49 protein-coding genes and 2 pseudogenes are annotated in these 56,451 nt (G+C 45.1%); 24 read left to right on the forward strand and 27 right to left on the reverse strand.

Going from position 1 to position 56,451, the window contains the following annotated elements; translation table 11 throughout:
- Positions 1-155, reverse strand: a pseudogene (locus NHN17_RS14295) (ISL3 family transposase); the annotation flags it as partial.
- Positions 156-621: 466 nt separating this feature from the next.
- Between NHN17_RS14295 and NHN17_RS14300 the strand changes: the two are divergent.
- Positions 622-957 carry a hypothetical protein gene (locus NHN17_RS14300; RefSeq protein ID WP_255043245.1) on the forward strand — a complete coding sequence of 112 codons (336 nt, stop codon included), beginning with the start codon at positions 622-624 and terminating at the stop codon, positions 955-957.
- Between the two features lie 55 nt (positions 958-1,012).
- Here the strand turns inward: NHN17_RS14300 and NHN17_RS14305 are convergent, their stop codons facing one another.
- The gene (locus tag NHN17_RS14305; RefSeq protein WP_255043246.1) at positions 1,013-1,528 is read right to left on the reverse strand and encodes a YgjV family protein; all 516 of its coding nucleotides are present in this window, start codon (positions 1,526-1,528) and stop codon (positions 1,013-1,015) included.
- Positions 1,529-1,597: 69 nt separating this feature from the next.
- A pseudogene (locus NHN17_RS14310) lies at positions 1,598-1,757 on the reverse strand (DMT family transporter); the annotation flags it as partial.
- 203 nt (positions 1,758-1,960) lie between these two features.
- Here NHN17_RS14310 and NHN17_RS14315 point away from each other — a divergent pair.
- A complete protein-coding gene (locus NHN17_RS14315) occupies positions 1,961-4,219 on the forward strand; it encodes a peptidase U32 family protein (RefSeq protein WP_373689567.1) in 2,259 nt (752 codons plus the stop codon).
- 99 nt (positions 4,220-4,318) lie between these two features.
- On the opposite strand, the gene NHN17_RS14320 is transcribed toward NHN17_RS14315, so the two are convergent.
- Positions 4,319-5,383, reverse strand: coding sequence for an E2F family transcription factor (locus tag NHN17_RS14320; protein WP_255043248.1), 1,065 nt, complete (start codon positions 5,381-5,383; stop codon positions 4,319-4,321).
- A 375-nt stretch (positions 5,384-5,758) separates the two neighbouring features.
- On the opposite strand from NHN17_RS14320, the gene NHN17_RS14325 reads away from it, so the two are divergent.
- Positions 5,759-6,211, forward strand: a complete 453-nt coding sequence (locus NHN17_RS14325; protein WP_255043249.1) for an acyl-CoA thioesterase — start codon at positions 5,759-5,761, stop codon at positions 6,209-6,211.
- Positions 6,212-6,297: 86 nt separating this feature from the next.
- Positions 6,298-6,546, forward strand: a complete 249-nt coding sequence (locus tag NHN17_RS14330) for a hypothetical protein (RefSeq protein ID WP_255043250.1) — start codon at positions 6,298-6,300, stop codon at positions 6,544-6,546.
- Between the two features lie 63 nt (positions 6,547-6,609).
- Here the strand turns inward: NHN17_RS14330 and NHN17_RS14335 are convergent, their stop codons facing one another.
- The 3 genes from NHN17_RS14335 to NHN17_RS14345 all read right to left on the reverse strand — a co-directional run bounded on the left by NHN17_RS14335 (position 6,610) and on the right by NHN17_RS14345 (position 10,013).
- Complete coding sequence (locus tag NHN17_RS14335; RefSeq protein ID WP_107347771.1) at positions 6,610-6,873, reverse strand: Lpp/OprI family alanine-zipper lipoprotein; 264 nt, start codon at positions 6,871-6,873, stop codon at positions 6,610-6,612.
- A gap of 414 nt (positions 6,874-7,287) precedes the next feature.
- Positions 7,288-8,631 (reverse strand): TldD/PmbA family protein, encoded by a 1,344-nt coding sequence (locus NHN17_RS14340; protein ID WP_255043251.1) that lies wholly within the window; start codon positions 8,629-8,631, stop codon positions 7,288-7,290.
- Positions 8,631-10,013 carry a TldD/PmbA family protein gene (locus NHN17_RS14345; protein WP_255043252.1) on the reverse strand — a complete coding sequence of 461 codons (1,383 nt, stop codon included), beginning with the start codon at positions 10,011-10,013 and terminating at the stop codon, positions 8,631-8,633. The genes NHN17_RS14340 and NHN17_RS14345 overlap by 1 nt, the downstream gene beginning before the upstream one ends.
- 261 nt (positions 10,014-10,274) lie before the next feature.
- Here NHN17_RS14345 and NHN17_RS14350 point away from each other — a divergent pair, with 261 nt between their 5' ends.
- Both NHN17_RS14350 and NHN17_RS14355 read left to right on the forward strand, forming a co-directional pair.
- Positions 10,275-11,249, forward strand: a complete 975-nt coding sequence (locus NHN17_RS14350; protein WP_255043253.1) for a CobW family GTP-binding protein — start codon at positions 10,275-10,277, stop codon at positions 11,247-11,249.
- Between the two features lie 174 nt (positions 11,250-11,423).
- On the forward strand, positions 11,424-11,798 hold the full coding sequence (locus NHN17_RS14355) for a hypothetical protein (protein WP_107347767.1): 375 nt from the start codon (positions 11,424-11,426) through the stop codon (positions 11,796-11,798).
- A 193-nt stretch (positions 11,799-11,991) separates the two neighbouring features.
- Here NHN17_RS14355 and NHN17_RS14360 read toward each other — a convergent pair whose 3' ends face one another.
- The 4 genes from NHN17_RS14360 to NHN17_RS14375 all read right to left on the reverse strand — a co-directional run bounded on the left by NHN17_RS14360 (position 11,992) and on the right by NHN17_RS14375 (position 17,005).
- Positions 11,992-14,028: an acetoacetate--CoA ligase gene (locus NHN17_RS14360; RefSeq protein WP_255043255.1), complete on the reverse strand. Its 2,037-nt coding sequence runs from the start codon at positions 14,026-14,028 to the stop codon at positions 11,992-11,994.
- Positions 14,029-14,051: 23 nt separating this feature from the next.
- Positions 14,052-14,705: a maleylacetoacetate isomerase gene (gene maiA / locus NHN17_RS14365; RefSeq protein ID WP_255043256.1), complete on the reverse strand. Its 654-nt coding sequence runs from the start codon at positions 14,703-14,705 to the stop codon at positions 14,052-14,054.
- A gap of 101 nt (positions 14,706-14,806) precedes the next feature.
- On the reverse strand, positions 14,807-15,838 hold the full coding sequence (locus NHN17_RS14370) for a fumarylacetoacetate hydrolase family protein (RefSeq protein WP_255043257.1): 1,032 nt from the start codon (positions 15,836-15,838) through the stop codon (positions 14,807-14,809).
- 30 nt (positions 15,839-15,868) lie between these two features.
- Positions 15,869-17,005 carry a homogentisate 1,2-dioxygenase gene (locus NHN17_RS14375; protein ID WP_255043258.1) on the reverse strand — a complete coding sequence of 379 codons (1,137 nt, stop codon included), beginning with the start codon at positions 17,003-17,005 and terminating at the stop codon, positions 15,869-15,871.
- 392 nt (positions 17,006-17,397) lie between these two features.
- On the opposite strand from NHN17_RS14375, the gene NHN17_RS14380 reads away from it, so the two are divergent.
- The 5 genes from NHN17_RS14380 to NHN17_RS14400 all read left to right on the forward strand — a co-directional run bounded on the left by NHN17_RS14380 (position 17,398) and on the right by NHN17_RS14400 (position 22,359).
- Positions 17,398-18,252, forward strand: coding sequence for a phenylalanine 4-monooxygenase (locus NHN17_RS14380; protein ID WP_255043259.1), 855 nt, complete (start codon positions 17,398-17,400; stop codon positions 18,250-18,252).
- Between the two features lie 9 nt (positions 18,253-18,261).
- Positions 18,262-18,606, forward strand: coding sequence for a 4a-hydroxytetrahydrobiopterin dehydratase (locus NHN17_RS14385; RefSeq protein WP_255043260.1), 345 nt, complete (start codon positions 18,262-18,264; stop codon positions 18,604-18,606).
- A 192-nt stretch (positions 18,607-18,798) separates the two neighbouring features.
- Entirely contained in the window at positions 18,799-20,133 is a 1,335-nt protein-coding gene (locus NHN17_RS14390; RefSeq protein WP_255043261.1) for a paraquat-inducible protein A, read from the forward strand.
- Positions 20,126-21,772, forward strand: coding sequence for an intermembrane transport protein PqiB (pqiB, locus tag NHN17_RS14395; RefSeq protein ID WP_255043262.1), 1,647 nt, complete (start codon positions 20,126-20,128; stop codon positions 21,770-21,772). The genes NHN17_RS14390 and pqiB overlap by 8 nt, the downstream gene beginning before the upstream one ends.
- Complete coding sequence (locus NHN17_RS14400) at positions 21,772-22,359, forward strand: PqiC family protein (RefSeq protein ID WP_255043263.1); 588 nt, start codon at positions 21,772-21,774, stop codon at positions 22,357-22,359. The genes pqiB and NHN17_RS14400 overlap by 1 nt, the downstream gene beginning before the upstream one ends.
- Before the next feature lie 95 nt (positions 22,360-22,454).
- Here NHN17_RS14400 and NHN17_RS14405 read toward each other — a convergent pair whose 3' ends face one another.
- Complete coding sequence (locus NHN17_RS14405) at positions 22,455-22,670, reverse strand: acetyltransferase (RefSeq protein ID WP_255043264.1); 216 nt, start codon at positions 22,668-22,670, stop codon at positions 22,455-22,457.
- A gap of 130 nt (positions 22,671-22,800) precedes the next feature.
- Here NHN17_RS14405 and NHN17_RS14410 point away from each other — a divergent pair, with 130 nt between their 5' ends.
- The gene (locus NHN17_RS14410) at positions 22,801-23,718 is read left to right on the forward strand and encodes an ROK family protein (RefSeq protein WP_255043265.1); all 918 of its coding nucleotides are present in this window, start codon (positions 22,801-22,803) and stop codon (positions 23,716-23,718) included.
- 284 nt (positions 23,719-24,002) lie between these two features.
- Here the strand turns inward: NHN17_RS14410 and NHN17_RS14415 are convergent, their stop codons facing one another.
- Positions 24,003-25,055, reverse strand: coding sequence for a porin (locus NHN17_RS14415; protein ID WP_255043266.1), 1,053 nt, complete (start codon positions 25,053-25,055; stop codon positions 24,003-24,005).
- 3 nt (positions 25,056-25,058) lie between these two features.
- Positions 25,059-25,538 carry a hypothetical protein gene (locus NHN17_RS14420; RefSeq protein WP_255043267.1) on the reverse strand — a complete coding sequence of 160 codons (480 nt, stop codon included), beginning with the start codon at positions 25,536-25,538 and terminating at the stop codon, positions 25,059-25,061.
- Positions 25,539-25,640: 102 nt separating this feature from the next.
- On the opposite strand from NHN17_RS14420, the gene NHN17_RS14425 reads away from it, so the two are divergent.
- On the forward strand, positions 25,641-28,403 hold the full coding sequence (locus NHN17_RS14425) for a hybrid sensor histidine kinase/response regulator (RefSeq protein WP_255043268.1): 2,763 nt from the start codon (positions 25,641-25,643) through the stop codon (positions 28,401-28,403).
- Positions 28,404-29,025: 622 nt separating this feature from the next.
- Here NHN17_RS14425 and NHN17_RS14430 read toward each other — a convergent pair.
- Together NHN17_RS14430 and NHN17_RS14435 are read right to left on the reverse strand one after the other, a co-directional pair.
- The gene (locus NHN17_RS14430) at positions 29,026-30,168 is read right to left on the reverse strand and encodes an MFS transporter (protein WP_255043269.1); all 1,143 of its coding nucleotides are present in this window, start codon (positions 30,166-30,168) and stop codon (positions 29,026-29,028) included.
- Between the two features lie 754 nt (positions 30,169-30,922).
- A complete protein-coding gene (locus NHN17_RS14435) occupies positions 30,923-31,834 on the reverse strand; it encodes a DNA ligase (RefSeq protein WP_255043270.1) in 912 nt (303 codons plus the stop codon).
- A gap of 273 nt (positions 31,835-32,107) precedes the next feature.
- Between NHN17_RS14435 and NHN17_RS14440 the strand changes: the two genes are divergently transcribed.
- The 3 genes from NHN17_RS14440 to NHN17_RS14450 all read left to right on the forward strand — a co-directional run bounded on the left by NHN17_RS14440 (position 32,108) and on the right by NHN17_RS14450 (position 34,424).
- A complete protein-coding gene (locus NHN17_RS14440; protein ID WP_255043271.1) occupies positions 32,108-33,169 on the forward strand; it encodes a PTS sugar transporter subunit IIC in 1,062 nt (353 codons plus the stop codon).
- A 220-nt stretch (positions 33,170-33,389) separates the two neighbouring features.
- On the forward strand, positions 33,390-34,052 hold the full coding sequence (locus NHN17_RS14445) for a chromosome segregation ATPase (protein WP_255043272.1): 663 nt from the start codon (positions 33,390-33,392) through the stop codon (positions 34,050-34,052).
- A 48-nt stretch (positions 34,053-34,100) separates the two neighbouring features.
- On the forward strand, positions 34,101-34,424 hold the full coding sequence (locus NHN17_RS14450; RefSeq protein WP_255043273.1) for a cupin domain-containing protein: 324 nt from the start codon (positions 34,101-34,103) through the stop codon (positions 34,422-34,424).
- Positions 34,425-34,531: 107 nt separating this feature from the next.
- Here the strand turns inward: NHN17_RS14450 and NHN17_RS14455 are convergent, their stop codons facing one another.
- Positions 34,532-36,025, reverse strand: a complete 1,494-nt coding sequence (locus tag NHN17_RS14455) for an NAD(P)-binding protein (protein WP_255043274.1) — start codon at positions 36,023-36,025, stop codon at positions 34,532-34,534.
- A gap of 335 nt (positions 36,026-36,360) precedes the next feature.
- On the opposite strand from NHN17_RS14455, the gene NHN17_RS14460 reads away from it, so the two are divergent.
- Positions 36,361-37,335, forward strand: a complete 975-nt coding sequence (locus tag NHN17_RS14460) for an OmpA family protein (RefSeq protein ID WP_255043275.1) — start codon at positions 36,361-36,363, stop codon at positions 37,333-37,335.
- A 70-nt stretch (positions 37,336-37,405) separates the two neighbouring features.
- Here the strand turns inward: NHN17_RS14460 and sstT are convergent, their stop codons facing one another.
- The 7 genes from sstT to NHN17_RS14495 all read right to left on the reverse strand — a co-directional run bounded on the left by sstT (position 37,406) and on the right by NHN17_RS14495 (position 45,932).
- On the reverse strand, positions 37,406-38,647 hold the full coding sequence (gene sstT / locus NHN17_RS14465) for a serine/threonine transporter SstT (protein WP_255043276.1): 1,242 nt from the start codon (positions 38,645-38,647) through the stop codon (positions 37,406-37,408).
- A 265-nt stretch (positions 38,648-38,912) separates the two neighbouring features.
- Positions 38,913-40,607, reverse strand: a complete 1,695-nt coding sequence (locus NHN17_RS14470; protein ID WP_255043278.1) for a BatD family protein — start codon at positions 40,605-40,607, stop codon at positions 38,913-38,915.
- Positions 40,608-40,611: 4 nt separating this feature from the next.
- Complete coding sequence (locus NHN17_RS14475) at positions 40,612-42,564, reverse strand: vWA domain-containing protein (protein WP_255043279.1); 1,953 nt, start codon at positions 42,562-42,564, stop codon at positions 40,612-40,614.
- Positions 42,557-43,522, reverse strand: coding sequence for a vWA domain-containing protein (locus tag NHN17_RS14480; protein ID WP_255043280.1), 966 nt, complete (start codon positions 43,520-43,522; stop codon positions 42,557-42,559). The genes NHN17_RS14475 and NHN17_RS14480 overlap by 8 nt, the downstream gene beginning before the upstream one ends.
- Positions 43,515-44,018, reverse strand: coding sequence for a DUF4381 domain-containing protein (locus tag NHN17_RS14485; protein WP_255043281.1), 504 nt, complete (start codon positions 44,016-44,018; stop codon positions 43,515-43,517). The genes NHN17_RS14480 and NHN17_RS14485 overlap by 8 nt, the downstream gene beginning before the upstream one ends.
- Complete coding sequence (locus NHN17_RS14490) at positions 44,011-44,979, reverse strand: DUF58 domain-containing protein (RefSeq protein WP_255043282.1); 969 nt, start codon at positions 44,977-44,979, stop codon at positions 44,011-44,013. The genes NHN17_RS14485 and NHN17_RS14490 overlap by 8 nt, the downstream gene beginning before the upstream one ends.
- The gene (locus tag NHN17_RS14495) at positions 44,976-45,932 is read right to left on the reverse strand and encodes an AAA family ATPase (protein WP_255043283.1); all 957 of its coding nucleotides are present in this window, start codon (positions 45,930-45,932) and stop codon (positions 44,976-44,978) included. The genes NHN17_RS14490 and NHN17_RS14495 overlap by 4 nt, the downstream gene beginning before the upstream one ends.
- Before the next feature lie 568 nt (positions 45,933-46,500).
- Here NHN17_RS14495 and NHN17_RS14500 point away from each other — a divergent pair.
- From NHN17_RS14500 to phaC, 4 genes are all read left to right on the forward strand, one after another.
- Positions 46,501-47,241 (forward strand): SDR family oxidoreductase, encoded by a 741-nt coding sequence (locus NHN17_RS14500; RefSeq protein WP_255043284.1) that lies wholly within the window; start codon positions 46,501-46,503, stop codon positions 47,239-47,241.
- A 38-nt stretch (positions 47,242-47,279) separates the two neighbouring features.
- Positions 47,280-48,488 carry an acetyl-CoA C-acetyltransferase gene (locus NHN17_RS14505; protein ID WP_255043285.1) on the forward strand — a complete coding sequence of 403 codons (1,209 nt, stop codon included), beginning with the start codon at positions 47,280-47,282 and terminating at the stop codon, positions 48,486-48,488.
- Positions 48,489-48,566: 78 nt separating this feature from the next.
- A complete protein-coding gene (locus NHN17_RS14510) occupies positions 48,567-48,914 on the forward strand; it encodes a phasin family protein (protein WP_255043286.1) in 348 nt (115 codons plus the stop codon).
- A 68-nt stretch (positions 48,915-48,982) separates the two neighbouring features.
- Positions 48,983-50,800 (forward strand): class I poly(R)-hydroxyalkanoic acid synthase, encoded by a 1,818-nt coding sequence (phaC, locus tag NHN17_RS14515; RefSeq protein ID WP_255043287.1) that lies wholly within the window; start codon positions 48,983-48,985, stop codon positions 50,798-50,800.
- An 87-nt stretch (positions 50,801-50,887) separates the two neighbouring features.
- Here phaC and NHN17_RS14520 read toward each other — a convergent pair whose 3' ends face one another.
- The 3 genes from NHN17_RS14520 to NHN17_RS14530 are packed head-to-tail and all read right to left on the reverse strand — an operon-like array spanning position 50,888 to position 53,451.
- Positions 50,888-51,571: a 3-oxoacid CoA-transferase subunit B gene (locus NHN17_RS14520; RefSeq protein ID WP_255043288.1), complete on the reverse strand. Its 684-nt coding sequence runs from the start codon at positions 51,569-51,571 to the stop codon at positions 50,888-50,890.
- A 2-nt stretch (positions 51,572-51,573) separates the two neighbouring features.
- A complete protein-coding gene (locus NHN17_RS14525) occupies positions 51,574-52,224 on the reverse strand; it encodes a CoA transferase subunit A (protein WP_255043289.1) in 651 nt (216 codons plus the stop codon).
- 12 nt (positions 52,225-52,236) lie between these two features.
- Complete coding sequence (locus NHN17_RS14530) at positions 52,237-53,451, reverse strand: acetyl-CoA C-acetyltransferase (protein ID WP_255043290.1); 1,215 nt, start codon at positions 53,449-53,451, stop codon at positions 52,237-52,239.
- Between the two features lie 199 nt (positions 53,452-53,650).
- Here NHN17_RS14530 and NHN17_RS14535 point away from each other — a divergent pair, with 199 nt between their 5' ends.
- The 3 genes from NHN17_RS14535 (at position 53,651) to NHN17_RS14545 (ending at position 56,253) form a co-directional block, all read left to right on the forward strand.
- On the forward strand, positions 53,651-54,544 hold the full coding sequence (locus tag NHN17_RS14535; RefSeq protein WP_255043291.1) for a TIM barrel protein: 894 nt from the start codon (positions 53,651-53,653) through the stop codon (positions 54,542-54,544).
- A 72-nt stretch (positions 54,545-54,616) separates the two neighbouring features.
- On the forward strand, positions 54,617-55,504 hold the full coding sequence (locus NHN17_RS14540; RefSeq protein ID WP_255043292.1) for a sugar phosphate isomerase/epimerase family protein: 888 nt from the start codon (positions 54,617-54,619) through the stop codon (positions 55,502-55,504).
- 8 nt (positions 55,505-55,512) lie between these two features.
- Entirely contained in the window at positions 55,513-56,253 is a 741-nt protein-coding gene (locus NHN17_RS14545) for a sulfite exporter TauE/SafE family protein (RefSeq protein WP_255043293.1), read from the forward strand.
- Positions 56,254-56,451 lie beyond the last annotated feature (198 nt).

Genomic DNA, 56,451 nt, shown 5'->3' on the forward strand with positions numbered 1-56,451 from the left:
TCAACAGTACAAGAAGCTCCAGCTATAGGCTCTCTAACCTTGAATCGTCTATCTCGACGACACCGCACGAGCACGGATTGAGAGTCCTCTACGACAGAAAAAGACTCGACGCATTGGCCTTTGAAGCTAAAAAGTGAGGAAGATAAAGATGACAAGGTATATTACTGACATTTAGAACAAAGAAGCATTGTAAATCAATAGTTTGATTGCAATACCTCTATCTATAGCGACTCAACTAAGCGGAGAAGAGCCATAAATTTTATGCGAGGTGGCTTGATGAATAACCTGTGTCAATGGTTTATGTGTATGTAATTTATTTATCAATGGGTTAAGTGATGGGTGTATATGAAATATACATTACTAATAATAATGGCCCTATTGATATTCATGGGTGCCACCAGTGTTGACTCTTGTGTATATAAACAAGTATGTATTAGAGTCTGGCTGAGATTAGCTGTATAGATACCTAATGGCACGGGCGTTTTTGAATATCATTAAATAAAAGGCGTCGAAAATTGTACAGTTATGTCAAAATTGACGGTTTTGAACGGTAATCTCTTCCATTCTGCTTCAATCCTTGCATAATTAAATTGATGGGATGGTTAAGTGGATAAATAGACTTTGTTTAGCAAAAGAAAAACAAAAAATACTTTTCCTTTGGACTTCTACGGTGAGGATGGAAGCTGGCGATTTATTATTCGTGCAGAGCGCCCGTCAGAAGTTGTGGATGCGATGTACTGGCGTGCTTATATCTCTTGCCATCGAAAAGAATTCGATCTGTTACATATCGCAACGGGGAAGTTTAACTACAAGTATAACTATTCCTCTTATGACGCATCTGAGCTGCATTATGCATCTGGCAGTGATGCGCTGCGGGTTAATATGATGGGGCCAATTGTTCCAATCTCAGCCATTCTTGAAATGGTTAAGCTTAGAGCAGACTCGGCAACAGCTTGACATTACTATTCGAAAAGGGCCTATATACCTAAGTAGCTTGGGTATAGGCCCTTTTTTACATTGGGTTGGCTGCTTCTGACGTTGTCTTGATGTAGTAGCGATAATAGCCAATTATATTACTCGTAAGAAAGAGTGCTTCTAGCGCGACCGCAGAGGGTGAACCGATAAGGATATTATGGGTCAGCCATAAGCTTGTACCGACTATCATCAGTTGTCTTAATTGCTTGTCTTGCTTAGAGAACGCGGCCACATTTTGAAACAGTGCTGCAGCGCAACTCACAAGACTCGTTAATCCAGCAAACGTCATATAAGTAATGATGAGTGTGAAGAATGAGAAAAGGCCAGCCATTTTCTTAGAGCTCGTATATAGACTCGTTGTGTAACGAATGGCCCCCAGCGCCATTAAACCTGCTGCCGTCCATTGTTCTAGTAGCGCAAAGTGGATACCAATTAGGGTAACAGCACATACAAAGCATTTGATGATCTTTGTTTTGTCTTTAAATTGAAAAGAAATCAGATCAAAGAAAACAGCAAAGCCGATCATGATTTGAGAGAGTACAAAAGCTGACATATTCGTTCCTAATTTAACCCTTGATAGCTTGTTTTTTCAATTTTCGTCAGCCAGAACAGCTGCATGTCATTTTAACCCCTCTAGCAACTCTTGTTTGCTACTGCGATAACAAAAAGGAAGCAAGATTAGCACGGCGGTTGGTTGCCTGAAAAACACAAATTAAAAGAACGGCAATAAGGTTCCCGACAATGAGTAAACCCATTGCCACTCCTACAGACATAGAAGGTATGACCAAGCTCCTGTCATTGGTTGAAGTGCGTTCAGTGTTAGCGCAAAAAGCAAGTCACGAGTTGTGACTGGGGCGATGGCTGAAGCAACAGTGCTTTGATCATGACAGTGACAGCTAACGTCGATTAATAACCTCAGTGCTATTAATGGAATTTTAGCGCCGTACCACGTAGAATACGCCCCCTTTGACGATGTGGTTGGCAAGTGGGTACTGTTGTGAATAAAAACCAATTCGAACTGTTGGCACCGGGTGGTGATATTGAATCGATCAAAGCGGCTATTGTCGCTGGTGCAGATGCAATCTACTGTGGACTTGATAACTTCAATGCCCGAAACCGTGCAACGAATCTTACTTTCGAGAACCTCAACGGCATCATCAATCTTGCCCATCAATATGATTGTAAGATCTTTCTTACACTGAATATCATTATTTTAGAAAGTGAAATCCCTGCGCTTATTCGTCTGCTAAACAAGTTGGTAAACACCAAGGTTGATGGTGTCATTGTTCAAGATTATGGCTTGTTCTATATCTTGAAAGAACATTTTCCGACCCTTGATGTTCATGCTTCAACTCAAACGAATACGCATAACGAAGGACAGATTCAGTTCTTACATCAATTAACCGCAAGCCGGGTGAATCTGTCTCGAGAGTTGAATATTCGTGAAATTAAACACTTAGCCCAGTTTGGCCATCAGCACAACGTGTTGATGGAAGTGTTTGTACATGGCTCTTACTGTATTGGTTTTTCTGGCTTGTGTTACATCAGTTCGGTACGTAATGGTAACTCTGGTAACCGTGGCCGTTGTAGCCAACCTTGCCGTGATCAGTACCAAACGACCGATGTAGGCAAAGATTATCCGCTGAACATGAAAGATAACTCGGCTTACTCGGATATGGCTGCTTTGGCTGATGCTGGTGTTTATTCACTAAAAGTCGAAGGGCGTATTAAAAAGTCCCACTATGTACATACGGTGGTTGATAGCTGGCGCAAACAAATTGACAACTATTGTCAGTCTGGCGAGGTATTAACGGATACCACGGGTTTATACACCGTATTTAACCGAGACTTTTCGAATGCTTATTTGCAGGGCGATATCAATAAAAGCATGTTTATCGATAACCCACGCGATCATTCGGCCAATCACTTTTCAAAGATCTACAGCTGTACCAGTCCAGAGCAGGTAAAGCAGGTCAAGAAGAAGCTTTATGATGATAAAACAGAGATCATCAATACGGTTGATGCGCAAACAAAAGATCTTGATATCAGCATCAACTCCCTGAGCGTTTCTGTTGCTGGTTCTGAAGGTGAGCTGCTTTCGGTTACTATCACCACGCCTGATGAAACTTGCACTGTCACATCGTCTACACCATTGATCAAGGCGGGTAAACACAGCCTAGATGAAGCAACCGTCACCAAGTGGGTTAATGGCTTTGCAAATGCAGACCATTATGTTAACAGCGTTGAGCTCACAAAACTCGATGATGGGTTGTTTATCCCATATAAAGAGCAAACGGCGATAAAAGAGCAGGTTGCCTTCATCTTAAATGGTAACAGGCCAACGGTGAGCCCTGTTGAACTTCCTAAGCTGGTTGCACATCAGCACGACAGCAAAGCGACCCCGAGCTTAAACGTACTGATTTCGTCAGAAGCCGATGTTGCACTGGCACAAGATGACCAAGTGAATGTGTACTATCAGCTACCTGAAGCGATGCACAGTAATTTAGCGAAAATGGTATCACTGTTTAGCACGAACACTGCGCTTATCCCATGGTTCCCTGCTATTTTGATTGGCGACAATTATCAGGCCGCGGTTGAGTTTCTGAAAGCGATCAAGCCTGTTCGAATCGTGACCAATAACAATGGGGTAGGTTTTGCAGCGTCACAACTTGGTATCAAGTGGATCGCTGGCCCGCAGATGAATGTGACCAACTCCTATAGCTTGAAGTGTTTAAAAGAAGAGTTTAACTGTGCCGGATCGTTTATTTCAAACGAGATCAAACAGCAGCAGATTAAACAAATCGTTAAGCCTGACGGCTTCGAGCTGTTTTACAGTATTTACCACCCAATTATGCTGCTAACGAGTCGCCAGTGTTTATTCCATCAAACGGTAGGCTGTAAGAAGAAGCGCTTTGATGACAAGTGTCTGAGAAAGTGTGATAAATCAGCATCGATTCTGAGCATGAAAGAGTCATCTTTCGTGATTGATAAACAGCGTGGTGATCATAACTCACTGTACAGTCAAGAAAATTACCTTAACGTGGATGTTATCAAGGATCATGCACAGTTGTTTGATGGGTATATGGTTGATCTAAGAGATATTAAAACGTCAACTCAGACAGGGCTGGATAAGCCAGCTTTGGTCAACGCTTTCCGCTCGCAGTTGAATGGCGATGTTGAACCTACTTCGTTGTATGAAGAGGTTTCCCCAACGACGATGGCTCAATACCGAAAAGGTCTTTAGAGGTACAGCGTCCGCTTGATATATAAAAGCCCGACTTTATGACGAAAATAAAGTCGGGCTTTTTGTTATTTGCTAAAGAGGTTGTTGAGCTGTAGTTGCTTATCCGTTTTGCGGAACACCGTGCCATTGATAATGGTTGTTAGGTTTCTTGCTCACGATGCCTTCGCTCATGAACTGATTGAAAATTTCATCAACCTCATCGCTACTGGTCTTCAGGTATTTGGTGACGGCGCGTTTAGTGCAGTTGACTTGATTAGTACTTAACGCATCGATCGCTTGTTCATACAGTGATTTAGGCGCCTCTGGCTCAGCAGGTGTTTCTGGCGCTTGTTCCGGTTGCTCGCTATCGCCTGCTGCTTGATCTTGTTGCTGGTTTGTCAGTAATTCTGGCTCTTTGATTTCATTATCGGTGAACGTGTCTATGGTAATTGGGCCGACACGACGGAATTGGTTTCTAAAGCGAAGCTCCTCACCAATCAAGCCAACGAAAAAGGCCGCAAAGAAGTCTAGCAACACAGATAGGAAAATCACCAAGCTTAGCTGAGCGGTTTCGGTTTCGACCTGTAATGATTTCGCTAGGCTGTCGATAAGGCCAATCACTGAGCCTTGGTTGACGACCGGTAAGCTGTCACGCTCTGCAGCAAGCTTGAGCTGTTGTTCGCGGAGGTCATCATTTTCACGTTGGATGCGGGCAACACCGGTTGCGATACGCTCCATCTCGATATATTTTTCTGCTGCCGTGTTATTGAGCTCGATCTGCCTTTCAATCGCAGAAATCTGCATATTATAGTTGTTGACCGTACTCTGCTGAGCATTGACATGACTCTGGGCCTGATTGGTTGCGCTATTGATACCACCAACAGAGCCGCCGATTGAAATGGCAGCGAGTACCGCATAAAAAGCAAAGGCAGAAATGGCGCCAGCATAGTTGCGTCGTGCTCTACGCTCGCCAAATTCATACCAAGCAAAGAACTTTCCTAATTCGAAAATGACGGCAAGACCGGCGAATAAGATCTGCATGACCGGATCTTCATCGATAGAAAGAAAGAGCAGCAATGAGAAAATGATGGATGCAAGGATGGATGCACCGGTAAAGCTGTATACCGTCCCCATCGCAAAGACCCCTTTGGGGTAACGGACTGGAATATTGTTATCGTAAAGCATAATGTTTGATAATTATTACTGGCTAATAAGCCGACTGAAACCTGCCGAAAAATGAATCATGATTCGTCAGGTTGAAAAAGGTGGCTTAGGATACCGTAAAACTAGCCGCGAGCCCTTATAAATTAAGGCCTTTGCCGTTCTTACGCTGAAAATTTACACGCTGCTTTCATAACTGTAGAAAAGATACTCATCACCATGGATATATCCCTTTCGGGAATGACGGGAATGAACCGAACCGACAAGAAATAAGTCCGCATGTTGCAAACTTGTTATCTCGGGTATAGGTTAGTAGTCGAACGCTTGTTTAAAATTGCTGTTTGTCACAACAGCTTTTTCGTTTACAGAACATTCATAACATTTAGCAAGGATCAGCATATGTCTAATTTACTTGATGGTTACCCTGTTGTTACTGAAATTCCGGTGGCATGGGGTGAGATGGATGCACTAAACCATGTCAATAATGTGGTGTACTTCCGTTATTTTGAGACGGCGAGGCTGGAATATTTTGCTGGGATCGGACTGATGGAAGAAATGAAAGCGACTCAAACCGGCCCCGTACTCAGTGAAACCTCCAGTAGATACCGTAGGCCCGTGACATATCCAGATACCTTATTGGTAGGAAGCCGAGTGGCTGAATTGACCAAAGACAGTTTCGTGATGGAATACAAAATTGTCAGTAAGCAGCAAGGGGTGGTGACAACGTCGGGATCAGCGAAAGTTGTGATGTTTGATTTCGCACAACAGAAACGCGCAAACTTGAGCCTGACCTTGATAGAGAAAATGGCCTCGATGCAGCCGGAACTTAATGTATGTGTACCAACCGATTGATTCTCTTCACAGTTGAAACACCTCTACATCCTAGCTTCGCCTATAATTTAATATGTTAACTGTTGAAGCGGCATTAAGGAGTAGGGATGTTTATCGTTATCCAGCATGAGATCACGGATCCTGAATTGTTTTGGCAGAAAGCTAGCGGGATGCTAACCCATCCGCCGACTGGAATGCGGCTTCATACCACGATGGTGGTTGAGAGGCATACATTGTGTCAGTGCATGTGGGAGGCTGATTCGATTGATGTGGTCAGGAATTACCTCGAACCAGAATTAGGTAAGGCGAGTATCAATACCTACGGTTTGGTCGATCCTGACAATGCAATTGTCTAAGTCGATACGCGTTTCATGAAAGTGCAATATTAAGTGGCGCCACGTGTAGCGCCACTTTTTACATTACTTCTGGTAAGAGCTAGCAATGTTATCAATACGCTGGTTAGCACGCATTGCTTCTTGGTAAGCAGCGTCAGATGCAGCACGTGTATCATTTACGGCGCCGGCCATTTGATCTTGCTGACCTTGTAGTGATGCAACTTGATCAGATAGCGCATCAACTTTATTTGTTAGTTGGCTCAGTTGCTCAGCTTCTTCGCTGCTTGAACAGCCCATAAGAGTTGCACTTAGAATTAGACCAGCGACTAGAGTCATAGAACGTTTCATTATTATTCTCCATAATTGGTTGATATTAACTACTGTTACAAATGCTGAATAAGCATTACACAAACTAATTCTATTTAACAAGAGAAAAAGCAAAAATTTGCACGATGTATTTATGCGTTATGCAGCTTTTATTATGTTTTTCAGTATGTGTGTATTTAATCAGAATATTTGCAAGCAATTGTTATGGGAAGTTCAGCAAATGCTTGTTTTTTGGTAGGTAAAGTCAGAATAAAGTCAACATCCGGATTGGTGTGATGAAAGTCACGATTTGTAATCGACAGTTATTTCGATCTACTTAGTAAGAAAAGCAAAAGGTGACAACGTCACTCTAAAGGGTGAATTCTAATTAGAGGTTCGTCATTAAAGCCGCCAGCAGGTAATTAGCCTGCTGGTGGTCATTAGGTTATTTTCGCATTATTTACCCGCGATGCTGAGTTTGCTAAAGCGGATAAGAGGGGCGAAGAAATGTTTACCATGATCATGAGTCAGGGTATCGCCTACAGCATCAATTTCTTTGATCATCTGATAGAAATTACCGGCCACTGTGATCCCTCGCACTGGTTGAACACGCTTGCCATCTCGGCATAGGAAGCCACTTGCACCAAACGAGAAGTCACCGCTTACCGCATCAGCACCGGAGTGGACACCCTGAAGTTCAATCAATTCAAGATACTCACCGCCTGTCAGTTCAGCTTCACTGCTTTGCCCTGTAGCAATAACAGTATGACGGGCAGACACGCCCAAACCGCCTTTGGCAGAACGAGATCCGTTGGCGGTATTCTCAATACCGAAGAAGCTGGCTGTATGGCTATTATGCAGTAGGCTCTGCAGTTGCCCTTCACCAATCAAAATGGTATCGCAAGTCGCAAAACCTTCACTATCGAAGGCCTTAATGGCCGAGCCACCCTCGATATATGCCGTATCTGAAACCGTTAATAACGGACTCGCAACCACGGTGTTAACGGAGTCACGCCATGGGTTTATGCCCTTCATGGCCGATTGGCCTGAGAAACACATACCAAACGCGCCAAACAGGCTGCTTAGGCAGTTAAGGTCGAACAGCACACTGTAGTTGCTTGTATTGACCGGTTCGCCATCGAGCAGGGCTTTGGCCATGTCATAGCCGTGGTTGATACAGTACTGTGGGTCGAGTTCATCGAACCGACGACCCGTCGACATACCGCCGTGCATCGACTGCTTACCATCCTTTTCATATAAGGTGTAGGCATAACAGTAGGTAGAACGCTCTTGGTGGTAACAACGTGTACCGAGTGTGTTGGCAAGAATGACCTGGCTATCTGACTCTCCAAAACCGTTGTACGGTGCGGAGGTTGCGTTTGGCTTCTCGACGACACCTTTTTCCAAGGCCAGTGCAAGAGAAATCTTGTCATCAACGGTGGCTGTGTCTGTTTGGTAAATCTCAGGGTATTCCGTTACAAGCTGGCTGTTTGCACACGCGATAACTTGATGAGGATCTTGCTTGGTGAATGCGGCGTTGGCGAGGGCGTGCTCAACCATCATATCTAGGCTAGCAGGCTCCAATGATTCAGAGTAACTAGTAGCAATGTGCTGATCTTTGACGATACGCACGCCAATCACCTGACCTGATGTCACCTTGTACTCGTCCAACTCACCCGCATTGGCTTTTAGTGAGAAGTTGTTGCTGCCGCTTGCAATCACATCGGCTTCGGCACCTGCTGCTTTAGCACGTTCAAGGACTTGATCGATAGCGTGTTGAAGTTGTTGTTGATCCGCCATTAGTTACCCCCTACAAGAATGTTGTCCACTTTAAGTGCTGGCTGGCCAACCGTGGTAGGCACCGAGCCGCTTACAGAGCCACACATTCCTGCGGCCAGGGCGAAATCACTTCCGATCATCGAGATCTCTTTAAGCACTTTAGGACCGGTGCTGATCAACGTAGCTGATTTTAATGGTTTAGTGATCTGGCCATTTTCGACCAAGTACGCTTCTTGAACGGCAAAGTTAAATTCACCGGTACCGGGCTGCACTGAACCACCGCCCATCTTCTTGGCATAGATACCTTTCTCTACGCTGGCTATCATTTCATCCAAAGAGCTATCACCCGGTTCGATGAAGGTATTACGCATTCTCGAGGTTGGTGCATATTTGTAGGATTCACGACGGCCGGAGCCGGTTGGGGTAAAGCCGGTTTTCAGTGAGCCCATGTGATCAACCATGAAGCTAGTCAGCTTACCGTCTTTGATCAACTGGGTTCGTTGGGTTTCCATCCCTTCGTCATCGATATTGATTGAGCCCCACTCATTGGTCATGGTACCATCATCGACCGCACTTACTACGGGATTCGCAATCATCTCTCCCATCTTATCGTGGAAGACAGAGGCTTTTTTGGCAACCGAGGTGGTTTCCAGTAGGTGACCACAGGCTTCGTGGAAGATAACGCCACCAAAACCATTGCCGATAATCACTGGCATTTCACCGGATGGGCAATTTTCAGCGAATAGCTTCACCATCGCTTGTTTCGCCACGGCATGACCAAGTTCTTTGGCATCCAGGTGGGTATTGAATTCCCAACCCGTTAATGCGCCAGGCGCTTCAAATCCGGTTGATTGCTCACTGCCGTTTTGTGCAATTGCAGTAGCAGCAACACGGGTGTAATGGCGGGTATCGCCAATGTGCAAGCCTGTTGAATTGAAGATCTCGATTTGTTGCTCACGTTGCAAAATACGACCGATGAACTGATTGATTTTTTCATCTTCATCTCGTGCGGCAGCATCGCACTGACGCAGGAAGGCAATTTTGGCATCAAGGTTCGGGCTTTGGCTCAAAGGTTGCTGACAAGCATGTTTGGTCTGGTAGCGACTCAGGTTAAGTGCGCCCGCATTGACGATTTGGTCGCGTTTATCTTTGGCGGCTAGTAGCCCTGTGACTCGCTTTAGCTCTTCTTCGTCGGTGCTGTTGGTGTAGCCGTAAAGCACTTTGTGGCCGAAAAATAGGCGAACGCCGATACCAAAATCGATACCGGAATTGACCTTGTCAATGTCACCGGACAGAAGTTCAACTGAACTAGATTGATGATGTTCGATAAACAGTTCGGCAAAATCGGCGCCAAGGAAGAGGGCATGGTCGATCACTGCTTGCGCTGTTGCAGGGTTTAGCATAGATGCTCCTTGCGTGTTAGCAATCTCACGAAAAACGTTATGTAAACAAATTGTGAGCGGAATTGCCATTAATGGCTTGGTTTAACAGAATTTATGGTTGGCAAGCGCTCAAAAAGGGTAACTTTTCACCCAACGCTCTAATCTTGGATAATAAACTAAAATAAATCAAAAGCCTTAGCCCCACAATAGAGCCACAATGATTTGTGGCGTGGGCATATTTCATGTAAATTTCCCGTCAATGTTTACGGAAAATGACTCATTATGCGCATACCAACGAATGTCATCACCGGATTTCTTGGTGTTGGAAAAACCACGACAATCCTTAATCTGCTTAAGAACAAACCAGCCAATGAAAAGTGGGCTGTTCTGGTCAATGAGTTTGGCGAAATCGGTATTGATGGTGCCATTCTTACTGATTCTGGCGCGATGATCAAAGAAGTCCCTGGGGGCTGTATGTGTTGTACTGCCGGCGTACCGACTTCTGTCGGGATCACCGCGTTATTACGCCAGAATCCAGACCGACTGTTGATTGAGCCAACTGGGCTTGGTCACCCTCATAAAATCATCTCGGTGCTAACGTCTAACCAGTTTAAAGATTACATCGATTTGAAAGCGACTGTTGCTTTGGTTGATCCTCGAAACCTGTCTAATAAAAAGTATACGGAAAACCAGAACTTCAATGATCAACTCGATGTGGCTGAGATTGTCATAGGCAATAAACTTGACGAGTGTGATGAAGTGGATGCCGGAATTTTTGATCACTGGGTGGCGACGCAGCAGCCTAAGAAGCTGGCGAGTATGTTGGTCAAACAGGGTGAGTTTCCTATTGACTTGCTAGATACTGACCGAGCAGAGCAAGATCAATCATCAACGATAGAAGCCCACCATCACGAGCATGCTGATATGGAGCCGCAGTTCCAACTGCCGCCAAATCAGAAATATATCCGCAAGGAAAACAAAGGCCAGGGCTACTTTAGCTGTGGCTGGCTCTTTGGTGCCGAGGTCATTTTCGATTTTGACCAACTGTTTTCTTTGTTCTGTAACCTGACGGCAGAGCGTGTGAAAGGCGTCATTAATACGAACAAAGGCTGCCATGCCTTCAATGTTAACAAGGGCGTTGTCTCAGTCAATCAAATGACCCTTGAAGGGTTCGAAAGCCGTCTTGAGGTCATTGATAACCAACTCATGCCTTGGGATGAGCTGGAGTCTATCTTGATTAAGATCTCAAACTTATAACTCTTTATTTGTAAAATGAAATTGCGCCTACAGTCTTTACGCAGTGAGTTTTGCGATTTGTAAGATGAGGTAATGCTATTCAAGTGTTATTCTTGATTACTCATACGAGTAATCGAAGTATCACCAGATTACCGAGGCTGTAGGTCAACCCCAGTTAGAGCAGGAGAAACAACGATGACTCATGAAACCAAAACAATGGAAGTGCCTTTAGCTATCGCTGAGAGAGTACAGGCTTTAATTGATGGCCACATCGCTAAAGAGAAGTTCAATGCTGAGCGTCGTGAGGTAGTGAACAACTTCCTTGCAATGGATAACCTTAGCTGCGAAATGGCTGTATACAGCTTGCCTCAGGGAGAGTTGCTAGACACGCTTAGGTTTGTGTATGAGCTATCTGGGACTAACAGTAAGTTTATCAAAAATATACTGACACTATGCCGCGAGAACCCGAAGAAAGCGCTATCAGACGCCCAGCGAGCATCAGCAAAGAGCATGCTATTTAATCTGCTCAATGACCCATCGGTTGTTTCGGCGATGAAAGAAATCTCATAACGCTGCGCCCTTAATAGTACCTTCTAAAAACGCCCATACCGATAAATCGGCATGGGCGTTTTGCTTTATGCCTTGGCAAAAGCAACACCAATGGTTATACCAACCTACGCCTTGATAACAACAATTTTTCCTGTGCAATCTATAGTTCAACGACTTATCCAGATTGGTATTAATGAGTCATCATTTCAATTTCTTACTTTAACTCCTCCCTATCCCTAAACTCTTCCAGAGACTCAGGGTTGGCTAGCGCGCCGACGTTTTTCACCGGTTGGTTGTGGACGATATTGCGAACGGCTAATTCAACCAGCTTGCCTGATTTGGTGCGGGGCACATCTTTCACCGCGATAATCACTTCGGGGACATGACGGGGCGAGCAGTGTTCGCGGATTTTTTGTTTGATACTTGTTTTCAATCCGTCTGTGAGCAATTCACCTTCTGCTAGTTGGACAAACAAGACAACGCGGACATCTGTGCCTTGGTTTTGGCCTATGACTAGTGAGTCTTTAATTGCATCCAACCGGTTTACCTGACGGTATATTTCTGCGGTTCCAATTCTTACCCCGCCGGGGTTAAGTACGGCGTCGGAGCGGCCATAAAACACCATACCGCCGGTATTCGATACGCTGACATAATCACCGTGGTGCCAGGTTCCGGGGAAGATATTCCAATAGGCATCATGGTACTTGCTGCCATCTGGATCGTTCCAAAAGCCAATTGGTTGGTTGGGGAAACTGTTGCGGCAGACGAGCTCTCCGTGTTGTTGTAGCACGGATTGGCCTTGTTCATTGAATACCTGAACATCCATACCAAGCGCGAGCCCTTGGCACTCCCCTCGGTAAACCGGGTTAATGGGGTTGCCAATGGCAAAGCAGCCGCAGATGTCGGTACCGCCTGAAATGCTGGCAAGTTGGATATTGTTATGAATTGAATCATAAACATAATCAAACTGCTCAGGCGAAAGCACAGAGCCGGTAGAGCACAAGGTACGAAGTGATGATAAGTCAGTATTGTCCTTCGGGTGATAGCCTTGCTTTTCTAAGGCCTCGAGGTATTTGGCTGAGGTGCCAAACAATGTTACCTGCTCTTGTTCGGCCAATTGCCACAAAACATTGCCATCGGGATAGAAAGGGGAGCCGTCATACAGAATTAGGGTTGCGCCGGAGGCTAGTCCAGAGACCAGCCAATTCCACATCATCCAGCCACAGGTTGTGAAATAGAAAACCTTGTCACCGGTGCGAATATCCGTTTGTAGTTGATGCTCTTTGAGGTGATTGAGTAACGTACCGCCGACACTGTGAACGATGCACTTGGGCTTTCCTGTTGTGCCCGATGAATACAGGATATAGAGCGGATGACTAAACGGCACTGGGGTAAAGCCAAGTTCACAGGGTACTGTGCTATCGAGTATATCGGTCCAGTAGTGATAATTGATGGTATCTGGAATAGAAACCGCGTCCTGTGGAATCTGTTCTGGTGTTGCTGGGATTTCGATTAGATGTGCGAGTTCCGGAATCTTGGCACTGACTGCAGCGACTTTGTCGACATAAGAAATAGTCTTGCCGTTGTACTGATAGCACTTGGTGAAAAACATCACCTTCGGTTTAGTTTGGCCAAAGCGCTCTATCACACTCTCGGCGCCGAAATCCGGTGAGGTGGAGGTCCAAATCGCTCCTAATGAAGTGGTGGCCAGCATAGCCACGACGGTTTGGGGGACATTAGGTAGATATCCAGCGACAACATCCCCTTTTTTGACCCCAAGCTGGTGTAGAAAGCTCGCGACCTGCGAGGTTTGTCGATAGAGTTGCTGCCAGCTAAGGTGCTGGCGTTGCTGAGGATCACCTTCGCAGTGAAAAATAATGGCGTCTGCTGCAGCATGGGTACGCCAGTTACGTAATAGGTTCTCAGCATAATTGAGCTTGGCATGGGGGAACCACTGGGTATCTTTCGCTGGCGCAGTACTATCTGGTGGGCAAAATGTTACAGGGGGCTTTTTTGCTCCTTCGACCTGGCAAAAGTCCCACACCATAGTCCAGAACTCTTCACTATGGCTAACACTCCAATGATGCAGCTGATTGTAGTCATGATAAAGGGTGTTCTTTTTCTCACTTAGCGCAACCATGAATTGATAAAGCTTACTGTCGTGAATGCGATCTTTCTCCGGCATCCACAGCAACTGAGGCTGACTGTCTGCGGGATAACCAATATTAGAAGATTCTGGGGTTGTCATCATTTTTTCCTTCATTGAGCTGTGATTCATTGGTTATCAGGATGGGCTTTTTGGAAGGCGGCTAGAGCTAAACAACGTTGCTCGACTTCAAGCAACCTTGGGTAATTATTGGTTTCAAAGCCAAATCGTTTAGCGTTGTACAGTTGAGGTATTAAGCAGATATCGGCCAGAGAGGGGGTGTCAGTACAAGTGAACAGGGTATTATACCGATTAGAAAGGTTCTCAAGGCTTTGAAGGCCTTGCTTTAGCCAGTGGTGATACCAAATCATTTTTTCGTTTTGATTGACCCCAAAATCACTATTTAAATAGTTAAGTACTCTTAGGTTATTTAGAGGGTGGATATCACAGGCAACAATAAGGGCAATCTCTCGGCATTGGGCTTTGTGCCATGGGTCGCTAGGTAGCAAGGGGGGCTCGGGATAACACTCATCAATATATTCGATGATAGCCAAAGATTGTCCCAGAACGGCTGTATCTTCTGACGAGCTTTTCTCTGAGTTGTCAGTGTTACGACAAAACCCGGGAACTAATTGATTGGGGTTTAGCGCAGAGTAGGCGGCACTGTTTTGTTCTTTGTCTAATAGGGAGATAACCACCTGCTCATAACTCAATCCTTTCATGTTTAGCGCAATTCGCACCCGGTACGACGCCGAAGAGCGATAATAGTCATACAGTTTCACAGTATTGTATCCTTAGGCTCAATATTCAAGGTCCAGCCTTATACCCAAGCCATTCTTGCTGAACCAAGTATCTTGAACTGACTTGGGTATCGTATTTCTAATTATTGTTGATGATGCGGGTTATGGTGGTTTAAATCCTCATCGTGATATTGATGCTTATATTTGACCACGGTCTGTTCAATTGCCCCGAAAATGGAATGGCCGTTATCATCGAACATTTCAATTTTGACGGTATCGCCAAATTTCATAAAAGGGGTTTCCGGGTGCCCATACTCCAAGGTCTCCAGCATCCGGCGTTCCGCTAGACAGCAAGATCCGCTGCTGCGATCAATATTAGAGACAGTACCTGAGCCGATAATGGTGCCAGCGCAAATGTCTCGGCTCTTTGCCACATGTTGGACAAGTTCGGCAAAATTAAACGTCATGTCTGTGCCGGCGTGGGGCTGTCCAAATAACTCTCCATTGAGATGAACAGTAAGGCGGTGATGGAGCTTGTAATCATGCCAACTGTCGCCCAGTTCATCTGGTGTGACGGCAACAGGCGAGAAAGCAGAAGAGGGTTTAGATTGGAAAAAACCGAAGCCTTTAGCGAGTTCACTAGGGATCAGATTGCGCAGCGAGACATCATTGACCAACATCAGAAGCTTGATGTGGCCATGGACCTCTTCAGTGCGGGTTCCCATATCAACATCGTCGGTAATGATGGCAATTTCACCTTCAAAGTCGATCCCCCATTGCTCCTCAGCAACCTTGATGTCTTCAGTGGGGGTCAAGAAACCATCCGACATACCCTGGTACATCAAGGGATCGGTCCAGAAGCTTTCGGGCATTTCTGCCACTCTGGCTTTGCGTACTAATTCAACATGGTTGACGTAAGCGCTACCATCTGCCCATTGGTAGGCGCGTGGAAGCGGTGAGCTGCATAATGCTGGGTTAAATGGAAAGCTGTGCTGTGCAACAGCATCATTGAGGTTGCGGTATAAATGCTGTAGATCCGCTTCCACTTCGTGCCAGTTATCAAGGGCAAACTGCAACGTCGGGGCGATATCGTGGGCATGGACTGCTGTTTGTAGGTCACGGGAAACGACAATGAGTTGGCCGTCTCGGCCATGGTTAAGTGATGCAAGTTTCACGTTTGCCTCCTTAGTCTATCTCTTATTTGGCTACTCAGCGTTATTGCCCCGCCATGAAAATACATAGTCTTTGTTTTCAGCGCCTTCAGGCAAAGGGGCAACGTCGAGTGGCCAGCGGGCATCAATCATGACCGCGACCTCATCCGTTTCCTTTTTCGGTGAACTCATGCTGGCAGCCAAGGCCTTAGGGTGGGGGCCATGGGAGAATCCGCAAGGGTGATGAGTGATCATGCCTGCTTCAATATTGTCCCTGCTAAAGAAGTTACCCTTGTGGTAGAACAGCACTTCATCGAAGTCATCGTTGTTATGATAGAAGGGCACTTTCAATGCGTCTGGGTCGCTTTCGATAGGCCTTGGCACAAAAGTACAAATTACAAAGCCATCAGCAACAAAGGTGGTATGTGCTGAAGGGGGCAGGTGGTAGCGATGACTCATCAGCGGCCGGATATCCCGCCAGTTCAGCTTGAATGCGGTTAGGTTCCCCTTCCATCCCTGGGCATCAAGCGGGTTATAAGGATAGGTAATCATGTTGAGCTGGTTACGGGCTTTAAGTTGTACCTTCCACTGCTGATGGTCACTCTGCTGTTGAAGGAAGGTATCGTTGATTCTTGCGTATTCCAACACCGCTGGGTCATATACCGCATGCTGGCCGACAATGCCGCGTTCAGCCATTTGGTAGGCACTGTTTGATGCCTCGATGAGCAGCATGGTGACAGGTTCCTTGGGCTCTATACGCCAACTTGTTGCCCTTGGCAACACGATATAATCGCCATCTCGGAAGGTCATATGACCGTAGTCGCAAAACAAGTCTCCACTTCCCTGATGGATGAACAATACTTCATCACCATCGCCATTTCGTGCAAGGGCTCCCATGGCATGATCACAATGCCATACTCGGAGTTTGAGGTTATTGTTGAATAGAATCAGCGATGCATCCCAGGGGGATAAGCCTTCAGAGGGCATTTGGTTGGTGTCTATGGCTCTCGGGCGAAGTGGGCCGTCCCAGTCTATCCAACCTGTTGGTGGGTGGCGGTGGTACATATGACTTGCTGGACCAAAAAAACCTTCCCTGCCACACTCGCGCTCGAACGTCCCTTCAGGTAGGTCACAATGTGCCTGTCGAGAAGCTTCTCCTTCGGTGATAGGAAACTGGAACCATTGCCGCATTACACATCCCTCTCTATCACAGTCATTTCCAATAGTGCCTGTTAATGAAATGTTAGTTTGGTAATTTAACTCTGGTGCACTCCTGTAAGCAAGGCAACTTATAACTCGAACGGAATCGCGGTAAGGGTGTCCTTTATGTTTTACAAAGTCTAGGGTTTAAGTTACTTGTTTATTGGTTCTTTTTAACCAGTTGAATGAATTGAGTTGGACAACCCCATAAGGTTTTAGCTGAAATGCCGTGTGTAAAATAATTGTTACGTTTGTGGGTATTTTCATTGCTGAGAACCACTATCAGTGTCTTCGCTAATCGGCCTAATCTAAAGGAAACGAACATGAAATAAGTGGATTGATCATTTGCCAAGGCGAGGCAGGATTAAATATGAAGGTCTCTTATGGGTAGCGGAACGAAATATGTCTCTAATAAGCCAGATGAAAAGGGCGTGGTTCACTGGGATTGTTCAGAGGACTTAGTTTGGCACGATTTGATACAACGGCAATTGGCGTGTATAGAAGGTCGTGCATGCCAAGCTTACATTGATGGGTTGGAATTGTTGGATTTACCTCAGGAGCGTCCCCCTCAGCTATCGGATATTAATGAGGTATTGCAGTCAACCACGGGGTGGAAATGTGTTGCTGTGCCTGCGCTGATTAATTTTGATCGTTTTTTTGCGCTGCTTGCCAATAAACAATTTCCTGTTGCTACTTTTTTGCGCCGAAGAGAAGAGTTTGACTACCTACAAGAACCCGACTTCTTCCACGAAATCTTCGGCCATTGTGCGATGTTGACCAACCCAGCTTTTGCTGCGTTTACTCATACTTACGGAAATTTGGGAGCAAAAGCAAATTCTGCACAAAGGGTGTATTTAGCAAGGCTATACTGGTTTACAGTTGAATTTGGATTATTGGAGCAGCTAGACGGTTTGCGGATATATGGTGGTGGTATCCTATCATCGCCGGGTGAGACACAATACTCACTAACAGGAAAAAGGGTATCAGGCGCAAGCTCGGCTAGTGATCAAGGTGTGGCGATAGATGAAACAAGGCCTCTCTATAAGTCATTTGATCCGGTTGACATCATGCGTACACCTTATCGTATCGATATTATGCAGCCGCTCTACTTTATTCTGGAAGACATTAATAAGCTCTACGAATTGGCGCACCAAGATATTATGTCAATGGTGGCCCAAGCACAAAAATTGGGGTTACATGCGCCTCTGTTCGATACAAAAATCAAGGAAGTGAGTTAAGGGGAACTGATGACAGAACTATTTGAACAACAGTGCGAAGCGTGTCATGCCGGGGCACCAAAAGTCACAGAGAATGAAAAAATCGCTTTATTGGCAACCTTGCCTGAGTGGCAGGCGATCGACGTGGCTGGTGTCGAGCAGTTGGAGCGTCAATTTACCTTCAAAAATTTCAAGTTGGCTTGGGCGTTTACCGACAAGGTTGCGGCACTGGCCGAAGAAGAATTCCATCATCCTGAAATCACACTGGAGTGGGGCAAGGTTAAAGTTCGCTGGTGGAGCCACTCAGCCAAGGGGCTTCATAAGAATGATTTTATCTGTGCGGCAAAAACAGATCAGCTATTGAATGCAGACTAGCCTAGGGAGTGTTGACTGTTGAACGTCACACGACCCAATAAACCCTCTTATTTCAGAGAAGCACCTTAATAAACCGGGTGCTTTTTCTGTTATGTGCTAATAACTTAAATATGAGATATGAACTTAAGTGGAGTAATATAATGCTCTCTTACAGGACAGCCTTGCAAATCAACAAGGCAGATTGAGGTACAAATGGGTGAACCACAACAACGACAAGCACTAGTCGGCTGTGAAGAGTGTGGATTAGTGGTTGCGTTGCCAGAGCTCAAAGACGATGAGAAGTCGGTTTGTCCAAGGTGCCACCACACATTGGTTAAACGTATTGCTCAGCCATTTCAGAGACCCTTGTCTTATGGCTTGGCCAGCCTGGTCATGCTGGTTGCCAGCATCAGTTTCCCTTTTATGTCTTTCAGCGTGCAGGGGATAAGTCAGGAAATCACCTTGATGCACTCTGCCGAAATGCTCAGTGTTTTCCAAAACAGCCTGCTGGCTTTATTGCTGTTATTAACGGTATTGGTTTTACCGGCATTGTATTTACTTTCTCTGCTTTATTTATATTTCCTGGCAGATCAAAGGCTAAAACAATCTGACAAACAACCAATAGCGTTGTGGGAAAAGCGATTATGCCGGTTAATGATACGTATTGAGCCATGGTTGATGGTCGACGTCTTTCTGATTGGAGTATTGGTCAGCCTGATTAAAATTGCGTCATTGGCTGATATTGGTTTGGGCATGTCCTTTTGGGCGTTTTGTTTGTACACCATGCTGGTAGTGAAATGTGTGTCGATGGCTGATCGTACTTGGCTGTGGTTACAATTTTTACCACTTAAACCACATGATGGTGTTAAAGCTGGAGATTGTCATAACAGCCATAATCATATTAGCTGCCATGTCTGCTCTCAATTGAATCCGTTAACTGAAGAGAAACATGCGCGCTGCATTCGCTGCCATGGCCGTCTTCACCCCTATGAACCGCAACAGATGTTACAGCGATCATGGGCATTACTTATCGCGTCGGCAATCTTTTTTATTCCAGCCAATCTGTATCCCATGATGTATACGGTTAGTTTAGGCAAGGCGGAAGGTTCGACCATACTTGGAGGGGTAGTGCTATTGTGGCAATTAAAATCCTATCCGATTGCCGCGGTGATTTTTATTGCGAGTGTCGTGATCCCACTGGCCAAGATTATAACACTAACTTGGCTGTATATTATGGCAGGAAAGGGCGGTAGTTCAGATGAAAAGAAAGCCGTACAAAAGCTGAAGGTATATCGAATTACAGAATTTATTGGCCGTTGGTCGATGATTGATATTTTTGTTGTGGCGATTTTGGTGGCCTTGGTTCAACTTCAGAACTTGATGGCGATCTATCCTGGCCCGGCGGCTTTATCTTTTGCCGGTGTTGTTCTGTTGACCATGATGTCGGCAATGACTTTTGATCCACGCGTGTTTTGGCCCAAGGATTCGGCGTTTGTCTCACCCGCAGGCTATGTGAACGATAAAAAAGAGAAGAATAGTTATGAGTGACCCCTCACCTCCGCAGGCTAAGAAAGAAGCCATAAAGCAAATATCCTCTATATGGTTGGTACCTGTCATTGCTGTTGGGATTGGTATTTGGATGTTGTTCCAGTTTATTACCAGCCAAGGCCCTGAGATTGTGTTGAAAATCGACACCGCCGAAGGGATAGAAGTCGGTAAAACTGAAATCAAAGCGTTGAATGTCAAAGTCGGTGTAGTGACAGACGTGATATTGAATGAAGATTACAGTGCGATTGAGGTTACCGCCCAAATGGACAAAGACGCGGCCCGTATGCTCAAGGTTGATACCCTGTTTTGGGTCGTGAAACCGCGTATTGGTAAATCAGGGGTGTCGGGGTTAGATACGTTGTTATCGGGTGCTTATATACAGCTGCAGCCGGGGAAAAGTGATGAAGAGCAACGTACTTTTGATGTGTTGGATATTCCGCCTGTAGCACCGCCAGATGCCAAAGGGCTACGTCTGGTTCTCACTCACAATGAAGCGGGTAAATTAGGCATCGGTGATCCGGTACTTTATGAGGGCTTTACGGTAGGCCGGGTTGAAAACGTTTCTTTTGATACGGAAAGCAAAAAAGCCCATTACCAATTATTTATTTTTGAGCCGTACAACAGCCTTATTCGAAAGAAAACCCGTTTTTGGCTGACATCCGGAGTGGATCTTCAGATGTCTGCAGAAGGTTTCAGCCTGAAAATTGGCTCAATAGAATCGTTAATCACCGGTGGTGTGAGCTTTAGAGTGCCTAGAGGGCGAGAGGCTGGTGAGCTCATCACTAAGCAGAAATCCAAATTCCGCTTATACAATAATCTTAAGCAAGTACGAGAGCGCTTTTATGAAGACTACCTCGAATATGTGATGTTGTTTAATGAGTCTGTGCGTGGCTTGCAAGTGGGGGCTCCAGTTGAGTATCGCGGTATACGAATTGGTACAGTTAACAAAGTGCCGCTCGATATGCTTCATAGTGATAAAAATTTCTCCAACAAAGAAATTCCTGTGTTGGTGCGTATTGAGTTGGACAGGGTGAAGTCGCATGTGCATTACGACAATCTCGACATGTTAAAATCGAGCCTAAAAGAGGAATTCGAATATGGTTTGCGTGCATCCTTGAAAACTGCGAACTTGTTGACTGGTGCATTGTTAATTGATGTCAGTCTTTTTGCTGACGAGAAACGCTATATACGCCAGCGCTATGGTGACTACGACGTATTTCCGACGAAAGCGGGAGGCTTTGCCCAAATTCAAAAAGAAATTGCTTCAATGTTGAAAAAGCTCAATGAGCTGCCTGTTGAAGATACCTTGTTAACTCTGAACAAAACTCTGGAAACGTCGCAGCAGACGTTGCGAGCGGCAGAAAAAGTAGCAACAGAGCTCAATAGCCTGCTTGCACAGAAAGATACCAAGGCAATTCCAGGAGAAATTCGAGGAAGTTTGCAGCAAATCCAAGATACCCTCGACAGTTATGGTACTGATGGAACGACCTATCAGAATTTGGATCAGGCATTAATACAGTTCGAGCAAGTCATGACCGAGCTGCAGCCCGTATTGCGACAGATAAACGAGAAGCCCAATTCACTTATTTTTAGTGGTGAAAAAGTTGCCGATCCAACCCCAGTCGGAGGACGTCAATAATGTACAAAGGAATTTTTATGGCGCTAGTCCTGACGGCGGGGGCTGGGTGTAGTTCAACGGAGCCGGTGACGAAAACGTATCTGCTCCCTAATCAAAACAGCGAGTTAACCATGGCGTTTGCCAACAAGCATCAACCAGTGGTGATTGTTCGACCTGTTGAGGTTGCAGAGCACTTAGCGGGAACTGGGTTGGTTTATCAAACCAGTGCAACGGAGGTGGTACAGGCGCAGCAGAATCTATGGGCTGAGAGTCTTTCTCGCCAGTTAACCCGTATCATTACCGAAGACTTACGGCAGAAACAATCCAAGTATTGGTTTGATGAGTTAACGCCTGCGGTTAACAGTAGTACGTTGCCCAAGCTTCAGGTGAAATTTACCCAGTTCAACGGGCATTATACGGGGTTAGCACAGCTGAGCGGACAATGGTTGTTAATTGATAAACAAGGTGAAACTTTGGCTAGGCAGCCATTTTTCATCCAAGTGCCTCTAGAGCAAGATGGTTATGATGCTCAAGTAACGGCGCTTTCTGAAGGGGTGACGCGATTAACTAACCAGATCAGCCAAAGTATTAATGGGCTTACATTTTAAGCCTGTTTGATCAGTGTTAGGATTATTTTTTATCGGTAGAAAAGAGCCCTCACAATGAGGGCTCTATTGCAGTTGTGGTCCTATCCTCAGTGAGCTTAACGCTGACCATGTCGGTAATAGCCGTTGATCCAGCACTCTGGTAATTCTTCACCGGAAGGGAAGGCCAAGCTCTGTTTGTCGATGGCGACAGGATCAGCCAAGTCTTCACCTGATTGATATTGCACTTTGACATGCGAGGAAAATGGGTTGACCAAAGAAGACATGTCGATGACGTCAACTAAATCACCAGTGCGTGACTCTTTTAGAAACATCACAAATCTCCAAAATATATTGAATTAATGACGATAATAACCATCAGTAGCCATTATGTTTTGGTATAAGTATGGCTGATTTTACGCGCTTTGCAGAGCATGTGTGAAAACCAGACTGATGGGGATAGCTATGGGCAAGTATTATTGGGGCGTTGACCTTGGCGGCACGAAGATTGAGTGTGCTGTAATGCAATATGATGATGACCACTGTGTGCTGCGCAAACGTCTCCCCACCGAAGGCGAGAAAGGGTACCAGCATGTATTGGGGCAGATCAGAAAGCTGATTGATCTATGCGTTCAAGACGTTGGTGAATCCCCCCAAACGGTCGGCTTCGGTACGCCCGGTACCTTAGACCCGGCGACCGGTACCATGAAAAACTGCAACTCGACTCACCTAAATGGTCAAGCTCTGGATAAAGACTTGGAATCTTTACTCGGCTTCCCTGTGCGTCTAGCCAATGATGCTAACTGTTTTGCTTTGGCTGAAGCAAGGCTAGGTGTCGTTCAAGATATAAAACCTGATGCTGAGGTTGTATTCGGGATCATCATGGGAACAGGGGTCGGAAGCGGTATCGTCGTTAACGGTAAGGTGCTTAATGGTTGCCACGGTATTGCCGGCGAGTGGGGGCATAATGTGCTGGAGGTAAATGGTGCCCCTTGTTATTGCGGCAAGCAAGGATGTGTCGAAACGGTTATGTCAGGAAAAGGGTTGGAGCGCTTCTATCGGGAGCAAAGTGATTCAGGCGATAAGTGTTCATTGAGTTTACCTGAAATTGTGGTACTGGCAGAGCAGGGAAATGGGTTGGCACAAACAACACTGGAGCGGTTACATAATTATTTTGGTCTTGCTGTTGCTTCGATTATCAATGTGTTGGATCCGGATGTGATCGTAGTGGGGGGCGGAGTGGGTAATATAGACTCTCTTTATACTAAAGGTAGAGATGCGATTTTACCTCATCTGTTTAACCCCGAACTAAACACAGTGTTGGCTAAACCGGCGTTGGGCGACAGTGCTGGGGTCTTTGGTGCTGCGATGCTCGTGAAGTAGTGTCATTCAATAAATGTGCTTATACCAACCTACATGAATATTTGATCAGCCTTGTAGGTTAAAATCGCTGTTCTCTGCGTTAGATATTTTGTAATGAGAGCCACTAATTACTGCAATATCTGCCTTGATAACAACGATTTTTCCAGTGCAAATACTTGATCAACGACTTATCCAGATTGGTATTATGAGGGGGCATTCAGGTACAAAGAGAAGAAGCGTCTCAGACCATGGCCATGACCGAGGACGCTTCTTTATTCGGGCTGCCAAAGTGCCCTTAGTGACCGTTAGAAGATGAAATTGAGCATTAAGGTATAAAGCTGAGCGTCTTTGTCTTCATTATATAAAATAGGAGGTGAGATAAATTGCCCACTATTTCCATCGTTATAGTCTTTACGGTTCATATAGATACCCTGCCATTCGGCGTTGAGTGACACTGTGTGGGTTAAATCATAACGAACACCAGCAGTGACGCTATTGGTCTTTCTGCGGTCGTGGCTTTCTCCATAAACTAGGTAAGGGGTGAACTTGTTGATGTTATACGCTGCACTGACATACCAGTTGGTTTGTACATCGTCTGTTTGCACTTCTGACATAAATAGCCAGTCATCCATCGAGTATTCACCACCTAGGGTGTAAATATTCAGTGTTTCCTTGTCTGAATTTGGTCTAGGAGACACTATGTATTTTGAGTTCATATAGCCAAAATGAACACGATAGTTAAAGCCGCTAACTTCGGCAGATAAGCCTACCATATAGTCAGACTTGAACGTTAATCGACGGCCACTGATATTAAGTGTGCTGTCGTTTTCTAAACCATAGAAAGGGCTAAACCTCACCACGGTCTCGTCATTGAACTCCCATAGCCATGAAGCACTCGCCCCTTCAAAGGATGTAAAGCCAAGAATACTGTCATACACCTCTTGTGGTGGGCGTGCCCATGGGTAAGCCTGACCAACATAGAAGTACTCTGAAACAAGGAAAAGAGGAATACGTAATTTACCTGCCCGTACAGAGAACTGGCTGAATTCGTAATTTAAGTAAGCCCACTCCAACTCAGGGCTGGACCAATGATCTTGAGGGCGCTTAACGACTTGAACAGAGGCTTTTAAATCATCAATGATGGATAGGTCGGCTTGTAGTCCGAAGATGGTATCGCAGTCATAACAGGTGTTGTCGGTTATTTCGCGGTTTACAAATAAAGGAGCACTGTTGTCCGACTTTGTGATTGAGGTTGAGCCAAAACCACTGATTGAGAAATTATCCGTTACTTGTATTGTAGCCATACTGGTTAAAGGGGATACAAGCAGAGCGACTGCGAGTAATGATTTCTGAGTCATACCTTACTCTCCTTGTAAGACGGTAATGAGTATATTGGCATTTTCAGGAACGGCACTAACAGGCGCGTACGCTATGCCGTTAGGGTTATCGTTTAGCCACTCAATGATATCTCGGATGTCATCGCTGCTAAGCTCTTCTGGTGGGGTGCCTTTCCCTGAAAATGATAGGCTTGCCCAATAGCCATTCATCTGCGACACCGACTTTCCCAATAACATATTGTAGAACTCTTCCCGGTGTATCGATTTTTCTGGTAAATCCACCAATACAATTTTGATGCTACCGTTAAGTTTTTTGGTTTTTCCCTTATACAGCATCCTAGCCTTACTTTTGGTAAGTGCAGGGATATCACTATTTAATGAAAAAACAGCAAACTCGATATCTTTAGTATTGTCGTCGCCATAGGCTGGCAATGTTATTATTGGCAATAGTGTCAATAATAATGTGAAAGACAATAAGTTTTTTAAAGTCAATCCTTTGATCATTGATTTAGTTCCATCATTCGTTCCCATACCTGCTATAAATGTTAGTAGACATTGACGTTAGTACAAATATACAAAATTGGATTTTTTGATCAAGGTGAGGTTATGGGGCTGCTTAATCGGTTTTCGATAAAATTTAGGCTGATTTCTCTTGTTGTTCTGCCACTTACATTTTCTGGTTTGTTTGCTGTGATAGAGATTTCAGGCTTATTTGATAAGGTCTCTTCATTAAATACATTAATGGCAAGGATGGAATTGCTGAAAGCGAATTCACAGTTTTCGAATGTAATCCATGAATTAAAAATAAATAAGCTTTCTGGTACTGAAAATAATGAAACAGCAAATCTTTCTCTTGAACAGGCATCACACTATTCAGCGTTAATTCCAAAAGCATTCCCAAATGTTGATTCCACCGAGCAACTATCTTCCAGTGCTGAAATGAAAGATTTGATCGCCGAGTATGAATTTGTCGAACCGCTAGATATTAATGATTGGTCTGATTGGGGGTTTGATCTCCTTATACATAATTTGGTATCGCTTGAAAGGGCGCCGCTGAATGTGGCTGATCCCAATATTGAGCAAAAGCTATCAGTTTTGTACCAACTTCAATGGTTACAACTTTGGGCTCAGCAGGAAAACTGGTATATCCGTATCATTGCCAATCAACCAGAACAAGCGGAAGAGTACAAGGAACAATTAGATACGATAATCGAAAGGCAGCAATTGATCATCGAAAGGTATTTATCCGTCAACGCCACGCCAACACAGATTGAACTACTCCGAACAATATTTGCAAACCCCGTTTTTGCCACAAGTTACCAATTACGCGCAAGTATCTTTTCAAATTCATTTTCTGGATTTACCCAAAGCGATTCGTTTTCAGCATTGGATCAACGATATACATTGATTCAGTTTGTGGTGACTAGTATTAGTCGCGAATTAGCCCAAGATATACAGAACAGTATCAGTCAATCTAAGAGGTTGATTTGGTTATATTCTTTTGTGATTTCGCTTTCTGTCGTAATGATGATTTGGCTTGGGGTAAACTTAATCAGACGCATAGGCTCATATCTACACCGGGTTCTCAAATCAATGTCATTGTTGGAAACCAGCAGCAATGATCATTCCGCTGCCAAAATTAAGGTTGATGGGAAGGATGAGTTTACGATCTTCAGTCATCAGTTAAATGGCATGATTGAGGAGCGAATTGAAAATCATAACAAGCTGATTGTTGCCAAAGACGAAGCTGAAAAAGCCAACTTAGCGAAAAGTTCTTTTTTGGCGAATATGTCTCATGAAATACGCACTCCGCTTAACGGCATTATTGGTATGTCCGGTATTTTAGCCGATACAGACTTGTCACCCTCACAAATCGAGTACTTACAGACCATTGAAACGTCTTCTCAGACCTTGCTGCTACTTATCAATGATATTTTGGATTTATCAAAAATAGAATCGGGTAACTTGATATTGGCTGCGAGCGAAAGCAGGGTTGATGAGGTTGCATACGATACGATGACCGTTGTACTTGCTAAGGCTGCAGCCAGCAAACTTAACCTCGACGTGAAATTAGCCCCAGGCTTGCCGTCGATGGTTATTTTGGATGAGCACCGTTTACGGCAAGTATTGATGAACTTGGCGTCGAATGCCGTGAAGTTTACCCAAGAGGGTGGGGTGACTCTAGAGATCGATTGTATCCAGCACCAGGATGGTCGTGCCCAGCTTAACTTCTCCATGATAGATACAGGTATTGGTATTGAGAAAGACAAGCAAGCGCAGGTGTTTGCACCATTTATTCAGGAAGATAGCTCCATTACACGTCAATTCGGAGGTACAGGGTTAGGTTTAGCTATCTGTCGTCAGTTAGTTGAACTCATGGGGGGGCAATTAGCCCTAGAGTCAGAAAAAGGGGTTGGTAGTCGCTTTTACTTCAGCCTAGACGTAGAAGTATGCGAAACACATGATAGTTCGTTGAATGCCTTGAAAGCCCTAAGGGGGTTAGTACTTGGGGCTAATAAGAGCGCGAAGTACCGAGTGGATAGTGAGTGTAAAGCATTGGGGATGCAAGTGCAGTCAGCTGATGTTGCTGATCTATCAGACAAGCAGGAAAACGATTTTGATGTCATTTTTTACTGTCAGCAGAATATTAAGCAAACCACGTATGATCTTGGCTTGATTAAATCACTGATGCCGAAATTGAATATCATACTGTGCATAGACCACCGTGATGAACAACATGATTTCGGTAATCTGATATCGGGTATTGTAACCCTGCCTTTCTTTGGTAAGCGTTTAGTTAAGACGATTAACAGAGCCCTTGTGGCGAAAAAAGCGGATTCTTCGAACCAACGAGCAGACTTTGTTGCAGAAGAACAAACGGCGTCAAATACACTTGGAGTTGGCAGCATTCCATCGAATCATACTCAATCTGTTCAAGCTCCCGGCGTTGAGGCATCAGATTCTGATAAGCCTCGGGTTCTGATCGTTGAGGATAACGCTGTTAACCAAAAAGTCGCGAGTTTGTTTTTGAAGAAAGCGGGTTATCAATTTGATATAGCAAACAACGGGCAAGAGGCCGTGGATAAGGTGAAAGACGGTAATAGATACTATGCCATTTTAATGGACTGTATGATGCCTGTTATGGACGGCTTTACCGCGACACAGGCTATCCGTGAGTTGGAAAAAGAAACAGGCCAGCCAAGCCTGCATATTATCGCCCTTACTGCCAGTGTGCTCGATGACGACATTTCGAAGTGTTATGAAGTAGGCATGAATGATTATGTTGCCAAACCATTTAAAAAAGACACTTTGTTAGAGAAACTGGAGACGTTTAAACAGACTGAAGGGGTTGAAGACCAAGCGGTATAACTGAATTTGACGTAATTATCCCGCTGGCTTGTAAGAGATCTCTCACAAAGTAGTGAGATTTTTATATTTATGCATGCCAGCGTTTTTTTTTGCTAATTGTTGAATACTTTTAAATCAAGCTCTTATAGGTGTTTTGTTGTATAGGGATGAAGTGGACATAAAAAATGTGATCTTTGACGGTTGTTTAGAATCTCAGTTCACGTAATCTTAACTGCGTCGGAAGGAACTGACGGAACGGAACAGGAAAGAGGCCAAGGATGTTGGCACCCTCAGGATGAGGGCGGTGAATCAGGATGATTTATCGAACAGGGACTGTGAAGGGAATATCGAACGGAAACGATACAGTAAGTAGGATACTTACTAGTCAGGACGACAGAAATGGACCACTTCAGGATGAAGTTAGGGACACCTCCAGGATGGAGAAGAGAGTCGAGACAGGAAGAATCGACGGGTCAAGGCGAGACCAATAGGACATGTCCAGGACGGATATAAAAGGGAAGCGCTGAAGGATACAGCTTTATCATGGAGTGATGCAGGGAGCACTATAGTAGCCGGATTGCTGCATGTAAGACCAAAGGGCGCGACGAAAGTCGCGCCCGCTCTTTTTTTGTATCTAAAAATGCTATTGAGCCAGCGCTGTTGGCTTGGTTCGCAAACTCACCATCAACATGTAAATGGCTGTTGTAAGTAGCACCGCAAAGAAAAAACCAGTCAACCCCGTTTCTGTATGCATCAAGTAATTCGCCGCAACTGGACCAAAAGCCGAACCCACACTGTAACTAAACAGCATAATTTGCGTAGCAGACACAATCGAAGCCGATTCTAACCCGTCACAAGCTAGCGTAATCGCAATCGGATATAGCGCAAATGCCGACATACCCAGCAGAGCCAAAGCCATCACTTGAACTCCGTAGCTGTTATCTAGGTGAACTAAGCCCATGGCAAATACGCCTAACAGGCTCACCAATGCCAGCAGCAGTGTCTTCGGTATTCGACAGGACAACTTACTAAGCACAGGCTGAATACTCATACCACCTAATACTGTTGCTGCCAATAAACTACCTACCTGCTCTAGATTGCTGGTTGCTGCTCTTAGTGCTAGTGGCAATAAACCATAGATAGAGCCCATTACAATACCCGACACAAGACAGCCAATTAATGCTGGTTTGCTGAGTGCCAGGATTTGCTGCAAGCTTAAGCTAACATGCTCCTCTTGGGCTGGGTTTGCTTGCTTGGCGGTCATTGCTGGAATCATGGCGACTAGAAGTAAAGTGACCGTAGCAATAAATGGCAAAGATCCACTGGCACCAATTAAACCAATACCGAACTGACCTACCGTGGTACCGCCATACAATGCTGTCATATACAGGCCGAGGTTCTTCGCCCGCTCTTCTTTGCTATCGCCAATCAGTAGCCATGATTCAATGACGACAAAGATCCCGGCAACCGCAAAACCTGCGACAAACCGGCTTGCCATCCACAGGCCAAGCGTTGAAGTCAGCCCCATGAAAGCAACAGAAGCAGCAAGGATTGCAACGAACCCCATAAATGCTATTCGGTGTCCTACTTTTTTAATCACGGCAGCAAGCAAGCCGAAATAATATATGCTTGCTAGCCAACCTGCTGCGGCATTCGGTATGTGGTGGTTAACCAAAGTTAGAGGCAACACACTCATAAAATACCCTGAGGCAACGGCAAAAATAGTCAGACCTAATATTGGAACCCAAACTGGACTCTTAACAGGCGTTGTAGCGTGCTCAATCACTACAGTGATCTCCAAAAGCAAAGTTAATACTTACCGTTTAAAAGAGGTAAACGGCAGAAAGGTGAAATACCCAAGCGATTTTTAGACATTTGGGAACAGTTGGGTTTATAGCTGTTCGTGCAATGATCTCGGCAGAGAAAAGCCGCAAGAATTTTCGTTGGTCGGGAATATGGCGATAAAAGGTCAATGAGTAAAATGACTAATTCTAATGTGAAAAGCCACTCAGATTCATCTGGCTAATGCGGGGTATTTATTACTTTGTTTGGTAATGTTAAGTGAACTCTTTATAATCATTTGTTTTATTTTTAATTTATTGAAAAAATTTGATTTTAATGTTTAGTTTTCAAAGTTTAATTGTCAGTATGAATCGCTAAATCATTAGAGTGCTAACTAATTCGATGTTAACCATTTTATTACGTATTTGAATGATTAAAAGATGATATTTTTATTGTCTAGGTGAATATGTCGCTCTTTAGCGGTTTGAGGCTATGTTACAGCTTGGTGCAAGTCTTCACATTACTGGGGCAACGATAGTGACTTCGTATACATAAAGTATTGATTTTAAATAGGCCAAAAAATGGCAAGAATTGTGCTTTATCTAACAGGCAATCTGAAACTATTTATAATGAGGATGGTTGCTGCCGATGGTACATATCCCCATGGAGCGTCAAGGTGCTTGGGTATATCACATCTTTTCAGGTACTACTCTCAGTAGCGGGGGAGTAGTACTTTTTTTGTTTGACGTCTTGAGTTTTTATGAATCTGGGCTGTTGCGTACTCGTAGATACCGTGCAAAGCGAGGAATCCCACTGTCAGTAAAACCATTGAAACGGTAATGAATAATTGAACCCAGAGGAGGTGGCGACTGCCTGTCATGGTCGCTAAAGCCTGTACCAATTTTAAATTTCTTATTTTCAGGTGTAACGACCCAGACTGCTCCCATCTGCCCATGATATTTACCTTTGCCTGGTTCATACCCTACAACGACAGCTTCACTATCTTGGTAGGTTTTCAGTTTTATGAGTTGGTTATTACGTCCCGGCTGGTACAGGTTGTCTTTGCGGTGCAGCATAACACCTTCACCATTTTTGGCCTCGATAGTATCTTGCAGGTGCTCTAATTCAGAGACATGGGTGATTTCGTATTGTGGTACCAATTGTATGTGTGGTTGATTTATGGATTGGATATGCATCTCAAGGGTTTTCAGCCTAGCTTCAAATGGTGTGGTCATGGAAGGAGAATCAAAAACCATGAATTTTACTTTCTGCCATTCTTTCTCGTTGGGTTGCTGGTCGCGAACGATACTGCTGACCAATTGAAACTGCTGATGGCCAACCCATAGTTCTCCTTCTAACCATATGTTATTGGGTAAGGCATCAATAAACCACAGTGGGGCAATGATTGGGTTACCTTGGCGGGTGACCAGTGATGTACCGGTCCAAATGGCTCTTATCCCATCCAGTTTCTCACTGGCAAAGTAATGTTGTAGCTGGTCTTTGATGTCATTATTAAACGCTAAGGTTTCTATATTCATACTGCTAGCGTGCATTAGCTCTTGGCTTATTGCGGTTGAAGCGAACACCGGATTAAAAGGGCTGATTGCAAATAAGATCATTGATGACAAAGAGCTCAGTTGTATGCGTGGCGGGAAAAGAGGAGGATTCATTGTTTGTGGCCTTATTAAGTGCGAAATAATAACCGAAACAATAGAGGTGGATAGTGCACTGACAAAAATATCATTGGTGATAGGCGCTTTGATATACGACGCATCAAGCATTTTTGACACCCCCAAAGTAGAGGTGTCAGTTTTTTTGTGAAGTGCCACCCTGTTTGGGTATGCCGATCATTATTTGCTGTTTTGTGATATTTTGTTGCATCCTGACATGGTAGGAATAGAATTGGACGTTTGTGCTTTTTGATAAAGAATTACGACTTAGCCATGTCAAATATCCAGCCTACGACTTTCTCTTTCCAGTGCCATGCTTTTTTCCTTCGAAAAGGGGTGACACTTTCACCACGAACCTATTTCATCCATGCAATGAGCTTTATGGCGTTGGGTTTGTTTTCCTCACTTCTCATCGGCTCGATATTGAATACAGTTGGGATCAAATTTGCCATCCCTTTGTTTACAGATACCCTTTGGCCATTGGCGCAGCAAATGACAGGACCAGCAATCGCTGTTGCTGTGGCCTATGCCCTAAAAGCGCCACCGTTGGTAATGTTTTCTGTAACAACGGTTGGAGCCGCTGGGGCAATGCTAGGTGGCCCTGTCGGGGCATTTGTGTCGGCATTGATTGCAATTGAGCTTGGTAAATTGGTCGCGAATGAAACCAAAGTCGATATACTGGTTACGCCCGCGATTACCATGGTGAGTGGCGTCATGGTCGGAACCTTAATTGGGCCATATATCGGACAGTTCATGACTTCGCTTGGTGATCTCATCATGTCAGCCACACTTTTACAGCCATTTTTGATGGGAGTCGCTGTGGCTGTTTTGATGGGGATGGCGTTAACTCTCCCGATCAGCAGTGCTGCAATCGCCATTATGCTAAGCCTAAACGGCCTTGCCGCTGGAGCGGCGACGGTCGGATGCTGTGCTCAAATGGTTGGGTTTGCGGTCATGAGTTTCCGGGAAAACCGTTGGGCTGGAGTAATGGCGCAGGGGTTAGGAACCTCTATGCTGCAAATGCCGAATATTATTAAGAATTATAAAGTATGGATCCCAACTATTTTGACTTCAGCTATTCTTGGGCCAATCGCAACGACTATATTTGAATTAGAGAATACACCTCTCGGCGCCGGTATGGGAACATCTGGTTTTGTTGGTCAAATACAGAGTTTTATTGCCCTTGAAGGGGCTAACTGGGACAGCATGACGATGTACAGCGTTATACTATTGATGCACTTTGTGCTCCCTGCGATACTGACATTGGCATTTTCTGAGTTGTTCAGAAAGGCGGGATGGATCAAACCTGGTGATCTGACGTTGAATTTACAGTAGTCCTATATATCTCAAGTAACTTAACAGCACCCAAGTTATTTAGGTATATATAAATTTGTTAAAATTTGATTTAAGTCTGACATTGGTTTTCTCTATACTGGTAGTTTACCTCTTAGTACTAAAGGGGCTTACTTCCCCCTAGTCTATAGGTTGATGGCGTACAAGGCTGTATTGCTACTCAGTAAAGGGAATATTTACCGAACTTTATGGATATTGTGATATGGCATCTTGGAAATTATCATTAGTCGCAGGGTTGGTGGTTGGTGGGTTGTTGACAACCGCTGTTTGGCACCGCTCGCCTAGCCCGAGCCCAGAAGAGTTCGCAGAACTTCAAATAAAAAACAAACAATTGACGACTGAAAAAGCGGCCGTTGAATTGAAGCTAGAGCAGCATCAAACACAAAGCGCTCTTGAGATTGAGCAGTTACGCACCGAATTGAAAGCAACACAGCAAGTGATTGACGATCAGAAAATACAATTCGAGAAGCAAATCGCGGCGCTAACAACTGAACAGAAAACGCTGGTGGTGAAGAAGAAAAAACTTGATACCCAGGTTGTTAAGCTCACCAGTACTGCTGAACAACAAAAAGCGGTGTTGAATAATTCCAAGGTTTTGTATCAGCAGCAGTTGGAGCTGCAGAAGCAAATCAATGCGGCCAAGCTCGACGTCAAGAAAGCACAGCAGGTAGCGGCTGAGTTTAAACAAGCTTGTGATGAGTTTAAATCAGGAACCGGTTGGAATTGGGTATCGCAAGCTGATTGTGATAAGTACGATGCCAGGCTTAAAGTCGTTGAAGATGAGCAAGCCCAGCTTGCCGCACTTGAGCAAGAGCTGGATTCATTGAATCAGCGGATTGAAATCGAAATCCCAAGACCAAAATAATGTATAGAAAGAGGCGAGCTAAGGCTCGCCTCTTTTTTTGGAGTGTCTATGGATAATCTTTTTGCCGCAATTCCGTCATCGTTACCTGATGAGTTGTTTGAAGATATTGTTAATACGGATTCGGTGAGGGTTGAGCGTATAGTCTCTCGTGGCCATGTGACTCCCGAAGGGGATTGGTACGATCAAGAGGAATGTGAATGGGTTATGGTGATGAAGGGGGGCGCTACAATCTTGTTTGAAGAGGGGATGCGTGAGGTTCGCATGGAGCCCGGTGATCACCTTAATATCCCGGCCCACCAACGTCACCGAGTATCATGGACTGACCCAGCTCAGGATACAATATGGCTTGCGGTGTTTTATTCAGGGCATTGATATCACTATAAGCGGGATAGTCATCTGTGATGATATTCGGCTATGACTGTGTAAGTTAATAATGGGGCATCGAAATACCCCGAGTTAACTTTTAGTTTTAATTGCGCTTAATCGCTCAATTCAAATGAGAATGTTTTTGCTAATGCTTCTGGATAGTCTCGCTCATGGGCGAGCTGTATAGCATATCGTTCGACATCTATTGCAGAAAGTGACCGCGTCACAGGGAAGCACTGCTCAATGACTACTTCGTTACTTGGTGAGCGAAGCAGCTCTTCAGATTGTAATTTCTCAACAATACTGTTTGCAGCTGAAAGTGCTGAAGAGGCTTTGACAATCTCGGCGCGGGCATAACGCTGACCTGCAAAGGAGACATCAGCGGCGCGTAGGGTGATGTCGTCCCCGGGTATTTGCTGAGCACCAAAAAGTGGTTTCCCACCTACGCTGGCTGTTTTGTAGTTAGGGACAAAACGTGACATGTGTTTAATCGCACGGGATGAGCGGATGTCGATTTCGCTTTTGTCCCAACCAGACTTTATTTTTCGGATGAAGGTATTTGCAAGTTTTGGTTGTGCGCTGCTAGGTGTACTCTTTGCGAGGCCTTGCTTGAATAGGGTGATCTCTTCAGTCATGCCATGCAGCTGAAAATACCCATCAGGATATGGAGTAAGCTGCGCCATACCGTCCGGTGTACCTCGCTCACCATGGAAGATCACTTCAGGCCAAAAACCTTGGCTATCCGGCCATTGGGTTACATAGGCGGCTTTGAATTCTACCAAGCGATTTCGTTTTTGTTTTGCCATGTCATCAATTTCACCAGTTTGAAAACCACACGCATTGACTAGGTAGTCGACTTGGCTACGGCGAGTGATGTGATCCTGCTGAGAATTGTCGTACTGCTGGTATTCAATTAGCCAAGATTGATCGGCTTGCTGCTCTACATGAGTCACCTTGCTTTGGGTATGTACTTGGCTAGTGTTTAATTTGTCTAATGCAAGGTTAGCTGTTGCCGCTAAACGGAAGACACTCCAACCGTATTCCTGTACCAAAACCAATGGGTACTTAAACTGGTCTAGTTCGAGGTTTTTAGCGACTGGGATCATCCAATCATCAAAGCGTATCGGTTGAGCGGGCATTGGTTGCGATGATAAAGCCTGTAAATCTTCTTTGTCATAGAGTTTGAAATACTGATCAGGGTTACCGATAACCCGGTTGGTGGGATCTTCTTTGACTAACTGGCTGTACACTTGTTTTAATTTGCTTAAGCGAGGCAACAAGGCATTTGGGTCGCCGTTATCATGTTTAGGCACTGCTATTACTGTTGGGCGGATATTCACCGTATGGGGAAACACTTTTAGTGAATCAATTGACTGCTGAAGTAGGGCGGTACATTGTTCGTCTGATATTTCACGGTATAGATTACCACCAGCATGAAGGTGGCAGATAGGAGGGCCATTAACAAGACTGGTACCTTCCTCGAAGATCTCTACATTGACTCCCAACTCAGCTAAACGGAGCGCAATAGTTGAGCCTGCTATGCCACCGCCAATAATGCCTACCGAAAAAGAGGTGCGATGAATGTGCGGATTAGCTTGTTCTTTCATATAAATGCGCTTCGTTAAAATACAATGTGTAAGTTACCCGATTCTACTGTGCATAGATCACATTGAAAACCGAAAAAGAATAGGGTCATTAGGATTGATGTTTTTTGTGGTACTTTTCTATGGTTAACCTGTACTTAGCAACACCATTTTAAACAGGCGTATGGACACGAGCATTTTATCAAAGAGTTATAGTGTTATGAGGTGATGAATAACGATAAAAAGCACGTTATCTGCTCTTTTTGTTGAAGAATTTTGTTATCTAAATTTGTACAAAAGCTGTTCTTTGTTCTACACATAATGTGGTAGTGGTAATAATAAAATAAGGACAGTTAGTTATGAATAAAGTCTTCAAAGTTCTCCCGCTTGCACTATTGATATCCGGCGCTGTTCACGCTGCCACAGACAACCCTTGGTATGTGGGCGCACGGGTCGGTGGTACAACGTTCGATAATCTTGACGGGGTCATTAAAGGCCAAAACGCCGATAAGGATGATTGGGGTGGTGGTGTATTTGTTGGTTATAACTTCAACTCTTGGTTTGGGTTAGAAGGTGGTTATACCTACTTAGGTCAAGCCGACTATGGCAGTGATGGGTTTGAAGTTCAAGGTATAGACTTAGTAGGTAAGTTTACCTACGAGATGACTGAATCGTTTGATTTATACGGTAAATTGGGTGGTTTTGTCGCATTTGTCGATAATGACAATGTTAATGACGACAATAACAACTTGGCAGGGACGGCAGGTGTCGGTGTCGAGTACTTCTTCAATAATGACTTATCAGCTCGTGCAGAATACCAGTACTATAACCAGGTAGGTAAAACGGAATCCCCTGGTCAAAGTGATGTGCATTTTTACGGTTTGAGCCTGGTTTACCATTGGGGAGCGCCAGCTCCTGTTCCTGTCATCGAGCCTGAACCAGAGCCAATGCCTGAACCTGTTCCAGAAGTGGTTAAAGTTGAAGCGGTTGGCGCTGCCCTTCCGTTTGCCTTTGACAGTGATGATCTGACTCAGGAAGATATCGACTTACTGCAGCCTGTTGCTCAACAGCTGGTGAAATACCCTGATACTCAACTGTATGTAGTCGGTCATACCGATAGCCGAGGTACATTAGAGTACAACCAGAAGCTGTCTGAAGAGCGTGCAGCGGTTGTTGCAGGCTATGTTGGTCAGTATTTCGGTATCGATAAGAACCGAATTGTTGCCCAGGGCCGTGGTGAGCTAGAGCCTGTAGCCAGCAATGATACTGATGAGGGGCGTGCACAAAACCGTCGTGTGGAAGTGTTTGTTCCTGGGTTCGAAATGAACCAATAACCTCGCACAAGGTTTCAATAAAAAATCCAGCATCTTTCGATGCTGGATTTTTAGTTTTTAACTATTGGTATTATACCGCCTTCATATCAGCGGCTTCTAATTTAGCTTCTGCGGCCTTACAAGCAGCTGCAGTAAAGATAACATCGGTTGAGCTGTTCAGAGCTGTTTCAGCCGAGTCTTGGATAACACCGATGATGAAGCCTACAGCAACAACCTGCATCGCAACATCGTTTGGAATACCGAACAAGCTACATGCCAATGGAATAAGAAGTAGTGAGCCACCGGCAACACCAGATGCTCCGCAAGCTGATACCGCCGCAACAACACTTAGTAGAATCGCTGTTGCAACATCAACCTCAATTCCCATAGTGTGGACAGCGGCGAGCGTTAGTACGGTAATCGTGATTGCCGCACCAGCCATGTTGATGGTAGCGCCCAGAGGAATTGACACAGAGTAAGTGTCTTCATGCAAATCCATATCTTTACAAAGCTGCATGTTTACAGGGATGTTTGCCGCTGAACTACGGGTGAAGAATGCCGTAATACCGCTTTCGCGGATACAGCGAAGAACCAGCGGGTATGGGTTTTGTTTGGTTTTTACAAAAACAATGATTGGGTTAACAACAAAGGCAATCACGGCCATCGAGCCCAATAGCACGGCAAGTAGGTGTCCGTAGCCGAACAGCGCGTCAAATCCTGTTTCAGCGAAGGTATTGGCAACTAAACCGAAAATACCGATAGGCGCCAGACGGATCACAAAGCGAACGATAAGGGTAATGCCGTTAGACACATCGTGGAAAACCTGTTTGGTTGCATCGCTGGCTTGGTGAAGGGCAAAGCCAAGGGCAATGGCCCATGCCAAGATACCAATAAAGTTACCAGACATAAGGGCATTGACTGGGTTATCAACAATCTTGAACAACAACGTATTCAATACTTCGGCAATACCTTCTGGTGGTGTTGCGCCCGTTGCGCCTGTTACCAGAGTTAAAGTGGTCGGGAAAAGGAAACTCATGGTTACAGCTGTCAGTGAAGCCATTAAAGTACCGAAGAGGTACAGCACAATGATTGGCTTCATGTTGGTATGTGCACCTTTCTTCTGATTAGCAATAGAAGAAGCAACCAGAATGAAGACCAAGATTGGAGCAACAGCCTTTAGGGCGCTGACGAATAAACCGCCGAGTAAGCCGGCTTTAACGGCTGAAGCGGGGGCGAGGAGTGCAAGAAGAACACCGGCGACAATACCAATAAGTATTTGTACGACCAGGCTTCCATTTGCAACTCGGGCTAGAAAGGGTTGTGTTTGATTCATAATACATCCTGCATATTTATAGTTTTGACGCTAAGCATTAAATCTCGTTAGCGATACTTTTTGTAACAGGAATTCTTGCACATTTCCACTATCTATTGAAGAAACTTTTGCTTTACTTGATTTTAACAACTTGTTTCCGCTTATTGTGAAGTCTTTAATTCTATTAGGGGCCTAAAAGGTGGGTTGTTAAGAATGGGAGTTTCAAGCTTGCTCTGGATGTTAAAAAGCCCACCGTAAGGTGGGCCGTGAGGGTAATAAAGTGCTGTTATTGCGGGGTTATTGGTGCAAGAGCACTTGACTTATCGTTTACATTTTCAAAGGTATTTTTATTCAGTTTTTGCATGATTAATAGTGCATCCATCTTGCTGGCTTCTTTTTTCTGGCTTTTATCTTTGCTGTACTCTCGCTGCATGACATTTTGTATGGCCTTGTGCAGCTCGTCATGTAATGGATGGTTAGGGGAGTGCTTTAACCATTGCTGGTAGTAGCTTTGCAATTGAATGGGTTGATCTTGCTCTAACGCTTGAATCATGCCATCCACAGGCGAAAGTGGCTGTTTAGCCTGACCAGATGTAATATTGCGAGGTTGCTGTTTACGCTTGTATTTTTCAAAGAGCAACAATATTAGCGTAGTAAGCCACAGTATGGCTAAACACAAGCTCAGCCATGGCCACCAACCACTGTCTCGAATGATTTCTGTTTGAACGGTGTTTTTTTCAGGTGCCGCGTTATCTGATTGCAAAGCTTGTGGCGGTAAAAAAGCTTGGGTGCTTGGGTCTCCGGGTTGCACATTTAGCACTAAACCATCAATCTTGCTCGTTTCTTGTTTTGACGCCTCTGTGTTCCACCAGTTGATTGATAAAGCTGGCAGCGTGATTTCACCAGCCTGACGAGGAATAATGACTTGTTTTATGGTCATCGAAGTAAATTCATTGTCACTGCCATACACAGGGTTTTCATCATAAACACGAACAGAATCTGGGTATTGCAAGTTGAGGTTGGGTAGGGTGCTTTGCTCGGCATTTTTGATTCGCAATGTAATGGTTCGGCTGATTGGCTCGCCGACTTTCATTTCGTTGACATCTGGTTGCCATTGCTGATCCAATTCAAGTGCCTCAGTCGGCAGCCATAGCCCTTTGTAGTCAGCTGGCTTAGCTAAAACCGATAGGCTCAAGTCATCTGCTTGTTGCTCGAATGGGATTTGAAGTGTGGATCCAAATCCTCGGTTGCCCTTGATAAGGTTCCCGGTAAACTTTGCACCACGCAGTAAGATATCACCGTCTTTGTTGGCCGTAATTTGATAATCACGAGTAATAATGAGATAACGGCGACCATTGAGTACGGTTTCTACCTGTCTGTCCTCTCCAACCTGCTTAACATTGAGGCCATCACCTGAAGGTGCTTGCAGTGCCGCTTGGCTCATCTGCTCACCAATTCGAATTCTTACTGTATAGCGAAAACTTTCACCGACATAGAGTTGGTTTTTGTTACTTTCAGCATCAATCTTTATCTCAGGCTTTGACGGTGTACTTGCTGACTTGTTGGTAGACTTCATTACTGTCATCGTAATCGGATCAGTTTGGCTGGCGCCAATACGAAAGCTGGGAATGGTAAACTCACCAATTTCCTTTGCCGCAACCGCTATCTTCCACTCCGTCTGCCTCGTCACAACACCATTAACAAAGCTGGTACCGCTGCTTACAGACGGTGTGCCGTAATTGAAATGAACATCAAGATTACTGAGATCGAGCGCGTTAGTATTGACGTTGTCATCAACATTGATAGTGAGCTGGAACACTTCGTTAACACCAACAATATTCTTGGAAACTGTTGCAATAGCTTGAGCTGCGAATGAAGGTGATGAAAAGGCCAGAAGCCAGCCCAGAAATAACCCTTTTGACCAATGCTGCCAGCAAAGGGATGAATATCGATAATTGTTAAACATATTTTTAATGATCATATATTTACCATGAGTTTTCTGTTGCGTCAGGTGCTTGTTTTTCTCTAGCTTGCAAGATGAGCTGAGCACGAATCAGTGCGCTGGTATCGTTGGGCACCTGTTCTAATTTTTTCAATACGGGATCGCTGGCGGTGACGCTTTCTGGCGTCCCCTCATTTGATGTCGAAGCTGAAATTGAGCTTGGATTGTCACCATTCTCTTTTTGATCGCCTTTGGAATTATGCTCAGCTTGTACTGGTTGTTCTTCGGACTGTTCCTGTGAACCAGAGGGTTGTGCATGTTGCTGATTGAGCTCATTATTTTGATTCTGCTGTGATTGCTCTTGCCCTTGCTGAGATTGACTTTGTTCCTGTTCCCGATCTTGTCGATCCTGCTGGCTACCTTGCTGCTGCTGACTATCCTGCTGGGAACTATTGGGCTGGTTTGAATGTTGCTCTTGATTGTCTCCAGAATCCGAATGTTGTTGATCCTGTTGATCCGTATTCTGATTTCCTTCTTGCTTATCTTGTTGGCTGTTTGGTGACTGTTCTTGTTGGTTTTGCTGCTGAGATTGGTTTTGATCTGACTGCGATTGTTGGCCGTCTTGTTGCGAGTTACTATCTTGTTGCTGCTTCTCTTGTTGCTGTTTTAGTGCTTTAACCAAGGATAAGTTCTTTTTAGCATCCTGATGATCTGGGTTCTGTTCCAAGATTGATTGATAAAGTGATTCTGCCTTATCTAACTGTCCAGTTTGTGCATAAGCATTAGCAAGGTTGTATTGAGATTGTTGATCCGAAAGAGGCGAAAGAGTGTCTATGGCATTTTCATAATCACCTGCACGATATTGAGCTGCCCCTTTCCAGGCTGGTGAAGAAAATTGTTCAGCGGCTTCCGCATAGCTCTCTTGCTCGAACAATTCATACCCTAAATTATCACTGTTGGTAAAGGGTGCAGACCAACTGGCCGCAAAGGCGTGATCAACGGGTGTCACCATTAATACAGCTGCAAAAATAATTCCCCGACGGAAACCGAGTAACGCCAGAAGCGCAATAGGAATTAACAGCCAAAAGCCACCGTTGATTCGCTCCTCTAGCTCTTTACTCGCATCGGTATCGTGATTGCTGATCGGTTTTTCAGTCGCTTTGATGAGGCTATCAATATCGCGGTCTGTTGGCTGAGAAATCTGAAATAGGCCACCAGTCCTGTGTGTCAACTCTCGTAATGGGGATACTTCCAGTTTATCTATCACGGTTTTACCTTTGCTGTTAGCCAGTAGTGTGCCATCAGGTAGCCTGATCGGGGCACCTTGGGTCGTACCAACAGCTAATATAGAAAGCCTATATTGGTTTTCATCGAGAAGTTTTTGAGCTTCTTTACTTTCTGTATTGCTTAGACCATCGGTGATAAGAATAATATCACCTTGCTGGTGGCCCGCTTGCTTCAGCAAGTTGATTGCCTCCTGAATACCCGTTGCTGCATTGCTGCCTTGAATTGGCATAATTTCAGGCGACAGGTGGGGGATTAAACTTGCAAGTGTCGAACTGTCTTTTGTCAGTGGACTGACAATGTAGCCATCAGCGGCATACGCAACCAAACCTGTGCTACCTTCTTTCCAGCCTGGTAACAGGTCAAGGGCTTTAAACCGTGCTTGGCTAAGGCGATTTGGTACGATGTCGTCGGCATACATTGAGCGTGACATATCCATGACCAAAACGCGCGCCCCTGATAAGCTAAACGCGGGAAGTGGAGACTTTTGCCAACTTGGCCCTGCAAGTGACAGAACAGTCAGAATCCACAATGTGCCGATAGCGGGTAAGGCTATTCGGGTTTGCGATTTATTTGATAAACCGAGTTTTTCGGCCAAATGGGGGGCGATAAGTCCTTGCTTATGACGCTTTTTAGCTAACCACGGAAGTAGTAGCCCTAGCGGGATCAGTGCGATCAACCAATAGGGATATAGGAAAGTAAAACTAACCATTACGCTTTCTCATAACAACGATGATGACTGAAAGTAGTAGCGAAAGAGCCAAAGGAAAACGGAATAATTCCTGACGAGGTCGCCACGTTTGTTGTGCGGTATTAATTGGCTCCAGCTGATCAATCATCTGGTAAATTTGTTCTAACTCCTGCGGGTTTCGAGCTCGGAAGTATTGCCCTCCGGTCATTTCCGCAATACGGGTTAGCATCCTCTCATCGAGATCTTGGGAAGGGTTAACGGTACGGGTTGAAAAGAAGGTACGTTGCTCCATCTCTTCTGCACCCACACCAACGGTATAGATAGTGACGTCACTTCTTGCCGCAAGCTCCGCTGCCTCCAAAGGTTCAATCACCCCAGCGGTATTGGCACCATCACTGAGTAAGACAATGACTCGCTGAGGTGCTTCGCTATCAATGAAGGTTTTAGTTGCGATCCCTAGCCCTTCACCAATTGCTGTACTTTGACCAATGAGCCCTAATACGGTTCGGTTAAGCTGTTGCTGGACGGTGTCACGGTCAAACGTGAGTGGCGTCTGTAAGTAGGCATGGTTGGCAAATAAGACTAATCCGATGCGATCTCCACTGCGTTTACCAATGAACTGATGAAGTACATTCTTGACGGCCGTTAATCGGTCAATGGCCTCATCGTCTTCAGTGATCATATCTTTGATCGACATAGAGCCGGACAAATCGACAGCAAGCATCATATCGCGGTGATCAGGGTTGATCTCAATTGGATCTCCGTACCAAACGGGCCGAGAAAGTGCGGTGATCAAGCTAATCCAAGCGGTGGCCATTAAAACAACTAACCAACGGCTAATTATTGCTTTTTGCCCTAGGCCTGCTGGTAGCTTGGGCAGCCTAATTGCAGAAGGCTGCGCATGAGGCTTACTCAAGAAATAAACGGCGATAGGCAGTGGGAGCAGCAAAAAAGCCCAAAGCCAAGTAAATTCAAACATTGCCAGACTCCTTGGATACGCCTGGCATACTTTGGAAGTTGGCTTTACGAATCCATTTTTTTGCTTGTTGATAACACATAGCAAACTGTTCTTTTTCTAGTGGGGAAGGGGAAAACAGTCCTTGCTGCCAAACATCAGACAATCTGATGAAGCCTTGGTCCTTTTCTTTTAAGTGGAGATCGAGAAACGAAAGCCATGATTGCCCTGTTAAGCCTGCGACCTTAGCTCTGGAATGGTATGACATCGCGACTTGACGTAATAACAGGTTGAGTTGATTGAAATCATTAGGTGATTTCAATGCAGCTAACCGGATTAAGGCCTCTCGTCTGGCTAAGTTTTGACGACGACGTTTGAGAATGGCCAATATCAAGCATGTTAGTGCGATGACAGTCAGTAGGATTGCGACCCACCATCCCCAAGCTAGAGGCCATACACCCGGTGTTTGTGGTAGGTGGATATCGGCAAGTGGTAACGCAGGCATTGTTGTTTCAGCCATGTGTCCCTCCTTTATTCCCTTTAAATCCTGAATGGCCGAGTTGCTCCATCAGTGTCTGAGCGGCAGAGAGGTGATGTAACGGAATGGCTAAGCTTTTACACAGTTCTTGTATGAAATCTTGGTGTTCTTGATACTGCTGGTTAAGGCTATCGCGGGTGTTTTGGGCTGAAAAATCTAGCCAAGTTGCCTGCTGGTCATCGGTAACAAACTCGATGCCATTGAATGTAGTATGACCAAATTCAAGTGGGTCAAAGAGCTGAACGAACTGTACCCGGTTATGCTGTCTGAGCTGACTTAACCGTCTTTTGTCACTTTGTTGCAGTTGATAAAAATCACTCAGAACGACAATTTCACTCCCTTTTGGGCAAAGGTGATGGAGATGTTTGAGTGCATCAGAAAAGCTCAGGCGCTTTTCATTAACGCTGTCATCCCCACAATCTTTATGCGCATCAATCATGGCGTTAATCACCGTTAGTGGCCCTTGCTGGCGTGCTGTCGGTTTACACTCGTACAATCGGTTTCCATTGAATACGATAGCGCCGATCCTATCTTGCACACTGACGGCTAACCAGCTCAGCAAGCTTGAAAAATGGGCCGCTTGCACTGATTTCAACAATAGTTGCGTACCAAACTTCATACTGGGGCTGATATCGATCAACAGCATAACGGGCTGTTCACGTTCTTCAGTAAAAAGCTTGGTGTGGGTTTTACCTGTTCGTGCCGTCACGCGCCAGTCAATAGCGCGTATATCATCGCCTGCTTGATAAGGACGAACTTCGGCAAAGTTCATGCCGCGCCCTTTATGACGGCTCTGGTGCTGGCCGTTAAGCTGTGACCAAACACTTTGGGCGGGCGGCAACCATCGTACTGACTGGTTTTTGTATTGCAGAAGCTCAGCCAGACAAAGGTTAACGCCATCACTGTGTGCAGGAAGTGTTGGTGTTAATTCCTGTGAATTCATGCGCAGGCAACCTGTGAAATTAATTGTTCGACGATGGTATCGGGCGATACGGCTTCAGCTTGCGCTTCGTAACTAAGTAGTAAACGGTGGCGGAGTACAGGGTACGCCATTAGTTGTACATCTTCAGGTGTGACAAAGTCCCTACCATTTAACCACGCATGAGAGCGTGCGCAACGATCAAGCGCAAGGGTAGCGCGTGGGCTGACACCCATTTGCAACCAGTTAGCTAGTTGCTCGCTATAACGATGGGGATGGCGGGTAGCCATAATCAAACGAATAATGTATTGCTCTACTTCTTCAGCCATATGGATGTTGAGCACTTCTTTACGTGCATCAAAAATCTCTGCTTGGGTAACCTGTACCGTTTCATCGACGGTAACCCCCAAAGCTTCGCCTCTGTTTAGCCTTAGGATTTCCAGCTCGCTGCTTTCGTCAGGGTAATCGACATTAAGTTGTAGTAGGAAACGGTCAAGCTGCGCTTCAGGTAGGGGGTAGGTCCCTTCTTGTTCAATAGGGTTCTGAGTCGCCATGACCAAAAAGAGCTCAGGGAGGCGATAAGTTTTACGACCTGCCGTAATTTGCTTCTCTGCCATTGCTTCTAGCATTGCGGCTTGTACTTTAGCCGGTGCGCGGTTGATTTCATCGGCTAGCAATAAGGCATTAAAAATGGGACCTGGCTGAAAGGTAAAGTCGCCAGTTTCAGGACGAAAAATGTCGGTACCGGTTAAATCAGCAGGCAATAGATCGGGAGTAAATTGAATGCGATGGAAGTTTCCCTCAATGCTATCAGACAGCACTTTTACAGCGCGTGTTTTTGCCAACCCGGGCGGGCCTTCAACCAATATATGGCCATCGGCAAGAAGTGCGATCATTAACTGTTTAACAAGATTCGGTTGACCAATGACCTGAGTATTCAGGTGTGATTGAAGACGTTGGAAAGTTGCTGTCAACATGGGGTGTTATTTTCCTTAAATGAAACAGTTAAATATGAACATTAAGACTCAAATTGACCGTTTAAGTTCATCTGTACGGTTCGGTTGGTGATTTATTGGCCTCTGGTGTCGTCATTTAAATAGGTCTGACCTCTTGTTGCTGATGATTATTGATGCACTTCATCAGTGCGAGTTTGCACTGATAACACACCAAGTCTAGCTGTAAACGCAATCTATACCATTGTTTTTGCTCATATAAAACATGGCACATATCATGCTTGGGTTAATTAACACTATTGACACATTTGGAGGTTTGCCATGGATTCTAGGATTAGCACGATTCTATGCGGGAATATTGGTACGACCATTGATGCCCCGTGTTGATATTGTTATGTGCATGTGTTCTTATAATATTCGTGCAATGTAAAAGTCACCTAAGTGTCTTTTTCACTCGCTAGGATGCAATAAGATAAATAATAAGACTGATAAACAGTCTGCGTTGGTTAGTGGTCCTTATTGATAGATTGCATATAAGTGCATGAATTTAAGGATGGTATGTCATCATAAAGATGGAATGGAGTCTTCTGTAATGAGTAAGAAAGCATTAGTGACTGGTGCAAAAGGTGGTATTGGTTCATCGATTACTAAAGGATTAGTTGATGCGGGTTTTCGTGTAATTGCCACGTATTTCCCGAGCGGTGAAGCAAAAGCAAAAGAATGGTTTAAAGAGAATAATTATTCAGAAGAGCAGGTCCGTTTGTTCCCGCTGGATGTTACGGATGCTGATTATTGTGCAGAAGCTCTGGCAACATTACTGCAAGAAGAAGGTAACATTGACGTTCTTGTCAATAATGCTGGCATAACACGTGATACGACGTTCAAGCGTATGTCTAAAGAGCAATGGGGCGATGTTATTACGACAAACCTAAACAGTTTGTTTAATGTCACCCAGCCACTATTCGCTTCCATGTGCGAACACGGTAACTCACGTGTTATCAATATTTCTTCAGTTAATGGGCTCAAGGGTCAGTTTGGTCAGGCTAATTACTCAGCAGCTAAAGCTGGCATGATTGGCTTTACTAAAGCACTGGCTGCAGAAGGTGCGCGTTCAGGCGTAACGGTTAACGCAATCGCTCCGGGTTATACCGGCACACCTATGGTGGAGGCTATTAAGCCAGAAGTTTTAGATAGCATTAAAGCTGAAATCCCAATGAAGCGCCTTGCTGCTCCTGCTGAAGTCGCGGCTGCGGTAACTTTCTTGGCAAGCGATGCTGCGGCATATATCACAGGCGAAACACTGTCTGTGAACGGCGGCTTATACATGCACTAATGGGTTAATTTCTGAAGTTTGAAAGGACGCAAAAAATCATGTCAAAAGTATATATCGTTGCGGCTAAACGTACGCCTATCGGTAGTTTCAGCGGCGCGTTGAAATCAGTTCCTGCTTCTCAACTGGCTGCTGTAGCAATTAAAGCAGCGTTGGAAGAAGCCAACGTTAACCCAGCAAATCTTGATGAAGTTATCCTAGGTAATGTTGTGGGTGCTGGACAAGGTATGGGGCCAGGCCGTCAGGCTGCCATTTATGCTGGCGTTCCTCAGGAAGTACCTGCATATAGCCTCAACATGGTATGTGGCTCGGGTATGAAAGCGGTAATGGATGCTGCTGCGCATATTAAAGCTGGTGATGCTGAATTGGTTGTTGCTGCGGGTGCAGAAAACATGTCACAGATTCCATTCTGTGCACCAGCGACTATCCGTGACGGTCAGAAGATGGGGTCACTCAGTCTTGATGATCTACTGATTACTGATGGTCTGACTGATGTTTTCAATCAGTACCACATGGGTGTAACCGCTGAAAATGTTGTTGCTAAAGTGGGTCTTACCCGTGAGCAGCAAGATAATTTTGCATTGGCAAGCCAGCAAAAAGCGGTTGCCGCGATTGAGCAGGGCAAGTTCGTTGGTGAAATTGCACCTGTTGAAGTGACTGTTCGCCGGAAAACCAGTGTTGTTGACACGGATGAATACCCGAAAGCTGATGCGAGTATTGAAGGCTTAGCTAAATTACGTGCTGCATTCAAGAAAGAAGGCGGCTCAGTAACAGCAGGTAACGCATCAGGAATCAATGACGGCGCTAGTGCCATTATTGTTGCGTCAGAAGCAGCAGTAGAGAAATACGGCCTAACGCCACTTGCTGAAATTGAAAGTTATGCCCAGGCGGGTATTGCTCCAGAAATTATGGGCCTAGGTCCAGTTCCAGCGGTGGTTAAAGCGCTTGATAAAGCAAAGCTTAATATCAGCGAAGTGGGCCTGTTCGAATTCAACGAAGCATTTGCTGGTCAGGCTCTCGGTGTACTTCATGAATTGGCCGATGAACTAGGGTCTCAAGTAGAAGATCTGGCCGAGCGTTCCAATGTAAATGGTGGTGCGATTGCACTGGGTCACCCATTAGGTGCTTCAGGTAACCGTATTATTGTCAGCCTTCTTCACGAAATGCGTCGTCGCGGAACGGAGCATGGCCTAGCTACCTTGTGTGTAGGTGGTGGCATGGGTACAGCAATTGTTCTGAAGAGCGTTTAATTCAGTTGTATAGCTAACCAGTATCTGTATTCACCATGGCACAGGTACTTAATCAATCTTTAAATGAAGGAAATACCTATGTATACGGAAATGTTTAAGTCTTTCTCTGAGCAGACTGAAAAATCACTAGCACCGTACGTTAAGTTCAACAAAATGTTCACTAAGAACGTTGAAGAACTAACAGAGCTTCAACTTGCTGCTGTTCGCGCATACAGCGATCTTGGTCTTAATCAACTTAAAGCAGTAAGCGAAGTAAAAGATGTTCAGTCTTTCGCTGAATTCAATAGCCAACAGCTAGAAACGCTAACTAAGCTTTCTCAGCAGCTAATTGACGACAGCAATAAATTTAATGCTGTAGCTCAAAGTTTCAAAACTGAAGTTGAAGAGCTAGTCGCTGAAAATGTAAAGCAAGCAACACCTGCTTAAGTTGCATGACCAATTCTGCCGCCCCATTCGTGGGCGGCATTTTTAGTCCTGATATAGAGGTCATTGCAATGAATCATAACTTCTTTACGGACTACTTTGCCAAGCTCCAAGATATGAACCAGATGTGGTGGAAGGAGCTGGAATCCGGCAAAGCAGCCATGAATACTCCCTTAAATAAAGCGCTCAATGAAATTAGCTTAGAAGATACGACTAAGTTGATCGAACAAGCATCAGCGCAACCAGCCGTTATTGCCAAAGTGCAAATGGACTGGTGGGAGAACCAGATGAAGATCTGGCAAAATGTCACCATGAAAACGGGTGACGAAGACGATTTTGTTAAGCCTGAAAAAGATGATAAACGCTTTATTGATCCTGCATGGGAAAATGAAACGTTTTACAATTATATAAAGCAATCGTATTTACTGTTCAGTAATACGATGAAAGAGACAATAGACTCGATGGAAGGGCTAGACGATAAAGCGAAAGAGCGTTTAAGCTTTTTTTCTCGTCAGGCAATCAACGCTATGTCTCCAACGAACTTTGTCACCACAAACCCGGAATTAGCTAAGCTAACCGTTGAAACTAATGGTGAAAACTTAGTGAAGGGAATGGAGCTTCTTCAGCAAGATTTGCAATCTAGTGCCGATGTGCTGAAGATCCGCATGACCAATGATGCGGCTTTCCAATTGGGTGAAAATGTGGCGAATACCGCCGGTGATGTTGTTTACAAGAATCACCTGTTTGAGCTTATTCAATATAAGCCACTGACTGATAAAGTGAATGCAACGCCGTTGCTGATCGTGCCGCCATTTATCAATAAGTACTATATCTTGGATCTTCGAGAGAAGAATTCAATGGTACGTTGGTTGGTTGAGCAAGGACATACTGTATTCATGATGTCTTGGCGTAATCCTGATGCCAGCATGTTTGACGTTGATTTTGACGACTACGTTGTTGATGGTGTCGTTAAAGCCGTTGATGTTGTTGAAGAGATTACAGGTGAAAAGCAAATCAATGCCGCTGGTTACTGTATTGGTGGTACGCTGCTAGCTACAACGTTGGCTTACTATTCCGCCAAACGAATGCGTAATCGCATTAAATCTGCAACGTTCTTCACCACATTACTTGACTTCTCTCAGCCTGGTGAGATTGGTGCATACGTCAATGACCCAATCATTTCAGCCATCGAAGCACAGAATGAAGCGAAAGGCTACATGGATGGTCGCTCGTTGAGTGTGACATTCAGCCTGCTACGTGAAAACAGCTTGTACTGGAATTACTACATCAACAATTACCTTAAAGGTAACAGCCCGATCGACTTCGATTTGTTGTACTGGAACGGTGATAGTACCAATGTTGCAGTAGCCTGCCACAGTACATTGTTGCGTCAGTTCTACCTTGAAAACCGTCTTATCGATCCTAAAGGGTATAAGGTGGGTGGTGTGTATATTGATCTGGCTAAGATCAAGATCCCAACTTACTTCATCTCAACTCAGGAAGATCATATTGCGCTTTGGCAGGGTACCTATCGTGGTGCTAGCAAGCTAGGTGGAAAGTCTACGTTTGTATTGGGTGAGTCAGGTCATATTGCAGGTATCGTAAACCACCCTGCAAAGAACAAATATGGCTTCTGGACGAACTCTAAATCCTCGGCTGATCCTGAAACCTGGCTAGAAGGGGCTAAACGCCAAGATGGCTCTTGGTGGACCCACTGGAACAAGTGGATGGGAGGCTTTGAAGAGGCAGAGGCGATTGATGCTCGAAATGCAGGTAGTAATACATATCCTGCTACGGGTCCAGCGCCTGGAAACTACGTGATGCAGAAGTTGCCAATTGAAGTATCTAACGTGTTGCAAGGGCAACCGGAAGAACAACAGGAAGCGTAACATCTACGATAATAAGAAAGCCAACGTTTATACGTTGGCTTTTTTTTTGGCTTAAATATGCGCTAGCGTAACGGTGTCTGTTTGCTATTACAAATCGCTAGGGATCGGCATTGCCTTTAAATCTGGCGAAATGATTAACTCTGCTTCAGTTGCTGCCTGAATTTCATCAATCGTCGTACCAGGAGCAAGTTCGGTCAACATCATTCCTTGCTCAGTGATTTTGATAACGCCAAGTTCAGTGATAATGAGGTCAACTTGATTAGCGGCAGTAAGAGGTAATGAACAATGCTTGAGCAGTTTGGGTTTACCCTTGACTGTATGCTCCATGGCTACAATGACATTCTTCGCACCCACCACGAGATCCATTGCACCGCCCATACCTGGGACCATTTTTCCAGGAATAATCCAGTTAGCAAGGTTACCAAACTGGTCGACCTGCAATGCGCCCAGTACCGTCGCATCAACATGCCCGCCACGGATAATAGTGAACGAGTCTGCACTATGGAAAGTACATGCACCAGTCGTTGCTGTTATTGGTTGCCCACCGGCATTGACCAGATCCGGGTCAATATTGGCTTCATCCGGCATTTCTCCAATACCAATTAGGCCATTTTCAGCTTGAAGTAGAATTTCGATGTCTGAAGAGGTTTCATTGGCCACAAGGCTTGGTAACCCAATCCCAAGGTTAACCACATCACCATCATGAAGCTCTTGTGCAACACGCCAAGCAATCATACGGCGAATTTGATGTTTTTCTCGTTGAATGGCCATGATTAAGCTCCTTGGTAAATGTGATCAATAAACAAGCCCGGTGTGTGTACCGCTTCTGGGGCGATGTCACCAATATCGACCAAGCTAGCAGCTTCGATGATTACGGTGTCAGCGGCTGTCGCCATTAACGGATTGAAGTTCTGTGTCGTACCTTTGTAAACCGTGTTGCCTTTGGTATCAACAATAGAGCCACGGATCAGGGCAAGATCAGCGCGTAATGGTTTTTCTAGCAGGAAGTCTTTGCCATCAACCTGAATAACCTGTTTTGATTCAGCTACTAAGGTGCCAAGTCCGGTAGGGGTTAATACGCCCCCCAGACCTGCACCTGCTGCGCGGATCCGCTCAGCTAATGTGCCTTGTGGAACTAACTCTACGTCTAATTCGTCTCTGTTCATCTGCGCCCCGGTTTCAGGGTTCGTGCCAATGTGAGAGGCATAGAGTTTGCTGATACGCTTTGCTTTGATCAGTCGACCTGAACCAGATTCGGGTGTACCAGTATCTGTAGTGATTAGGGTGATGTTTTTGATGTTAGACTCAAGGATGATATCAATTAATCCTTCAGGTGCACCGTTGGCCATGAAGCCGCCGATCATGATAGTCATATCATCGCGAAGAAGGCTGGCGATCTCTTTTTTTGAGATAGATTTTTTCATAATGTACTCCTATTAGTTCGCCTGGCATCGACGGATGATCACGGCTGTTCCCATACCACCACCAATGCAAAGGGAGGCCAAGCCATAGGTCTGCTGTGAACGTTCTAGTTGGTAAATCAATGAGGTCAATATTCGGTTGCCTGAAGCACCGAGTGGGTGACCGAGGGCAATGGCACCACCATTGAGGTTGGTGCGTGACTCGAGCCAAGATTGATCGACGCTATGCTTTTCACATAGCTCTTTCATTACCCCGAGGGCTTGTGCGGCAAATGCCTCGTTAAGCTCAAAGTATTCGATATCGGCCAGTGTCAGTTTGGCTTTATCAAGTGCATTGGCGATAGCGGGCACAGGGCCTAATCCCATCACTTTTGGTGATAGCCCGGCTTGACCGCAGGCGATAACTTCAGCGAGAGGTGTGAGGTTGTAACGTTGAATCGCCGCTTTTGAAGCAAGGATAATGGCCGAACCACCATCATTGATCCCCGATGCGTTACCAGCGGTTACCGTACCTTCCTTCTTGAAGGCCGGGCGAAGGGCTTGCAGTTTTTCAAAACTGGCATCCGCTTTCGGGTACTCATCAAGGCTAACCGTATATTGCTTACGGCGGTGGGAAACATTGACTGGTTCAATTTCATCACTAAAGCCATGTTCTTTAAGCGCTGCAGTGGCTTTTTGTTGGCTGGAAAGCGCGAATTGATCTTGTTCTTCACGGCTTAATTGATGTAATTCCGCGATATTCTCTGCTGTTAGCCCCATGTGGTACTGATTGAAAACATCAGTTAAACCATCTTTGATAATGGAGTCGTCGAGCGTTAGTTGGCCCATTTTGACGCCATCACGTATTGGGTTGGCAGAGATAAAAGGGGCCTGAGACATGCTCTCCATACCGCAAGCAACAATGATCTCAGCGTCACCTGCTCGGATATGGCTAACGCCATCCATCACGGTTTTCATACCGGAGCCACAGATCATATTCAAGGTGTAGGCTGGGACAGTCTCAGGGATGCCGGCGAGAATAGCCGCTTGACGGCCTGGTCCCATCCCGATACCTGCACTTAATACATTTCCTGCAATTACTTCATCAATCAGGCTTGGATCAAGGTGACATTGCTCTAGTGCGCCTTTAATCGCGGTCGCGCCTAGCTGAGGGGCTGACACGGGGGCAAGTGCGCCGTTGAAACTGCCAATAGGGGTACGTTTTGCGGCAACAATGTAAACGGGTTCCATACAACTTCCTGTTTCAGTTTGATTTGTTAACCACATCTTATGAGGGACTGGCGTTTGGGTGTTATAGACATAGATTCAAATCTGATTTGCGAAAATGCAAAAATAAGATGCGTGCTTGGTCACGTCATTTTGGCTTGAGAGTGATTAGTCTGACTGTAATTTACTTTGTCCAGTTAATTGGTCACTTGAGGGTGGAACTATGAGTTATTCAATTGCATGCGCACCTTGTTGCTGGGGTGTTGAATCTTCAGACAATCCACATAATCCGAATTGGATGACGGTGTTGTCTGAAACGAGGTTAGGCCGGTTTTCCGGTACAGAGCTGGGACCTTATGGTTTTTTGCCGCTCGATGCGGATACGGTAAACACTGCGTTGTACGTTAAAGAACTTGAAATTTGCGCAGGTACTATTTTCGAACCGCTGTCCGAGCCGGGTAGTTATGAAGATATAATCAATAAAACCAAACGGCTATGTGACTTTTTGCAGAAGGTTGGTTGCGAAAAACTGGTGGTTATCGATTGTGTCAATGACATCAGAAGCCGCTATGCGGGGATGCCCGATCAGGCCCCAAGGTTGGACGCAGAGCGTTGGGCTCACATGATGAGCACTGTTAGAGATATCGCTGAGATTGCCAAGCGTCATGAAATTAGGACGGTTGTTCATCCTCATGCTGGTGGGTATATCGAATATCAAGATGAAATAGATCTTATGTTAGCTGATTTACCGTCAGAAAATGTCGGGCTTTGTCTTGATACCGGACATTTGTATTACGCCACCATGGATCCTGCAAAGAGCCTGATTGAATACGCCGATAGGCTAGAGTATGTGCATTTTAAAGATGTAAACCAGCACAGGTTACAGCGAGCCATTAAGGATCAAGTGGGTTTTTGGCAAGCTTGTGCTGATGGTGTGATGTGCCCATTAGGTGAAGGGGCGGTGGACTATGATGAAGTAGCCCGAGCACTTGAATCCATTGGCTACCACGGTTGGATCACAATTGAACAAGAACGCGATCCACGGCATTCCGACACCACATTACCCGATATTAAAAAGAGCCGTCAGTTCTTGGTTGAAAAAGGACTTATTCAATAAGCGTTCAAATAACAACGCAGACGATCTGCCAAAGAATTATTTCAAGAAATTTGTCATGTAGAGGATGTAATTATGGCAATGAAAATAGCGTGTGCACCTTGCAGCTGGGGAGTAGAGAACTCTATACAAGGCGATAACCCTAGTTGGGGTAAAGTGCTTGTTGAAGCCCGTGAAGCTGGTTATGAGGGGATTGAACTTGGGCCTGTCGGGTATTTCCCTGAAGACCCTTCTATTCTTGCAAGTTCACTACGGATCAGAGGCATGAAAGTGTGCGCAGGGAACTTGCATGGGGACTTTAGTTGTCCTGAGTCAAAAGATGAAATTCTTGCTAACGCTCATCGCGTTGTTGAGCTGCTCGTCGCGATAGGGGTCGATAAGCTAATTATTATGGATCGCACCAATGCAGACAGGGACTCCTATGTTGGCCATGGTGTGATTGCACCGAGGCTCAAGAAAGACCAGCTGGAGGCGATGATCAATACTATTTCTGCTGTTGCGGAAATCGCAGCTAATAGAGGAATTCGGACATTATTGCACCCGAGCTCCGGTGGTTATGTTGCTTTTTCCGATGAGATTGCAACAGTTATGCATGCCATTCCGGCTGAGCGCCTTGGTTTGTGTTTAGATATCGGCCACCTGTTCATTGATGGTATGAAACCCGAAGAGTTTATCCGCCGGTATGCGAACCGGTTAGAACATCTGCATTTGAAGGATGTTGATGGCCAGCAATTACATAATGCGATGCGTAGCCGTTGTGGGATGACAAATGCCTTTAGCCAAGGGCTAACCCGGCCACTTGGCGAGGGCAGTATCAATTTCTCAAGAGTCTTCCAAGTTTTAAAAGATATTGATTACCAAGGTTGGATTGTCGTTGAGCAAGAGCGCGCAGTGCATCAGCTAGACCATGTGAAACTGGATATGGCGAAGAGCCGTGGTTATCTAACTGAACACTGCTTGTAAGGATTGAGATGATAGTTACTGATCCTTGGTTTTATATTACTGCCGTTCCAGCTGTATTAATTTACGGGATTGGTAAAGGCGGTTTGGGCGGCGCACTAGGGATCATTGCTGTTCCTTTGATGGCCCTAGTGGTTTCGCCAACACAAGCTGCCGCTATCTTGCTTCCTATACTTTGCGTTATGGATGCATTTGCTGTTAAGCAACACTACCGTAGTGCCGATTATTCGATTCTACGGCAGATGTTGCCAGGCTCTTTATTGGGAATATTGTTGGCTGGTTTGTTTCTCAGCGTGACACCGGAGTCAGGGTTTAAATTATTGATTGGTGTTTTATCGCTGTTATTTAGCCTGCAATATGTGTTCGGTGGAGTTAAGCAGGACAAGAAGCCCGGTAAGGTGAGTGCATGGTTGTGGAGTAGCTTGAGTGGTTTTTCCAGCACCGCAATTCATGCCGGTGGTGGCCCAGCCAGTATTTACTTGTTACCCCTGCGGCTTGAGAAAGTGACATTGATTGCCACTATGGCAGTGTTATTTGCCATTATCAATTTAGTGAAGCTTATTCCCTATAGCCTGCTTGGGGAGTTTGATACCACTAATTTGATGACGGCGTTAGTGCTTATGCCACTGGCTCCTATCGGGGTGCATATGGGGGTGTGGTTACTTCATCGAGTCAGTCAAGAGGTGGTTTACCGTTTATGTTATTTGTTCTTGTTCATATCAGGGGTGAAGTTGGTTACTGATGTTCTGTAGTGCATCGTCTTTGGATGAGCATTGTTAGATATGAGCCACAGTGTAAATACACTGTGGCTTTTTCTTTATGCGTTATACCAACCTACATAAATATTTGATCAACTATTTATCCAGATTGGTACCCGAATTCAACTGCGAAGTGCGACACTCTCCAATATCAAGCAGCCAATGCCATTTCTTTAAAGACAATCGCTGGCT

The sequence above is a fragment of the Photobacterium pectinilyticum genome, from assembly GCF_024357955.1.
GTDB classification, from domain to species: Bacteria; Pseudomonadota; Gammaproteobacteria; order Enterobacterales; family Vibrionaceae; genus Photobacterium; species Photobacterium pectinilyticum.

What these genes read in the sequence shown, in the direction of transcription:
- NHN17_RS14435 (WP_255043270.1), bottom strand. Translation starts at nt 31,834, where the DNA reads ATGAATCCTCCTCTTTTCCCGCCACGCATACAACTGAGCTCTTTGTCA.
- NHN17_RS14350 (WP_255043253.1), top strand. Translation starts at nt 10,275, where the DNA reads ATGCGCATACCAACGAATGTCATCACCGGATTTCTTGGTGTTGGAAAA.
- NHN17_RS14490 (WP_255043282.1), bottom strand. Translation starts at nt 44,979, where the DNA reads ATGAATTCACAGGAATTAACACCAACACTTCCTGCACACAGTGATGGC.
- NHN17_RS14475 (WP_255043279.1), bottom strand. Translation starts at nt 42,564, where the DNA reads ATGGTTAGTTTTACTTTCCTATATCCCTATTGGTTGATCGCACTGATC.
- NHN17_RS14410 (WP_255043265.1), top strand. Translation starts at nt 22,801, where the DNA reads ATGGGCAAGTATTATTGGGGCGTTGACCTTGGCGGCACGAAGATTGAG.
- NHN17_RS14445 (WP_255043272.1), top strand. Translation starts at nt 33,390, where the DNA reads ATGGCATCTTGGAAATTATCATTAGTCGCAGGGTTGGTGGTTGGTGGG.
- NHN17_RS14405 (WP_255043264.1), bottom strand. Translation starts at nt 22,670, where the DNA reads ATGTTTCTAAAAGAGTCACGCACTGGTGATTTAGTTGACGTCATCGAC.
- NHN17_RS14540 (WP_255043292.1), top strand. Translation starts at nt 54,617, where the DNA reads ATGGCAATGAAAATAGCGTGTGCACCTTGCAGCTGGGGAGTAGAGAAC.
- NHN17_RS14425 (WP_255043268.1), top strand. Translation starts at nt 25,641, where the DNA reads ATGGGGCTGCTTAATCGGTTTTCGATAAAATTTAGGCTGATTTCTCTT.
- NHN17_RS14415 (WP_255043266.1), bottom strand. Translation starts at nt 25,055, where the DNA reads ATGACTCAGAAATCATTACTCGCAGTCGCTCTGCTTGTATCCCCTTTA.
- NHN17_RS14460 (WP_255043275.1), top strand. Translation starts at nt 36,361, where the DNA reads ATGAATAAAGTCTTCAAAGTTCTCCCGCTTGCACTATTGATATCCGGC.
- NHN17_RS14505 (WP_255043285.1), top strand. Translation starts at nt 47,280, where the DNA reads ATGTCAAAAGTATATATCGTTGCGGCTAAACGTACGCCTATCGGTAGT.
- NHN17_RS14455 (WP_255043274.1), bottom strand. Translation starts at nt 36,025, where the DNA reads ATGAAAGAACAAGCTAATCCGCACATTCATCGCACCTCTTTTTCGGTA.
- pqiB (WP_255043262.1), top strand. Translation starts at nt 20,126, where the DNA reads ATGAGTGACCCCTCACCTCCGCAGGCTAAGAAAGAAGCCATAAAGCAA.
- NHN17_RS14360 (WP_255043255.1), bottom strand. Translation starts at nt 14,028, where the DNA reads ATGATGACAACCCCAGAATCTTCTAATATTGGTTATCCCGCAGACAGT.
- NHN17_RS14450 (WP_255043273.1), top strand. Translation starts at nt 34,101, where the DNA reads ATGGATAATCTTTTTGCCGCAATTCCGTCATCGTTACCTGATGAGTTG.
- NHN17_RS14385 (WP_255043260.1), top strand. Translation starts at nt 18,262, where the DNA reads ATGACAGAACTATTTGAACAACAGTGCGAAGCGTGTCATGCCGGGGCA.
- NHN17_RS14320 (WP_255043248.1), bottom strand. Translation starts at nt 5,383, where the DNA reads ATGCTTTACGATAACAATATTCCAGTCCGTTACCCCAAAGGGGTCTTT.
- NHN17_RS14535 (WP_255043291.1), top strand. Translation starts at nt 53,651, where the DNA reads ATGAGTTATTCAATTGCATGCGCACCTTGTTGCTGGGGTGTTGAATCT.
- NHN17_RS14375 (WP_255043258.1), bottom strand. Translation starts at nt 17,005, where the DNA reads ATGCGGCAATGGTTCCAGTTTCCTATCACCGAAGGAGAAGCTTCTCGA.
- sstT (WP_255043276.1), bottom strand. Translation starts at nt 38,647, where the DNA reads ATGAATCAAACACAACCCTTTCTAGCCCGAGTTGCAAATGGAAGCCTG.
- NHN17_RS14355 (WP_107347767.1), top strand. Translation starts at nt 11,424, where the DNA reads ATGACTCATGAAACCAAAACAATGGAAGTGCCTTTAGCTATCGCTGAG.
- NHN17_RS14420 (WP_255043267.1), bottom strand. Translation starts at nt 25,538, where the DNA reads ATGATCAAAGGATTGACTTTAAAAAACTTATTGTCTTTCACATTATTA.
- NHN17_RS14470 (WP_255043278.1), bottom strand. Translation starts at nt 40,607, where the DNA reads ATGATCATTAAAAATATGTTTAACAATTATCGATATTCATCCCTTTGC.
- NHN17_RS14510 (WP_255043286.1), top strand. Translation starts at nt 48,567, where the DNA reads ATGTATACGGAAATGTTTAAGTCTTTCTCTGAGCAGACTGAAAAATCA.
- NHN17_RS14345 (WP_255043252.1), bottom strand. Translation starts at nt 10,013, where the DNA reads ATGCTAAACCCTGCAACAGCGCAAGCAGTGATCGACCATGCCCTCTTC.
- NHN17_RS14325 (WP_255043249.1), top strand. Translation starts at nt 5,759, where the DNA reads ATGTCTAATTTACTTGATGGTTACCCTGTTGTTACTGAAATTCCGGTG.
- NHN17_RS14390 (WP_255043261.1), top strand. Translation starts at nt 18,799, where the DNA reads ATGGGTGAACCACAACAACGACAAGCACTAGTCGGCTGTGAAGAGTGT.
- NHN17_RS14380 (WP_255043259.1), top strand. Translation starts at nt 17,398, where the DNA reads ATGGGTAGCGGAACGAAATATGTCTCTAATAAGCCAGATGAAAAGGGC.
- NHN17_RS14330 (WP_255043250.1), top strand. Translation starts at nt 6,298, where the DNA reads ATGTTTATCGTTATCCAGCATGAGATCACGGATCCTGAATTGTTTTGG.
- NHN17_RS14305 (WP_255043246.1), bottom strand. Translation starts at nt 1,528, where the DNA reads ATGTCAGCTTTTGTACTCTCTCAAATCATGATCGGCTTTGCTGTTTTC.
- NHN17_RS14545 (WP_255043293.1), top strand. Translation starts at nt 55,513, where the DNA reads ATGATAGTTACTGATCCTTGGTTTTATATTACTGCCGTTCCAGCTGTA.
- NHN17_RS14480 (WP_255043280.1), bottom strand. Translation starts at nt 43,522, where the DNA reads ATGTTTGAATTTACTTGGCTTTGGGCTTTTTTGCTGCTCCCACTGCCT.
- NHN17_RS14335 (WP_107347771.1), bottom strand. Translation starts at nt 6,873, where the DNA reads ATGAAACGTTCTATGACTCTAGTCGCTGGTCTAATTCTAAGTGCAACT.
- NHN17_RS14500 (WP_255043284.1), top strand. Translation starts at nt 46,501, where the DNA reads ATGAGTAAGAAAGCATTAGTGACTGGTGCAAAAGGTGGTATTGGTTCA.
- NHN17_RS14440 (WP_255043271.1), top strand. Translation starts at nt 32,108, where the DNA reads ATGTCAAATATCCAGCCTACGACTTTCTCTTTCCAGTGCCATGCTTTT.
- NHN17_RS14525 (WP_255043289.1), bottom strand. Translation starts at nt 52,224, where the DNA reads ATGAAAAAATCTATCTCAAAAAAAGAGATCGCCAGCCTTCTTCGCGAT.
- phaC (WP_255043287.1), top strand. Translation starts at nt 48,983, where the DNA reads ATGAATCATAACTTCTTTACGGACTACTTTGCCAAGCTCCAAGATATG.
- NHN17_RS14530 (WP_255043290.1), bottom strand. Translation starts at nt 53,451, where the DNA reads ATGGAACCCGTTTACATTGTTGCCGCAAAACGTACCCCTATTGGCAGT.
- NHN17_RS14495 (WP_255043283.1), bottom strand. Translation starts at nt 45,932, where the DNA reads ATGTTGACAGCAACTTTCCAACGTCTTCAATCACACCTGAATACTCAG.
- NHN17_RS14485 (WP_255043281.1), bottom strand. Translation starts at nt 44,018, where the DNA reads ATGGCTGAAACAACAATGCCTGCGTTACCACTTGCCGATATCCACCTA.
- NHN17_RS14340 (WP_255043251.1), bottom strand. Translation starts at nt 8,631, where the DNA reads ATGGCGGATCAACAACAACTTCAACACGCTATCGATCAAGTCCTTGAA.
- NHN17_RS14520 (WP_255043288.1), bottom strand. Translation starts at nt 51,571, where the DNA reads ATGGCCATTCAACGAGAAAAACATCAAATTCGCCGTATGATTGCTTGG.
- NHN17_RS14400 (WP_255043263.1), top strand. Translation starts at nt 21,772, where the DNA reads ATGTACAAAGGAATTTTTATGGCGCTAGTCCTGACGGCGGGGGCTGGG.